Origin of the sequence: Cryobacterium sp. M23 (genome assembly GCF_002929655.1) — a bacterium.
Taxonomy (GTDB): Bacteria; Actinomycetota; Actinomycetes; order Actinomycetales; family Microbacteriaceae; genus Cryobacterium; species Cryobacterium sandaracinum.
Window position 1 is genome coordinate 1 of the sequence record NZ_PJJV01000070.1, and the last position, 57,671, is coordinate 57,671.

Below are 57,671 nucleotides of genomic sequence, written 5' to 3' on the forward strand. Positions count from 1 at the left end.
GATGGGGGCGATCGTGCGGGTGCGGCCGGCGTCCAACAACGTATCTTCGGCGGCGAGGAGGCTGGTGGAGGTGAAGAGCATGCGGCCCTTGTGCTCGTAGATGCTCGACCCGTCCCGGCGGGTCAGGGGCTCAAAAGAACCGTGCGGGGCGGGCGGGGTCACAGCGATCGAGTCCGTCTCCAGGGCACGCCGTGTGATCTGCTCGACGGTGCCTTCGGGTACGGGGCCAAGGCTGGTTTCTTTCTGGACCCAGCGGCGGGCTTCGGCTTCGATCATGTGCGGACCCCAGACCGCGTGATGCTCCGACACCGTCGCCACGACCTTGCGCGCAGCCCGGTCGACATCGACCTCCCGCGACTCCCCCGGCCTGCCGCCCATGGCCGGCGCTGCGGCGCGGGCATCTTTGAGAAGGTTCGTGACGGTGGCTGCACCGACGCGTTCGGCGGCTTTCGCGGCCCACTCGGTGCGGAGGCCGGCGAGGGAGCGGGCGTGGGCTTTCGCGGGGCGGGTCTCGAGGGTGGCCTGCTGGGCGAGCTTGATCCGGGCGACCGCGTCCGGGCTGCGCCCGTGGGTGGCCCGGTAGTCCTTCTCGAGCTGGCCGACAACCTTCTTGATGTCCGCCGACCGGGTCGAGAATACCCCGGTGAGGCGCTCGTCAACACCGGCGATCTCGACCACGGGCCGCTTGCCCGGAGTGACTTCATGCAGCTCCGTGCTGAGACCTAACCGGGTGGTGACTTCGTCCATGACTCGTTGGTTGTAGAACTCGGACGCGGCCACGCCCTGACGGTGCAGGAGCTTGGAATCGATCGTGCGCCACTTCCCATCGACACCCTTGACCTTGTTCGCCACGACCAGGTGGTCGTGCAACTGCGGGTCACCATTCCGGGAGTCATAGTGACGGAACCGCGTCGCCACCAGGCCACCCTCGACGTCGATCTGTGCAACCCCGTTCGTGCCCGCACGCGTCGCGATCGCTTCCCGCTCCAGGTACGACACGGTGTCCAGGATCGCAATCGCCTGGGCATCCTCGATCGTCTTCCGGGTGTCCTCGTCACCGAGGCTCCAGAGCACGGACACGCTCTTCGCGGGCGAGAAAACTAGGTCGAAACCGGCGACAGCCTGCTGCGTCGGCCGCGTCGCCGCGGTGATGAACCGGCCCAGCTCTTCCTTGTCCGCAGGGGGCCGGCCCTTCGCGTTGCGGAACGCCAGGTCGCCCTCACCGGTGCGGATTGCGCGCCGGTCGGCGACGTTCGGCTCGCGGCCGTTCGTCTTGGTGAAGTCGGTGTAGCCGGTAGCGATCTTCGCGGACAGGTCCGTGCTGTCGGTGCTGTACCCGTAGTACGAGCGGCCGAGCTTGGCTGCCTTCGTGGCCTCCCCCACGGTCTTACCCTGCGCCTGCGCGTCAGCAATGATTCGTTCGGCGTCGGGGTGCAGGCCCTCACCGTAGAGGGCCTTCATCTGCTCTTCCGTGACGACACCGGAGACGCCGAGTGCGGCCAGTCCCCCGCCGACCCAGACACCGGGAGGGATACCATCCCCGGTGTAGTAATCGCCCAGCTCACGTCCGCTCTCACGCTTCGCATCACCGGTCGCGACCTCGTTGGTGTAGTACACATACCCGTCTCCCGCAGAGAGGATATGCATAGTCATCACCCGCTCACTTTACCTCGTCTATTACTAATGCCAGAGGTGTGACAAATACTTGTACGAAGAATGAGGATGCACGGTGGTCACGATCGAAGATTGGGATGCTCGGATGTTGAGGCTGAGATCGATGAGTGACTGCAGATAGGGGCTATCGAGATGACCGAACCAGGCAGTGCACAGCTCGCAACTGAACGCGCGCCTCCTTGCGCAAGCGCGCATCGTCCATGGCGTTGGTTTTGGCGGCCAAGCATGCGCGCTGTACTCCCGCATACTGGTTCTTCACCCACGAAAGGGGTACACGCATGGCTGATGTACGTAAGTCTGCGAAGCAGACTGCCGCCCGCTCTCGCGCACGCGAGAAGGCGGCAGAGTTCCGTGCGAAGGAAGACAAGCTCGAGCAGCTGGCCACCGACTACTTCGTCGCCACTGACTCGCTCGACGAGATCGACGCGACAGCTCAGGCGGAAATCGTAGCCATCCAGGAACGCGCAGCGCAGCAGAGCACGGCCGCCCGCACGTCAGCGGCGGCCACCATCGCGTCCATGCTCGAGCTCGGAACACCCAGGGCAGAAGTAGCGGGCCGCCTCGGTCTGGCGATGCGCGACGTCAAGAAGGCTCCTGCGCTCTGAAGCCATTGAGCTCTCGAAGCGGCCGCTAACCTGTCTGGTTTGGTGCTCTTCGCTGGAGTGGCTAGGTCCTGTCGGTCCCGCCGGAGCCTCGTCGGAGGATGCTGAGCGGTCCGCCCAACTGGTGTGCGCGCAGAGTTCGCCCGATGCCTCGTCGTTGCCAGGTTCCGGGACGGCGCCGCTACAACCGGGGTCGTCCTCTGTTCAGAATCGGCCGATACCGTCGTCGGTGATTGCTCCTGGTGGTGTGTTGCTGGGTTGTCCAAACGCCCCCTTGATCCTCGTCACGGGGACGTAACCCAGGCTTGGTGGTGGCTGTCTCCTTCTTGGTCTTCTGCGGTGTGTTCCGCGATCCAGGTGTCGGCGGCGGTGTCTTCTCCGACAGTGCGGAGCATCCCGGCGAGGGCGTCCACTTCGGTGCAACTCATCCGCGGGCCCACATCTCCCGCGAAGTCGGCGGCCGCGAACACGTCGACGAATCGCGCGGCTGCCTCGGTGTCGATGCTGGTTGTGCTCATTGCTGCTCCGCCCGGTCTATGGGGTGGGAGCGGTGACGGTGCAGAGGTTGACGCGGTGCAGGATGACCTGGGCGATGTGTACGGCGCTGTAGATGTAATCGTGGAAGTGCCCGGCGACATAGATCCCGTGGGGCACCGGGGCACCGTTGATGGGTTCGCCCTCGGGGGTGAATACGACGAGGTCTTTGTGGTCGCTGTCGGTGCTGATGAGGTGCTGCGCGACCCGGTATCCGCCGGCTGTGTAGTCGCGGTGGGTGTTGATCCCGTCGCAGGAGTACCGCACGACCCGGGGCATGTCCTCCCCTTCGAGCGCGACGAGCGCGGACCCTTGGTCGTCGTAGCCGTCCGTCATGCCGTTGAACTTGCGGCCCTCGTACTGGCTGGTTACCGCGTTCACCTCCCGGTCGGTGGGGCCGTCGCTCCACGACACGTTCATCCATGCGGACGCGGTGCCGGTGCTCATCCGGACGCTGAACTTCACGCCGGGAAACGCGTTCTTGAGCGCCACCCGAACCAACTTGGCGGTGTCCTTGGTGCTGATCTAATCCGTCATGTTCGTATCTCCCTAGTTGCTCAGTGCGGTTGCGGCCTGCTCGGCCTGGATGGCTTCCCAGTGGGCAAGCCGGGTCCGGAGTTCAGCAATCCGGGCGAGCTGGTCGGCGGTGCGCGCGGCGGCGACTGCGGGGTGCTCGGGAGTGTGGGGTGTGGCGTATCCGTCCCAGTTCAAGGTGCGTTCGCGCCTGCGGATCGAGCTGGTGAGGTGGAATATCTTCCACTCGACGTCAGCGGCAGTGATCGTGTGTGCGGGGGTCTGGATCTGTTCAAGCATTTTTTCTCCTCCAAATTTTTTTTGCCTTTCGGCGATTTTCCGCCCTCATGGAGTGCTGTCGGGGTCAAGCCCCAAGGAACGGTTGCAGGCCAAAAGTTATGGAGGAGCGCAGCGGGTGAAGAAGTTTTTGCCGAAACTGTGACGACGGCTTGACGCCGACAGCACTCAGTGAACAATCCCCCAGACGAAAAGCAACAAAGTTGCCGTGCGCCAATGTGCCCGGTCTGGCACACACATAACTCGGCAGCACGCGTGGCCGAGAACAACTCCAATTCCCGCACTACACGCGCTCGCCCATAAGCGATCGATGCCGGTGAGGCAGATCCGCCTACGATCAGAATGCGGCCAGATGGACGCTTTGTCTGAGGAGATCTGTCTTTTGAACGAGAACCCCGTAGGGGCACACGCGCACGACAACCGCGAAACTGTTGACGACGCGCGACGGGGTTTGCTCTCCCTGCAGCTCGGGTTCCGTCGCCACGAGGTGCTGGCTGAGCGTGCTGATGCGCTCGAGGTAGCGAGCGGATCGGCGCTAGCGCACGATCGTGATGCTGCGACTTACAATCCAGTCCCGGATCTAGTTTTCAACATCCTCGGGACTGCTCTAGATCACCTACACGGCCTACAAGTGAGCGTGGAAGGGAGTGGTGGCTCGATCCTTGCCATGTCGTCCTTCACTCTCATTCGGAGCACCTTCGAGGCTGCAGGAACAGGACTGTGGATCTTGCAGCCAGAGTCGCGCGATGAGCGACTGTTGCGGTCGAGGCGGATCACCCGCGACAACCGACGCCAGGTCCACGTCATGAAAACCGAGCTGGGTCAGCCCGACCCCGGTTTCGATCGCATGGGGGCCAGGCTTCAGCAGCAGATCGACGCCCGACCTGCCCTGGCGGGTCAGTCACTCAATAAACTCGACAGCGTGACCTCTCGCCTTGGCGCCGTGGCGACTATGGTGCCGCGCTTGCCGGTTCCCCCTCTAACCCTGTGGCGGATGGCGAGCGGCATCGCGCACGGCAACACACACATGATCATTGCCGTCCTCGAGCGGGAACAGATCAAGCTACCTGACGAAGGCTCCACCGATTACAACGTCACATCGAGCTTTGTGACGGTTGCAATGTTCTATGACGCCGCCCTCAATATGGTCGAAGCCCTTCTCGATCTGTACGACGCACGAAATCGCGCGCCCCCTACGTGTCAGGGTGAGTTGAGGCCAGTAGCTCAGAGCAAGTCCGCCGTTTGACGTAGGGCGAGAATCAGGAAGTCCAACCATGTCCAGCCCATCGTTGATCGCCGTGCGCGACGATAGTTCCATGAACAACAGCAGTCCCGGCCCGCGCGCGGGCGGCCCCACGCCCCGGCGGTCGTTCACGCCGAAGCAGAAACTTGACCACCTCGCCGCCTACGAGGATGCGATTTCCCGCAACGGGGGCGGCGCGTATTTGCGGGGGCAGGGCATCTATTCCTCACAGATCACGGAGTGGCGAAAACTGCGCGATGCGGGGGTGCTGCAGGGCAAGAAACCCGGGGAGAAGATCGGCCGGCTCACGCCCGAGCAAGCCGAGATCGCCCGGCTCCGCCGCCAACTTGAGTTGACGGAACGGAGGTTGGAAACGACGGGGGTGGCGTTGGAGATCATGTCAGAAATGCACGAGCTACTCGAAAATCTTTCGAAGAGCTCGCGGGACGAAACACCGCACACGAAACCGTGATGACCACCTACCGCGACCTCACCGGCCACGGCGTCCCGACCCGGACGGCCGCCAGCCTGGTCGGGTTGCCGCGGGCGACCGCGACCCGGACACCCCGCACCTGGGCCGCCCGGCAGGTGGTGGTGCCGGCGAACCGGCTCGATGTCCTCGAGCGGGCCCGCATCCTGACGGTGGTGAACTCGGCCCGGTTCGTGGATTTGCCGCCGATCCAGATCTACGCGCAGCTGCTCGACGAGGGCGTGTATTTGGCGTCAATCTCAACGATCTACCGGGTATTGGCCGAGAACCAGCAGGTCAAGGAACGCCGCCGACTGGCCCGCCACCCGGCCCGCGCGATCCCGGAACTGGTCGCCACCGGCCCCGGCCAGGTCTATACGTGGGACATCACGAAACTGCCCGGCCCGATCAAGGGCAAGTACTTCGACGCCTACGTGATGATCGATATTTACTCCCGATACATCGTTGGCGTGAAGGTCCATCCGGCCGAGTCCGCGGTCCTCGCCGCGGAAATGATGACCGAGACCTTCTCCATCCATGGCACCCCGCAGGTCGTCCACGCCGACCGGGGCACGTCGATGACGAGTAAGACCGTTGCCGCGCTGCTCTCGGATCTCGAGGTCACCAAGTCGCACTCCCGGCCCCGGGTCAGCAACGACAATCCCTATTCGGAGTCGTGGTTCAAGACGCTCAAATTCGCCCCCGTGTTCCCGGAATCCTTCGGCAGCCTCGGGCGATGCCCGACGCTTCATGAATACCTTTGTCGAGGGTTACAACCACAACCACAGCCACCGGCACACCGGGATCGGGCTCAACACCCCTGCCGACGTCCACTACGGCCTCGCCGCCGGCAAGGCCGTCGAGCGGGCGGCGACCCTCGCCACCCCCGCCGCGGCCTGGATCAACAGGCCAGCCGAACCACAAGAGGCGGAGCCGAAACTAGCCGCCTAAACTCACGCTGGCCTCATTCACCTTGACAAATTCCGCCTTGCGGCGCTGTCATTTTCCGTACTCGTCTGCACAAATTTCCGCACTCGTTTGCACAACTCATCCACACCGACGTCGACCCATGCTGTCGTCCCGTATGGGGAAGGCTTAACGAAAAGCTAAGGCGTCAGCTCGATGGTCTCTCGGTAGCGACGACAAGTCACACACCCATGCATTCACCCTGATTGGATTACCCTTCGGGTACTCGAAGTCCTCCTCGCCGTGGAAGCGGAAACCAACAGATTGGCAGAGCGAGTTCGAGGCCCCGTTGTCGATGCGGGGAAAGGCAACCACATGCTCTCGGTCACCATACGTCGCGGCGTACCGAAGGCAAGCAATCAGAGCATTAGAAGCGAAGCCTCGCCCTTGGTACGCGGTCGCAACGCTCCATCCGGCTTCGTAAACCTCCGCGCCTGCCCATGTTGCTTTCCAGTAGCCAACAGATCCGACGGGAATCTCCTCTGAGGCAACGTTGATCGTAAACATACGCGCTTCGCCTTCCTCCCATAGGCGGAGAAAATTGGCTTGGCGTTTCAATAGCTGCTCGCCCGTTTCTGGACCTCCGAGGAAGGCGGTCATCTCTGGCGTATTGCTGCGTTCGAGCACCGGCAAGTCATCAGCCGTCCAGGACTTTATAGAAATTTGATCCGTCATAAGTCCACAGTAAACACCCTCTCCGACAACGACTGGCTGGCTGAACCCAAGCCCGCAAGCCCGCCGACCACCGCCACCGATCTGGAACGAGTCCACACAACAGGCGAGCTTTCCGACGGTGTGTCACTAAGGGAACCCCGAACGCTTCAGCACCAACCTCAACCCAAAGATCCTCGCCATCCCCGACGCGGCCTGGATCAACCAGCCCGCCAAAGAGCAAGAAAGCCAGCCACAACTAGCCGCCTAAACTCACGCTGGCCTCAATTACCTTGACAAATTCCGGCCGGGCCATGCGTGACTATCTGGCTGCTGGATCTCCACATCGCCGGTCGCTCAGACGATCGATCGAGGGCAGCCGGCCTTGTCGAGATAATGCGGCAGCGTCAGATCCCCGTCTAGAACTGTGTTGGGAACGACCCGGCCGTGCGCCACGCGTCGGCGCTGTCATCTAATTCGAGACCGCTGTTACGCAACCTGTTGATTAGGGTTCTTCTGCTCGAAAGGTCGCCGGTCAGGTTGACGTAGTTGAGCCCGTCCACGTCGCTGAGGCCTCTGACGTTTCCAACGCGCACTAAGACGACGCCGCCCTGGTTTAGAGCCATAGCCCAACCGGCTTCAAAGATCACGTTCTGGCGTGCTTGACCATAAGGTTTTGCTTCGCGAGGGTCATCATTTCCGGAGTTGTGAAACTCCTCTTTCACGTATCCCAAGTCATCGGGGGTCATGAGGACGACGACAGCGTCCGCAATGTCGATCCCAGCTCGGACGATATCGAGGGTGTGGGGCGTCCCGCCCTCAACGCCGCGAACGGCGTCCTCCCAGGTGACGATTCGGAGGTCAAGAGACATGAGCAGAGCCGCAAGAGCATCGTATGCGGCCTGGTCCCGGCCGCGGACGACAAAAACGTACCTCATGGTTTTGGGCGTGGCCGGCGAGGGAGCGGGGGCCCCCGATGGCGGTCGCTGGAATTGGCGTGCCGGCTTCTTCGCTGCGGGCTGACCTGTCGATCCCTCGGCACCGGTGACTCCAAGGTCTCTGTCGAGATTTCGGTAAAGATCTTCCGATGCTGAGTTTCCCCGTCGAAAGGCCGGCGACATTCGGGATGAGTCTGACCCGACGTACTCGATCAGGCTCAGTAGGCTCGTCGCACTGTCCGGCCTGTCACTAAGCGTTGTGACGAGGTGAGTCGCCTTCTTCAACTTGTTGATAGCGAAGTCGCTTTTCTGGGGCACGACGTCGAAGCGGAGATACAGGCTCTCGATCACTGAATGAGTTGCCTCACTGTCGAGAAGCGTTGCCAACGACTGTTGTGTGGCTCCGCTCAGCTTTGCCATGGCATTCTCCCCCGGGTTGGACCTCTGAACAGTAGCAGCGACGGCCATGAACGATCACTTGCGCTGATCGTTTGTTGCAATACAGCTCACTCATGTGCAAGAGAGCGGTGTCCGTGGATGACCCGAAGGCCCTGTTCGAAACACGCATCAGCGGATCTGAACCTGTGACGCCGGCGGGCAAATCCCGGACGTCACCGCGTCATTGTCGCCGATGACCCCACATCGGCTGCATCAGCCAATGCGACGCGAGGATGCGTATGTGATCTCTGCCTGTCGGGGCAGACCTTGTGAGTGTCAGAGCCCCGACCTACACTCCCCATACCGAATAAACGTTCGAATTCAGGGGTTTGGAGGCACGGATGCGACAGGGCTTCCCACACCTCCATGTCGCCTCCGCGTACTCGCCGCACTACGGCGTGACCATGCCCGAGGCCCTCGTCAACCAGGCCGCAGCCACCGGCGCCGACTTCCTCGCCCTCACCGACCGGGATGGGCTGTACGGGGCGGTGAAACATGTGCGGGCGTGCGCGACCGCCGGGATCCGGCCGGGCCTCGGCGCGGACCTGGCCGTCCACGATGACGAGCACCGGCCGCTCGGCCGGGTGACCCTGATCGCTCACGGCGGGGGCGGCCGCGGGTACGCCGCACTCTGCCGGGCAGTGAGCTCCGCCCACGAGGCAGGCCGGGTGCCGAGCATCGACCGGCGCCAGCTCGCCACCTGGGCAGAAGGACGCACAATAACCGTGCTCCTCGGGCCGCTCTCCGATGTGGGGCTCGCCGTGGAACGCCGAGACAGCCCGGAGTCAGTCGCCGGGTTGCGCGCGTGGCTCCGCGTCATGCCCATCGGCTCCGTCACCCTCGAAGTCCTCTGCCACCTGGCACCGACCGGGCAACGCGGTTCCGTGGCCGCGGCCACCCGCATGCTGGGCCTCGCCGAGGACACCGGGACCCCCGCCATCCTCTCCAACGCCGTCCGCTACGGCGAGCCGGGCGACGCGACGACCGCGGACCTCGCCGACGCCACCCGCCTCCTCACCCCACTCGCCCAACTCGAGGAACCCCAGGCCAACGGACAAGCCTGGCTAAAAGACGGGCCCCACATGCGCCAGGTCGCGCGCATGGTTGTTGACGCCGGCGCCCGGAACCCCAGCGCCCTCGACCAACTGCTCCGTTCCACACAGGAGCTGGCAGACCGGTGCGCCCTGGACCCGGCTGCGGACATCGGACTCGGCACACCACGGATGCCGGAAGCCTCGATCATCGGGGTGGTCGGCGACCCGGTGGCTGAGCTGTGGCGGCGGGCCCGGCACGGCATCGACGACCGCTACGCCGGCACCACCCTCGCCCGCGCCGCACACGAGGAGCTCGCCCATGAGATGGAGACGGTCGAGCACCTCGGATTCGCGGCGTACTTCTTGACTGTCGCCCGAGTTGCGGACCTGATCCGGGGCATGGGCGTCCGGGTGCAAGCGCGAGGTTCCGGTGTCGGTTCCGTCCTCAACTACGCGCTCCGAACCTCCTCGGTCGAACCGATCGAGAATGGCCTCATCTGGGAACGGTTCCTCTCCCCCGAACGCCAGACCCTCCCCGACATCGATATCGACGTTGAATCCGCCAGGCGTCACGACATCTACCGGGAAGTGTTCCAGGTCTTCGGCGCCGGCCGGGTGTCGCTGATGTCGATGACCAACGCGTACCGGGGGCGGGGCGCCGTCCGAGACGCCGGGCTCGCACTCGGCATGCCCGACGACCAGGTCGCGGCGATCGCGAAGCAGATGTGGCGTTTCAACGCCCGCGACTTCCGCCGGGCCCTCGAGGAGAAACCAGAACTCGCCGACCTCGCCCAGCAGGTGCGTGAGTCGCAGCAGCTGGACCAGCTGGTGGACCTGACCGCGAAGCTCGACCGGCTCCCCCGCCACATCAGCGTGCACCCGTGCGGCGTCATCCTCTCCGACACCTCTCTCCTCGACCGGACCCCGGTGCAACGCTCGGGGATGGGTCTGCCGATGTCCCAGTACGACAAGCACGACATGGACCCGATGGGCCTGATCAAGCTCGACATCCTCGGCGTCCGCATGCAGTCGGCGATGGCGTACGCGATCGAGGAGCACCGGCGACTCACCGGCGAGACCATCGACCTGGACCGGGTCCCCCTCGACGACGAACCCACCTACGAAATGCTCCGCACCACCCGCACCCTTGGCGTCTTCCAATTGGAGTCGCCCGGGCAGATGGAGCTGATCGGGAAGCTCCAACCGGCAGTGTTCAACGACCTGACCGTGGAGATCAGCTTGTTCCGCCCCGGCCCCATGCAAGCGAACATGCCCCTGCAATATCTGAAGGCGCGTCACGGTGAAGTCCCACCTGACCACATGCATCCGCGGTTCAAACCGTTCCTGGCCGAAACCAACGGCGTCGTCGTCTTCCACGAACAAGTCATGCGGCTCTTCGACGAACTGACCGGCTGCGGGATGGGAAAAGCCGACGTGTTCCGCCGGCACCTCGGCAAATCCGGCGACCTCGCCGAAATCGAAGCGTACGTGCGAAAGCAGGCCGCCACCCGCGGGTTCCCAGCACCGGTCATCGACCGGGCGTGGAAGGTACTTTCCGGGTTCGGCAGCTTCGGCTTCGCCAAAGCACACGGGGCCGCATTCGCCCGCACCACCTACGAGAGCGCCTGGCTGAAAACGCACCACCCGGCGACGTTCTTCGCCGGGCTCCTCACCCACGACCCCGGCATGTGGCCCAAAGACCTGATCGTCGCCGAAGCCCGCAACCTCGGCGTCCCCGTCCTCGGCCTCGACGTCCAAAATTCCGCACTGGATTACCGGGTTGAGCAACTGGGCGACGGACAGCTCGCCATCCGCCTCGCCCTACCCGAACTCGCCGGCTCCACCGCGCTCGAGCGGCAACGCATCGCCGAGCATCAACCGTTCTCCTCGTTGCAGGACTTCCGGGACCGGGTGCGGCCGCGGCGGCGCACGTTCGAAGCGTTGGCCCGGGTCGGCGCCCTCGACTCGTTCATCGGCTACGACCGCGCCCGCCGCGGCGACCTGCTCGCCCACATCCAAGGCCTCGGCGGCCGCGCCCTCCCCGTCGGCCCCGACCAGCTCGCCTTCGACATTGAACTGCCACTGCCCGACTTCTCCCGATCGGTCACTGCCCTCGACCTCCGCGGCCGCACCCAAACAGACGTGGAACTCCGAGACCTCGGCCTCGCCGTCAGCCAGCACCAGATGACCCGGTTCTACCTGCTCTTCAAAGAGCTCGGAGTCACCCCGGCGTCAGAGCTTGTGAACCTGCCGGGCGGCACCGAAGTCCTCGTCGCCGGGGTCCGCCGCGCCACCCACACTCCCCCGATGCGAAGCGGCAAACGCGTCGTCTTCCTCTCCCTCGACGACGGCAGCGGGCCCGTCTCCAACGTGGTGTTCTTCCACGACGCACAGGCGCAGATCGGGGCACCCGTGTTCCGCACCCACTACGCCCTGATCCGCGGCCGCACCCGGCGCACCGGCGCCCGCGGGGTGTCAGTGACCGGCGAACAGATGTGGGATCTGCTGGACGTGGCCGGGAAAGTCCGGGCACGCCAGGCCGCGGAACTGGAGCGAGAGCGGGTTGTGGTCGAGGCGGAGGCAGCGGACAACGTCATCCAGATGTGGAGACGGAGAGCGTGAAGTTCCCTGTTAACGCCAACTGAAAACAGGGCCAGAAACGCCAACTGAAAATAGGGCCACCAACCATCATGGAAGGTGATCAAATTGGATGATTGGGCAGAGATTCGCTACCTGCACTCGACGGGGAAGCATTCGAAACGGGAGATAGCTCGGCTGGTCGGAGTGTCCCGGGACACGGTGGATCGGGCGACCGTAGTCGCTGAGCATCTTTCGGATCACGTGGCTCGAACGCGTGCGGAGCCCGGGTGCATCTCATTCAGTGTCGCGTCGACCGTCGATCCCATGGTGTGGCAGGTCGACGAGTGCTTCCAGGACAGTTCTGCGCTCAAAGCACACCAGGACCGCGTTGCGGGAAGCGACTGGGGACGGGTCACAGCCGGGATCGAACGTCGCTACGCGATCCACGGGCTCTAGTTTCCCCACATTGCCTCGCCTTGGGCTGCGGATACGAGGACTACGGTGCTGCCTGGCGGAGCGCCTCGACTAACTCAAACCGCTCCAGCACAACGAGCGTTTCGTCATCGACTGTGAAGTCTGAATTGTTGAGGGAGTCACGCATCTCCGCGCTGTGCCAGAAGGCTTCGTGACCGCGCCGCCAGGCGGCTACGGAGTCGAATCCTTCGCCCTCGTCGCGTGCATGCTCGAGGCCGACGTCAGCAAGTCGGACAATCTCGACCGCAACCGTCTGGATGATCGCCACCGCGGCATCGTTTGAATCCACAACCGACTGCTTGTTCCCGATGATCGGCAACTGTTCGTCCTCTACTGAGTACTCCACGAAGGTCGAGCTGGTGGAGGTCTTCGTGCCGGCCAGAATTGCGGCGATCAGTCGATCCCGAAGCGGGCCTGGAAATCCGAACTCAGCAATCGGGAATTCACCGTGGTTGGTCATGAAGTGATCCTAGGTGCCGAGGCACGCACCCCTGAACCCCAAGGCGTTCGGCTATCAGGCGCTCAGAGCGATCCCGGCTTCAGATCGTATGTCACCCATTTCGTCGAAGTGGCGGTCGAGTCATATAGGCGACGGGCACGAGTGTTGTCCTCCGCAGTGATCCAGCGGACGACTGAGCTGCCTTCACCGTCGGCCAATGAGGAGAGTTCGCTGAGTAGCGCCCGCCCGACGCCGGAACCGCGAGTGTTCGGGGACGTGAACAGATCGTCGAGGAAGATTCCCACGCTGCCAGTGGAGGGCCGGGCAAATCGTCGATAGTGCGCGAGTCCCACGAGGCGATCCCCGGAACTGGCAACGAAGGCATTAACTTCATGCGCGCCGTCGTTGATCCAAGTCCACACACGTTCAACAATGCTTTCGTCAGGGGAAAGTGCGTAAAACGCTCGATATTCCCCATACAGCCCCGCCCACTCGGCGAAATCTGATGCCTGGACCCCGCGAACCAAGACCGTGTCGTCTGTACTCATCGCCCCAGAGTAGCGGCCCGCATTCTGTTCCCGATGAAGGCTAATTGCCCGGCCGCGGATCGGCGACCTAGAGATTAGTCAATTGCGTCAGCAGTGTCTCGGCTGCGCCGGTGATGCTGCCGACTGCGGAGAAGGTGAAGATACCAGCCACTCCCCAGAACCAGTAACGGTCATTCCGACCCGCTTTCATCCGGTTGAGCGCCAGCCACCAAGCCGCCACCGTCGCCAAGGTGGAGGCGATTACGGTACCGAACGCCATCCGGACGAAGTCTGCTGCGTCTGGAGCACCCCAGGAGTTGGTCGCGAGAACGATACAGAACGGAATGATGATCATCCCCACGAATCCGATGAGCACTGGGGACACAGCGCGTCGTTTCTGAGTACTCGTCTGGGTTGTCATGCGGTGAGTCTCGCAGGTCTCGCCCCTGCAGGCGACGCAATCGTTCCCGCGATCCGCAAGGGGTTCCCTTCTGACAGTGACCAGGCGGGGCCACTACTTCTTCGATAGGAGCTTCGCACCGTCCGACCGCAGCTCCCCCGCAGGTGAGACATGGCGGTACAACGTCTGCCGGGTGATCCCGAGCTCTTTGCAGAGGTCGCCAACCTTCGTTTCGTTCTGACCCATCGCAGCCATGGCCAGGCGGACCTTGGCCGGCGTCATCTTGAACGGCCGCCCGCCCGTCCTCCCCCGTGCTCGAGCTGCGGCAAGCCCGGCGACAGTGCGCTCAGAGATGAGCGCCCGCTCGAACTCGGAGAGAGCAGCAAAGATTCCGAAGACGAGCTTCCCAGGTGCCGTCGTGGTGTCGATCGCAGCGCCCTCTCCGGTGAGCACCTTGAGGCCGATGCCACGGTCGGTGAGGTCATGCACCGTATTGACCAGATGACGCAGGTCTCGGCCGAGCCGGTCCAGCTTCCAAACCAGGAGCGTGTCACCATGACGCAGCACCTTCAAGCAGGCCGCCAGGTGTGGCCGGTCGTCCTTCTTGCCGGATGCCTGGTCCTCGTAGAGATCCCCTGCACCGACGCCGGCGGCCAGGAGCGCGTCTCGTTGTAGATCAGTGCTCTGCGAACCATCAGCTTTTGACACGCGCATGTAGCCGACGAGCATGCTCGACTCCTGTCATTTAAACGTTCGATTACGTGACACCATGATCGTAGCCCGGCCGAATTCAGAATCTGTCACATATGTGACTTTCGGCGCTCTGTGGCGGCGTTCTGTTATCGCTATTTGGCGCATTGAGCTGTGTGCCCACGTCGCTCCGGAGTAGGCGTCAGTGTCTTGTATCCCATGGGATATGAGGCACATCAGTTACGCGACACATCACCAGGGTTGTGGCGCTCTCGCTGCGGCGCCGGGCGGCCGGTGCGCAAGAGAAATCTGCCGTCTTTGCAGACCCAGCGACGCCTGCAGGCCCACAAGGGTGACGGTCAGTCCCCTATCTCGCTGTACCTGATACATAGAATGCCGTGAGCGACTTGCATTCGGCGGGCAGGTCACTGACGATGTCTGCCTGTCCTCCCGAGAGAGCAATTGTGTCTCCCAGCACGTAGGCCGCGCCCTCCCAATTAAGGGTGGTGCCGTCCCAACTAGCAGTGTTCGGGAAGATCGGCACAGCGGCCGTATTGATAGTCACGCACCCGTCTGTGATCGTGAGCTCGCCCTTGAGGAGTGCTTCGTTCCCCGCGTCCGCCGGCCCCGAACCGGTTGTTGCCATCATGGTGGTGGCCGTTCCGCTGGCCGCAATCGTGTCCCCGGAAGTGGTGGAGCAACCCCCTAGTGCGAGTGATCCGATGGCAAGCACGAGAAGAGTCCCAAGTAGTTCGCGCTTCATCCGTGCGCGGCAGCGGATGAGGACGTCAAGTAGTTCGATAGGCACACCCGTACCGAAGCGGTTCGTTCATTGATCGATCCTCCGGGCATGGTGTCAGTGGGCGTCGTCGTTGCCCATGACGTGGACGGCGTAGCCCCAGCACCCAGCGTCTTCCCACCAGTAGTCGCCGGGAGTTTGGCCCGGGCCGTAGAGCGCTACCCCGGCTGCAGCCTGTTGATCCTCGGGCAACTTCGCTATCCAGCTCGGTTCCGCGCTCGAGGCCCAGTATGGGCTGAAGGTGTAGTCGTACCCCTTCTCCTTTATGCACTGCGCCGTGATGGCATTTGTCTGCACCCATTCGCGTGCGTGAGCGAGCTCGTCGCCCGTCATGCTCTCGGGGAATTCCACGGCGTCGACGTCAGTGGACGCGTCGAACACAACCGGGGCCGACGCGACATCCGCCAGTTCAGGAATCGACGCCTGCGCGGTCGGCGTCGAAACTTCAGCGGTTGGCGGTGCCACCGTCGCGGTGACGACCGGGGCGGCTGAAGGAGTGAACTCATCAGCGGCCCCAGCGCTGCAGCCGACGAGCGTGAAGGCAGAAAGCGTGAGCAGCGCGGTGAGGGCAGCGCGGCCTGCTCGGGTCTTCATCATGCTGTGAACATATCGCATCCGTGTGATTGACCCGGTAACGGGGATGAAGGCCGACACTCTCGTGCTTGCGATCAAGGCCCTGAAACCAGGGGTGCGGCGCCATACGATTTCACCACGCAGGAGAAGAATGACATCGCCGAGGGCTTCGCAGAGAAGCTGGCATACTTGAGCGCACCAAGCTAGGCGCAGGCTGAAAGGATGGTGAGGCAAGACAATGGAGCAGTTGGACGTCAGTTCAGTTGACGAAGCCTTGTCTTACCTCATCATCCTTGTCGCGCTTGCTCTCGTCCCCGCGCTGCTGACTTGGTGGCTTGTGGCCCAACGTCTGAACAGTCGAATCAGAAGCAAGGCGAACGGTGAACGCTGGCACCTATCGCGTTTCGGCCCGTTGGCACCACTAGTTTCTGCTGCTGCACTCTTGTGCGGGTTCCTTGCGTTCTTCGTGCCCCAAATTCATGACGAGCTGAGCCCAGACGTTAGATTCGCTTTTCTCGTCTTGGCTGGGTTCGCACTCGTGGGCTTCCTGATGAGCATCGTCCTTTGGTCCTACTCCAACGCACCGCCACGAGCGACACACGAAGCTGAGTAGTAAACAGCCGTGGCCAATCCACTCTGACGTGCCACAGCGCCGGAACAGGGCAGAACTCGCCGTAACCTTGCGGCTCAGTACAAGCAAGAACCGACCTATGAATCCTGCGCTCAGCCCAATTGCGGCGGCCTCAAGTAGCACCGATTCTAACGATCGGTAGTCCCAATAGTGGGGATCTGTCAGCGACGGTTGAAAAGTAGGCCAAGAATGACGGTCGAAAAGTAGTCCACTGTTGTGTGTGACTATTCTGCCGTGTTCTCTGGTCGTGCCGAGGGAAGAGTGTCGATGCCGCTGTTTTTGAGCCGGTAGCTGGAGCCTTTGAGCGTGATGACGTCGGCGTGGTGAACGATTCGGTCGATCATCGCGGCGGCCACGACGTGGTCGTCGAAGACGTCGCCCCACCGGGAGAAGGGGAGGTTGCTGGTCAGGATCAGCGAGGCGTGTTCGTAACGGCTGAAGACGAGCTGGAAGAACAGATTCGCGGCGTCTTGTTCGAACGGGATGTAGCCGACTTCGTCGACGATGATCAGGCCGTAACGGCGGAGCTTCACGAGTTCCTGGGGCAGCCGGCCCAGCTGGTGGGCTGATTGGAGTCGGGTGACCCAGTCCGTTGCTGTTGCGAACAGAACCCGGTGGCCCGCATGGGCGGCTTTGATGCCCAGGCCGATCGCGAGGTGCGTTTTCCCGGTTCCGGGCGGCCCGAGCAGGACCACGTTCTTCGCCTCGGTGAGGAAGGAACCGGTGCCGAGGTGCGCGATCGTGTCTCGCTTGAGCGAGGGCTGGTGGTCGAAGTTGAACTCCTCCAACGATTTCCGGCCAGGGAAACCCGCTGCCCTGATCCGGAGTTCCGCGCCGGAAGACTCCCTCGCGGAGACTTCCCGGGAGAGGACCGCCGCCAAGTATTCCTCGTGAGTCCAACCTGCCTCCCGGGCCTGCTCAGCGAGTCGGGCGGCGGCGTCCCTGATCCTGGGTGCTTTCAAAGCGCGGGCGAAGTACTCGATCTCGCTGATCGTTTCGCGGCCCATCAGGCGACCTCACCGTCAAGGTCGAACCGGACCCCGAACGCCGTGTCGTAGTCGGCGAGGTTTCGTTCGAGGCTCTCCTCGACCGGCTCCGCACGAGTTTGAAACGCGGTTCGCAGGGTCGCCGCGGCGGCAACGTGAGCCCGATCGGTGATCGTTTGTCCGGTCGACCATGCCCGGTCATGGGACGCGAACAACCTGTCTTCGAGGGTGACCGTGACCTGGCCCAGGTCCGCCCGAACCTCGACCATCCGCCCGATCCCGGCCGGATCCACGGAGTAATCGTTGCCGTGGACGCGAACGTAGTAATCGCGCGGCAAACGGACCTGGGCGGCGAAACCGACCAGCGGAGCGACCGGCGGCAACGCGAGCATCGCGGCCCGGTCCGCCGCGACCAACTCCGTGGGGCGCCCGCCGAGACGGCGAACAACCCTCCCGTTCGCCCGAGGCAACCAACTCGCGAGTTGCTCGTTGAAGTCAGCCGGCGAGCGAAACGATCGGCCCGGCAGGAACGATGTCTCCAAGTACTGGTTCGCGCGTTCGACGATGCCTTTGGACTCGGGATCGAAGGGCTTAAGTTGCACGATCCTGGTCGCCAACGTCCCGGTGAATGCCGCGACTCCGTGAGCGAACGCGTTCCGGCGGCCGATGCCGGCCTCGTTGTCCCAGATCAACCGCTTCGGGACGGCGCCCAACTGCTCTGAGATCAATGACCACATGCCCAGGAGCAGATCCGGTGTCGTCTGCGACGGCAACATTGCAGCCGTGATGAACCGCGAGAACGAGGACACGACCACCAACACCGGCGGAGACCCGGCCTGGCCGGCGCCGAGCGGGATCTTCACGGGCGGGAACCACAGATCGCACTGCGCCTGATCCCCGGCCGCATATGCGATCCGGTCCGCGGGATCTGCCGGCGCATACTCCGGCCGCAGCCTCGCCACATTCTCACGGAACCACGTGATCGAGCCGGACCACGCCAACCTCTCCGCGACGACCGTTGCGGGCATCCTCGGGTGCGCCGCGAGCAGCTCACGGATCCGCGGCTCCAGCTCCCGCAACTCAGACGGCCGAACCGGCCGCTCATACTTCGGCGGCTCGTCAGAAGCAATCGCTCGCGCGACCGTGTCCCTGGCCACCCCTAAACGCCGCGCGATCTCTCGCTGCGACACGCCCTCGCTCTTGTGAAGGCGACGAATCAACGCCCAATCTTCCACTGTGATCACCCATCCAATCGTGGTCGAGTGGACTAGTTTTCAACCGTCGATTCTGGCTGGGTATTCAACCGTCGCTGACAGGGATCGATGTGAGCCGCCAGCAACCATTCCGGCCGCCATCATTGAAATAGCAGACTTTATGCGATCGGGCACCGACGAGCTGCTCGCCTATTTCGCGCGGTGGGTTGCCCTCAGCGAGGATGCAGCAGACTGCCTCCCGGAGACACTTCTTGTTCTCTGGAGGCGCCGCGACGCTTCTCCTGTGGCTCATGACGAACGCCGAGCGTGGACCTACGGCGTTGCCCATCGGGTACTCGCCGTGCACCGCCGCACGGGCATTCGGCAGCTCGCGCTCACCGGCCGACTTCGCGATGAACTGCGCAGTCGACCGATTGCACCGCAATCCAAAGACGACTCAGCGATAGCCGCACTCGCCACACTCACCCCACGCGACCGAGAGTTGGTAACTCTCGTTGCCTGGGACGGTCTAACAATCGCAGAGACTGGGGCGGTCGTCGGAATTCGTCCGGATCCTGCTCGAGCTTGATACTCCCGAGCAAGGCGGAACCTCCGCGTCCGGCTGGGCTGAAACCGCTTTTCAGTGGGTTCAAGTGTCGGAATCGTCGTTAAGTTCACAAATCCGGCTGACGGCTTCGACCAGACGACGAAGATGATGCCAATATCCCGCACGAACCGGAACGTCGACGAGTGAGTCTTCGCCCCGCGCCGATCGGCACGTGTCGTCGCATCGCCATGCGTCATGCCCTGACTTACGATCCGCACAGGTCACCTAGGCCGCATCGCGGCGCACCCACGCCGTTGGGCCCCTGATCGCACTTCTCGCGAAGGTGCTTCGGGGCTCGAGCACGGCATCCTGTTGTCTCGAAACCCTAGGGTTTCGAGACTGTCGAGTAGCGAGCGATTGTCGCGAAAAACACACCGGAGCGCGAATCTTGTCCGGGCGGGGCAACCGGGACGGCCCGGTCGACAGGAGCGCTGGGGTTCTCCTGTCGATTTCCACACTCGCCCGCACAGCTCATTCACGCCGCCACAGACCTTGGCTCTGTGCCAGGAGGGTCCGGCTATCGGGCGCTTTCGGAAGCGGCCGGAGAGTCGAGCGATGTCAGGTACTCGGCGTTGCCTCGCATGGCGGGCTTGTACCGGTCAAGCTCTTCCGAATGCACATGGTCGGCAAGCAGAACGAGAAGGCTGCCGAGAGCGGTGTTGACACGGCCGGCCGCATGCAGGCTCAGAGATTCGAAGGCGCCGAGGGCAACAGAGTCCGGAAACTCCCTGCGTGCTTGCGCGAACACCGTGACCGACTCATCTAGGCGGCCAAGGTTGCGGAGGGTGCTCCCGTATTGGAGGTAGCACCGGCGACGCACATCCCCGTCGAGCCCTTCGGTCATCGCTCGCTCGTAGAACCCCAGGGCTGTCGACTCCTCGCCCGCGGTGTCGTACGCACCGCCTACTTCATAGAGGACTCGGGGGTCGCGCGGGTGCAGCTCATAGGCATCGAGAAGGGCGGCAATCGTTGGGCCCATATTGTCTCGGTCGCGAGCCGCAAAGATGCGGTCCAGCTCGATGTGCAGTTCGGTACTCATTGGTGAGTGACTCCTAGACTCGTGCCGGCCGCGCAGACGCGCGTGCTCAGGCTATCTGCCGGACTTGACTCATTTGTCGTTTTTATTGCGCGGCGACATGCCGGCCCTCCGCTCGACCGATCAGCGGCGCGCGTCGTGGCGCTTGCGCTGACTTGGCAAGAGTCCCAGCAGTACCGGCACCAGGATGCCGAGCGCACACACAATGGCTACAGCTGGGATCGTCATGGTTCGGATTATTGCGGGCGAACCTGAGAAGCGCTGGCCGAGGGTTCCCAAATGGCACCCCGCCGTTCAACGTCGACTCGAAGCCCTGGCAGCGAATTCTGTGCCCCTGAAGCGTTATTTGGAGAGCCACAACGGGTCGGAAAAGAGCGCTTGCAACTCTTGAACAAGGCGAGCCGTATGGAAACCGTCAGCCGCCGCATGGTGCACCTGAATGGCGACAGGCATCACGGTTCGCCCCCCAGCCTCCCGGTACCGACCCAGGGTGAATATAGGCAAGAGATGCTTCCAGCTGTCGCGTATCTGCAAACTGAACCCAGTGAACGACGCCCACGGGATGCTTGATATGTCAAACACATTTGCGGGCATATCTGGCTGCGGCTGAAACGACGTGGCATTGCGGTATCTAGCCAAGACGTCGACCGCCTGCTCGTGGAAGATCGAGAAGTCAGCGTGGAAGGGAGACCAGACGTTGGCAAACGTCTCTCGCTCGGGGTTGAAAACGGTGAATGCAGGGTGCACAACATCCCAGGTCGCCGGGACCATCTCGCCAGTGAGGGTCATCCGAAACTCGACGTGACGATTCACTACTGAGGCGATAGCCCAGATCTGCGCAATATGGCTTTTCCACGGAACGACGCGGAGCGCCGCCACCATCTCCGTGACGTCGAGTTCCACCGTGAGGGCGTACGTGCACTCGACGCGCGTGAGGTAGTGCTCGAAGTGCTCCCGCCGAGGCCACTTGTCCAGATCGATCGCGCGCGCTTCTGTCATGCCCACGAGCCTAAGGCGGGCACCCCTCCCCATCGGTCAGCACAGTGACCGTTCCGCTGCTAACGGACTTCAGTCGGGCCTCGACGGCCGAGTCTGTCGTGCCAGACTCGCAGGATGGACCAGCCAAGAGACACGGAACTCGACAGCATCCTGATCGGTGGTCGTGAGCAACGTGCGATCGTCATCGTCGATTACGACGACACATGGCCCTCAAAAGCAGCTTCCATGGCTCAACAGATCCAGGACTCCCTGGGCCCAGCTGCGCTGTCGGTCGAACACATCGGTTCGACCTCAGTCCCTGGACTGGCTGCGAAACCGGTGATCGACATGCTGCTTGTCGTGGCCGACATTGACGACGAGCAGTCCTACATTGTGCCAATGGAATCCATCGGCTTGCGGCTCCGTGTCCGAGAATACGGCCACCGGATGCTCCGCACGGCGGAGTTGGACTTCCACGTGCACGTTCTTCCGCCAGAGTCCGCTGAGCAGATCGACTACCTCGACCTCCGCGACTGGCTCCGGGTCAGTGCTGCAGACCGTGCACTCTACGGATCCACAAAGCGGACGCTCGCGGCCAACACCTGGAGCGACATAAACCACTACGCCGACGCCAAGAGTGCAGTCATCCAGCAGATACTGACCCATGCACGCAACTGGCGAGCAAGCCAGCCCGCCAGCTGAACCGTCCCCGGCGAACCACGTCCCGGCGAAGGTTCTGCTACCGCTCGGCAACGGTGAACAACCGCGTCGGGTCATTGGCGAGCGACACGTGGCGCGTTCGGAGAATTCCACCTGAAGAGGGTCAGATGCCACAGCCCGAGGCGTTTGCGCGAAGGGTCAACGAGGCCATTCGCACCAAGGGCCTCCAGCCGCCGACGAACATGCCACGAAGAGGGCTCGCCTCCGGCCTTCACAATGTCTTGCCAGGGCGCGAGTGCGTCCGCAAGGTCGATACCGGCTGCAATGAGAACAGCCGGGTTGCGCAGATCGACGATGTTATGGGCTTCCACCTGAAATTCCAGCAAGACGAGCTCGGCGACACGACCCTGGGTATGAGCGCTCATCGCCGCGTCGACTCCCTGAGGAGATGAGCTCAGGTACAGAGTCGGTTGAGACGGTTCCGAGTACCTGCCGGCAAGACGCGAACCCAGAAGGGCCGTGTCGAGGTGTGAGGGATCTACGGCGCGATAGAACGAGCCGGAAATGCTGGACCAGACATCTCCAACTTGTTCCACCGAGGGTTCACCCGACACTGATTCGCTCCCAACGACATCTCGACCGCTCACTTGACGGCACCTAGCGCACCGGGCGTCGCGCCGTGACCCGGTGAAGGTTCCTTTTGCGGGGAACACCACGACAGTGGTCATTTCACTCTTGGGTTTTAGGACACCGAGAACAGCTCGCCTGAATGGAAGAATCGAAAATGACCACGCCGAAGAATAACAACAAGCCCTGGACGCCGACCGACAATGCGAAGCTGCGCACGGAGGCAAAGGGCAACACGCCCACCCGAGTGATCGGACTTCACATGGGACGTACCCCGAGCGCAGTTCAGTCGCATGCCGCGGACATCGGGGTGTCGCTGAAGCCGACGAACCAGAGCCCCTACGGCACCAGCAAGAAGTAGGAGGTGAGATGTGTGCTGTAAATACGCGGGCACACATCTCGACAAACGCCATCACCTCGCGTAGCATTATGAACGCAGACCCCCCCGCACACGTGGATAAGGGGGTCTCGCTGTTTAACCACTAGATTTTCTTGGGCACTCGCGCGAGATCGCGCTCACTGAGGTATTTCGTGTACCACTCCCACGCGAACTCGTTGTGAGCGTGACGGTCCACATGCGCGTTCGCGGACCACGCGACGAGATCCGCCATCTGGACGAGCTGCGATCCATGCGAATCCAGATGGATGGCATCCTCAATCACGCGACGTTCCGCAAGCTTTAGATTGCGATGCGTCGATCGGTAACTCATGTCACTTCCGTCGCCGTCCATGAAAATAAGGGCGAGAGACTCTTCTTCGGCGAGCTCGTGCTCGAATTGCGTGACGAGCGCGGCATACGCCTCTTGGCGGGTGCGCGCCAGGTGCTGCGGATCATCATTTCGCCACACGGCTCCCACCCGCAGCCCCTCTGAGGACCTCAATGTCTGCAGACACTCGAGAGCGACCTCGCGACCAAAGTCCTTCCAGTACTCCACGCCGGCATGCACATGCCGATCCGGGATACGCTTGGAGATCCGACCTCGACCGTTGACGTACTCGGTCGTGTGCAACTCCTCGACGACGGGGATTCCGAATTCCCGCCAAAGTCGCTTGCGGGTATCGAGCCAGCTGCGCAACACGCCCGCCCAGTGATCGGGTGCGAACTCGATCCATCCGTAGATGACGAGACCGGACTGGGGATGACCAGAATCGTCGACATAGATCATCCGGTTTAGATGCGCGCTCACCACGCAACTCTAAGCGGTCGCATAGCCCTCGGAATGAGGATGCGAAGCCGAGCATCTGCTTCACAACCCTAGGGATATGAAGCGTCTCACGCTCCATCTCCTGCGCCTTTCGAGGACGCCAGATCTCGTGGTGCGGTGATTCTCATAACTACGTCGCTTAACCTGCTGGCTGCATGACGGTAGTCACCGTCAGTTGCGAGACATCCCGTACTGTCACGAAAGGCCTAGGCCTCGGACTGGCCGCTAATTCTTGGAGAGAAGCTTCGCACCGTCAGGCCGTAGCTCCCCCGACGGTGAAACATGGCGGTACAGCGTCTGCCGAGTGAACCCAAGCTCCTTGCAAAGTTCACGGACCTTCGTCTACCTCTGACCAATGGCGGCCATGGCCAGGCGAATCTTGGCCGGCGTCATCTTGAACGGACGCCCACCCGTCCTCCCCCGTGCTCGCGCCGCGGCGAGCCCGGCCACGGTGCGCTCAGAGATAAGGACCCGCTCGAACTCGGCCAGGGGGGCAACGCCGCGACGATTGTGCAAACCAGTACGGACGTTTGTGCAGGCGACTTCGGAAAATGACCGTTCGGTGCCACCATCCGGCGTGGCGCCGGAATCACTACCGCGTACCGCGTAGTAGTGTGTGATGCGTCAGAGGAGATACATGGACACCACGCAGCTACTCAAAGGAGTGCTCGACGTCGCGGTGCTCGCCGTGATTCAGGAAGAAGACGGCTATGGCTACGACATTGTGCGGCGCCTGCGCGCTGCCGGCCTCAAGGAGGTGGGAGACGCCTCGGTTTATGGAACCCTTCGGCGCCTCTATACCGCGGGTGCATTGTCAACCTATGTCGTGCCCTCCGATGGCGGGCCGCACCGCAAGTACTACGGAATCAACACTGAGGGACGGACCATGCTTGCCGAACAACGAGCCAGCTGGACTCGGTTCGCCAACACAATGTCACTCCTCCTCACAGAACAGCACCAGCCCACCGCTACCATCCGCACGATCGGGGATAAGTCATGAGCACGACCACTTCACCCACCCTGGCCATTCGTGATTTTGCCGCTGCCGTGCGCGCCGCGCTCAGCGACCTTCCCAGTGAAGATGTCGAAGAACTCACGGACGGACTTGAAGGGGATCTGACCGAGCAAGCCGAGGATCTCGATGCGCCGGGTTTTGATCCGGGCGATGCTGTCGGCTACGCCGACGAGTTGCGGGCCGCGGCCGGGCTACCGGTTCGGGGAAAGCCGCGGCTGGCATCCGCCTGGACCGCCAATGAACTTCGCACCTGGGCCAGCGCACAGCGATCGAACCTCGCCCGAAAGGCACGATCGACAGTGATCGGCTCGCACACCCTGGACTTCTTCATCTCACTCCGACCGTTCTGGTGGGTGCTACGGGGCTGGGCCGTCTACAAGGTCATTACGGCTCTAGTTATCGGCAACAGCATTGCCAGTACTCTGCCGTCGAATGGTGGTGAGTGGGTTCTGCTCCTGCTATTTGTCACCGTCAGCGTGCAATGGGGACGGGGACGATGGCTGACCTGGTCATGGCTGCCACCGCTTAGGACACTGGTCAGTGTCTGCTCGATCATCGCGCTGCCATTTCTTCTTGTGCTCGCCACAGCGTGGAATAGTTCGGCCGACCAATACGTGGAGGACTATGTTCCACCAGGCTTGCTGCTCGACGGCAACGAGGTCTTCAATGTGTTCGCCTATGACTCAGACGGTCAACCTCTGACCGGCGTGCAGCTCTTCGACCAGGATGGAAAACCACTCACGACCGTCGGCGATCCAAACGCCACACCGTGGGCTACCACATACGGCGCCGACGGGACGGAGGTCCTCTTGGTCCCCAGCTCCGACGTACCGGGGAGAACCGGTTGGAACGTTTTCCCCCTCAACACGGTCGACTCGGTGGACTATAACTTGCAACCCAGTGGCGAGCCCGACCTCTCCACCGCTGCTCCGGCCGTGCCACCCTTTGCCCAAGTGCGGCCCCTCACACAGCAGACGCCGACGGCCCCGCCGACTCCCGCTCCCTCTTCGTCGCCGCCCGTCGCTCTCGAACCGAGCGCCACACCTACACCAAACTCCAACGGAGACAAATGAGCGAGTCACCGCAGACCAATCCCGCACCGCGAAAGATCAGCCCATCAGCGATCGACCTGCCGCCAACTCAACCACTCGACATCACCGCATGGCTCACATTCGAACGAGACAACGAATAGTCCTCGCGTCGCTTCGGGTGGATTCGCTGTCACCTGGATGACTAACGACTGACCGCGGTGTGTCAGGGCGACTCCAAGAGCCACGCCGGCGAGTGTCAAAGAATGAAGAAACCGACCTTGTCTGACGTAAGTTCCACACTAGGATCTGACGTCCAGCTGGGGTGTACCCCACAATGGCGGAACGATAGAACAGATGGTCAACACCCCAGGGCGTCAATATCTGCTGCCTTGAAACCGTTTTTGGCGAGAGTCTGATCTGGAGGCGGAAGCCACTCCCTGTCTACCGTGAAGACTGTCGCACACACAATCAAGTCAGGATGTTCAGGGATCTCTGCGGCCGCCGCGTTTCGCCCAAGCGAGCCTTGCGTAGTTTGTCTTCGAAAGAGTTCATAACCCGGTTTCTGTGGTCGATACCGCTGAAGTCATACCGCTCACCGATCACCTGGCGCAAGTATTGTCGAATCTTTTCGCGTTCGTCGTCCGTTAGTCGCACGTCCGATATGTATGCGTATCTAGCCACGGAGGAGAGAAAGCCAGCCGAAAACCAGCTTTTCACAGCGCGCGGTTCAAGCGTCGACAAAGAATCGACCCACGCGGTGGAATCGGACGCGTAAAGAGCCAGCGTACGAATGAGTCCGCCAAAATGGGCATTCTCCATGCCAGACATCTGGACGGAACCAAGCAGAGGAACCAGACTTGGCGAACTCAAACAATATTGGATACCGCTCAGGGTCACGAAACAAGGAAGCACCCGCAAGACGGCCGCTTTGAACGACTTGAACTCGTCGTCTGTCGCGTCATCTTTCTTGTGAACCTCTCGAATCACGTCGTCAATGTCGGGCGCGTCTTTGAGTTCACTTTCATACAGATCTACAAAGCCAACCCAGGCAACCAAGAGCTTCCGAAGCACTCGCGCCTTGAGCTGTTGATCCCTACTCTCGTCAGTGTCGCGCAGAACACGAGACGCGAGGTCTACGACGAGCATGGCAATGCGCGCGGGTGAGAGATCTTCTATTCTCGCGGTGAGGAAGGCAGGGCGGTCGGAATCGTCCGTGTCGTCATAGTAAGAACGGCTGATGCCGCCTCTTTCAACGGCATCAGGCTGCGCCTCCGCTTGGTCTTCGGCGGCACCTCCGCTGTCCTTGAAAAGATCCTGCGGTGCTTCCAAACGGCGTATGTTTCCGAATATCGCTCCGGATGGAGGAGCAACTGTGATCAGTTCTATCTGACGCTCCATCAACTCCAATACGGCGGCATCATTTCGGCTCATGGCGGCATAGGTGCGGACGATCGAAGCAAGCTGCAGAGGGGCTGAGAACACCAACTTGCGAAACTCGTCGTCTTCTTGAGCCGCGATCCCCGCCATGAGCTCAAGATATGCGGAACGCTGAAAGCGAATGGTGTTTTCGGGCCCTCGGCTTAGCACCCGACGCTTGATCAGATCGCTTATGCAGTCCCACGCGTCGTGCGGCCAACCAAGGTCTGCGAATAGCTCTGATACCCATCCGATGAACTCGGTCGCCGTCGCTTTGTCTTCTCGCGCCTCTACGAGTTTTCGAGCCAAGGCAACGAGCACGAAACGTTTGTTCCGGAGGGTGAGCGCCGATCGACTGCGCTCCCGAATGAATTCACCAATGAGAAGCAGATTGAGGTACTGGTCCAGCACCGCAATTTCGGAATCCTCCTCCTTCAAGTTGCTGCCATTTCGGATCAATTCGATCAGCAAGGTGATGGTGAATGGATTTCGAGGGAGGTGCTTTTCCCGGATGACGATCATCACGGCTTGGACAACGCGTTGTTCATCACCCGGCGCAACTCGCCGAGCAAGCTCTTGGGCTTCAGAGTTACTGAACCGGCCCAAGTAAACAAGTGAAACGTTCGCGACTCCGTGCGCTTTCAAAGCGTTAACAATTTCCAATGCGTCGTGCTGACGAACTCCGATCACCTTGAGCTTGCTTGCGTTTTGCGACAGGTCTCGTATAGCTCGTTGGAATCGTTCCGAAGTCTCGAAACGAAGATTATCCACTCCGAGCACACACCGAGCTATCTCGGTTTCCCCCGCTGGGTTGATGTTCCAATCTCGATAAATGCGTTCCACGGTCTTTGAGATAGGGCGCGGTCCAGCGACCAGGGGCTCATCGACTGTTATGGCGTGAAGTGCGGAATTGGCCGTCATCGCTTCATGGAGGATCCAGGCCAAGGCCGTAGAGACGCCTGAGTTCTCTTCTCCTGCTACGACGATGACGTCGCTCGACTCTATGTGTTCCGCGATGTCAACAGGATCGACCCTGTTGCGTTCCGATTCCAGAACCGAATTCGTCGCGTACTGGTCATGCGGTTCGGGCAAGAAAATCGGTGTGACGATTAGATCCCGGATTGACTTATCATCCAGAGTTTCAGTGTCACGCCAGAGCGCAGAGTTGTCTCGTATCCGATTCTCGAGATGCTCAAGCGATCGCGATCGCGCATCAATTGATGGAGCGATTTCTTTATCGACTTTGAGGCCGTGAAGAAAGCCCGGGAGTTCTTCGTGACTCTCTCCGTAAGAGATGTCCACGACGGCATCGAGCGTGGATTCTTCCCTCATTTCGGACGCGCGACAGAGTCTGAAATGTGCGTTGTGGGTTCCGGGAAATGCACGTGCGAAGTCATTAATCATAGACTTGAAGTTCGGATCTTCTGTGCCCGAGCCGAATCCCACAAAGAGGAAAGTCTTCATCGTGAACGCGGATGTTTGAACCGTTTGCGCCGCAGAATCAGAGACTATGCGCCTGTAATCATCGGCGGTGAAAATAACGCTCGACGCATCGGACCAAATCCCATGTAGATGCCCGATAGCGTCTACTTCGTAGTTGGCAATTTTTCGCATAGTGTCTGGTTGCGACCAGGTGGCGCTCGCACGCCCAGTGCTTTGTTCTAGAAGGGTGTCGTAGTTGGTGGTGAAGAGCGGAGCACCGAGTGCTGCAAGCGCATCGGGAATGCTCTTGTCCTCGACTGGAAGCTCCCCGATCGCGCTGCTGAGCCATCGAGGGAACCGATCATGATCCCCTTCGTTCAGTTCTTGACGTAGCTCGCTGGCTATATTCGTCAGGTCGGACACTCTCGGATCCTCTAGATAGTTCTCAACTCGCAAGCGGAGAAGGGCTCCACGGTTCTCGTGCTTCTTTTCGACGTGGCTGATTCCGTCCGCTAACAGGCCCAGCCAAGTTCCGGCAGGTGAGTTATTCGAGATTCCAGCGGACACTCCAGTACCCGCAACCACGACCACGTCACCGCGCCCTAATGCTTCTCTCAGCTTTTCGATTGCCTGCATGTGTTCCCCCTAGCTCCAACAAGACCTGACAGAACTCGCTTTCGAACAGCGGCGCCCTGAATTTGAAAAACTGTTCCCCTGCGACATGGATCAAAATGTTCCCGGCATTTTGCGTGAATGTCTTGAGCGGTGATGAGTCAAAGGGCGGAGACGACTTCGGAAGCGGCCTCGAGCTCATCCAATATCCGTAGCGTGGGAAGTGAATTCACGATCGCTACTGTTTGGACGCTGACTGTGACGATGCGTTTGAGCAGATTCAGGACGTACTCGGGATCATTGTGCTCGGTGGCCCAATCATTCGGGTCGTTGACGATCCCGCTGTCCTTGTCCTGCTTTACGCGATAGCGCTCGATGATCCACTCAACTGCGGATCGGGAGCCGAGCATATATTCGTGCGCTTCATCCGGAATACCTGTGAGAGTGATCTCATCGTTGTATCGAATCGTCGTCTTATCCCAGGCGCCGGCCTTGCCACCAAAGCGCATCTTGGTGACGCGTAGATCAGGGACAGTATTCTGCCCAGTCGTTGAAGTCACCATTTCAAGTGGATAAGGAACCACTGACTCGTAGCCGAGATGAAGAGCAGAGAGCCGTCGTCCCGACTCAGCGAAAGACGCAAAGTCGGTTGCATCCGCCAGGTTCGGAATGCGCGGCAACATCTTCTTGAGGTCCCCCGCGTAGGTCATGCGGTAGTCGGGGGAGTGCAGGAGTCCATAGATGAAGAAGAAAACGTCGTCCTTTGTCACCTCAGATCCGTATCGCTCCCGGTAGTCCGTGATGATCTCATCGGAAATATTGTCGACACGCGTGTACGGTTCGCCGTCGCCGAAGATATCCAGTTCAGTGTCACCGCTTCGCGGTTCGTATGTGTAGCGCGGGAAGAATTGTCCCGTGTCCAATGTGTGCAGATCGGGAAGACAGTCAACGATGTAGGGCGTGAATGCGTAGTGCGAAGCCGGCGATGTAATCACGATTCCGACGTTGGGCTGGGCAGCCGTCGGGAACATCGTTTCCAGCTTGTAGACCATGTCGTTGAGCCGGCGATCGAAGTAGACGTGCTGCTTGCTGAAAGGCCTGTATGTGCTTATTCGCACAGCATCCTGGTGCACTGAATACTTGGTCCCGCGCGCCACCCGCGCCTTGTCCGCGCGGTTCCAGCTGATGCTGCGTGCGTCGAAATCGATGACGCTATCAATATCTTTCGTGGCCTTACCGGAACTCTCGAAGGCGTCAACCTGCCCGTTGTAGAACAAAACCATCTTCTCGACGTTCTGCATCAGGTCCTCACGTGACGAGTTATACACCCACGAATCGCGGGCAGTCGCTAGCCCTCGTGAGTAGCTCGTGAACACTGTGCGGCCCGGCGCGTCCTTATCGCCGATCGGAGTGAAGGCTCCGAAGGCATCGTCGCGTTTGTTTAGCCAATCCCCCTCATCGTTTGGAGTGACCGGCTCCCACGGCACACCCTGGATGCTGCCGTATTCGGCGACAAGTGACAGTTTCTGCTCACGAGTGAGGTAGTCACCAATGTCGCGGTAGTGCAACCACCCATGCTCGGTGGCATCCGGATTCTTCACGAGGACCGAGATAGCTACCGTGGCACGACTCCCTGCACCGAAGACCTTGCCTCCTTCACGGCGGGATTGTTCGCCCGATGTCCTTTGGTTGCCACGAAGGTTGAACACGTAGAGGGAGCTGAACTCTTCCGTGAGGCTCTTCCGGAGGCCGTCTGCGGTGTTGCCGTCGAGGAAGCCACCGTTGGAGACGAAGGCGACCACGCCGCGGTCTTTGATCCGGTCGCTGGCCCAACGGATGGCACGGATATAGGAGTCATAGAGGCTGTTCTTGTTCTGCGCAGTGGACTTTGCCGCATAAGTGGCGGCGATGCGGGCGTCCAGGGACGGATACTTCAGATTCTGATTGTTGTCATTGGCGCTGTCCTGGCCGGACGAGTAAGGAGGGTTCCCGACGATTACCCGAATGTCGAGCGCGTTCTGAGCTTTGACGCGTTCGTTGTTGTCGCCGAAGATCCCGCCATCGTCGTAACGGTCATCGTCCTCGGACGTCTGGAACGTGTCGGTAAGCACGATTCCGGGGAAGGGCTCATAACCTTTGACCCCGAAACTTTCCGCATGGGAGCCGCCGGTGTCTTTGACGAGACCGTGGAAGGTCTCCTCAATGTTCACGGCGGCCACATAGTAGGCCAGCAGCACGATCTCGCTGGCGTGCAGCTCGTGCCGATACTTCCGAACCAAGTCAGCGGGCTTGATCAGCCCGGACTGCAGCAGCCGAACGATAAACGTGCCGGTACCGGTGAAGGGGTCAAGAATGTGCACTCCCTCGTCCGACAGCGTCACCCCAAATTCTTTTCGCAGGACGTCGTCGGCGCTTTTGAGGATGAAGTCGACGATCTCGTTCGGCGTGTAGACGATACCGAGGCGTTCGTGGGTGTCTTTGAAGGCGCCGGAGAAGAACTTTTCGTAGAGGCGTTTGATGGTGGTCTGCTTGCCGGCAGCATCGGTGATGCCCTCCACGCTGCGGCGAACGCTAGCGTAGAAGGACTCGAGCTCTTTGGTCTCGGTGTGCAGGTTGCTGCCCTCGAGCGCGTCGACCATGCGCTGCATCACTTGGGAGACCGGGTTGTTGGCGCTGAACGAGTAGTCCTTGAAAAGAGCGTCGAAGATCGGTTCGGTGATCAGGTGCTGGGACAGCATCTCGATCGCGTCCGCTTCCGTGATCGATGGGTTCAAGTTGTCTTGGAGCCCGCCCACGAATGCGGCGAATTCGACGCGGATGTGTTCGTTAGATCCGTGGACAAGGCTGGCGATCCGGGTCCGTTGGCGTTTGGCGATCTCGGCGACGTCGCGGGCCCAGTTCTCCCAGTAGTCGCGTTCGCCGACCTTGTCGACGATTTTCGCGTAGACAGCTGTGCGCCAATCCGCGCCGATTTTTGACCAGTCCATGGGGACCGGGACGTTGTCTTGGAGGTTTTCACCGTTCTCCTGGTCGCCGTTCCACGGGTCGCGTGCATCGATGATCTGGATTTGGTTGTCGCTACGGCCGTTGAGGTCGAGCTGCTCGATCTTGGCTTCAAAACGTTCGTCATGGGCGCGGAGGGCACGGAGAACATCCCAGACGACCTTGTATTTGGTGTTGTCGTTGAGTGCCTGCTCGGGCGTCATATCGGCGGACACGGCGATGGGCAAGATGATGTAGCCGTAGTCCTTGCCCTCGACCTTGCGCATCACCCGGCCAACGCTCTGCACGACGTCGACCTGGCTGTCACGGGAGTTGAGGAAGATCACCGCATCGAGCGCCGGCACGTCCACACCTTCGCTGAGGCAGCGCGCGTTGGTGAGGATGCGGCACAGGTTGTCGTCGGGGTCGGTTTCAGCTTTCAACCAGTCGAGCATCTGGTTGCGGATCATCACGTTCATCGTGCCGTCGACGTGCTTGGCTTCCAGCCGCAGGGGTGACTCTCCTGTCAAGTTCTGGTCTGCGGCGTGCTCGCCGCTTTGTTCTGCTGCACTGGGGAACGAGACGCTGGGTGCCCTGGTGTAAATACCGTCGTAGCCGTTGAGCATGGACTGCACCTTCTGGCTGTCCTTGATTGAACGGGAGAATGCCACGGCCCGACGCAGGGGAGCTCGGTCGGCCGCATTGGATCCGAGGCCTTGGACACCGCGTTTGGCGAGGCCGTTGTAGATGCCCACGATGCGGGCAGCATCTGGGATGTTCAGATCTCCGTCGACCGCGAAGCTCTCCTGGAAGTCGGCACCGATCGTGCCTTCATCGACGGTGAGGACCAGGACCCGGTAATCAGTGAGAAGGTCGCGTTCCACAGCGTCACCGAAGCCCAGACGGTGGAAGGTCGGACCAAAGGTTGCTTCGTCGTCCATGCTCACGAGCACCGCGTTCTTCTCGGAGGCTTTCGTGCGTACTGCTTCGCCGTAAATCTTCGGTGTCGCGGTCATATACAGGCGCTTCTTCGCCTTGATCGCACTTTCGTCGTGGACGCGGAGGAACGAGGACTCGACACCCTTCTCGAGTGTGAAACCCGCGGTCCTGTGGGCTTCATCACAGACGACCAGGTCGAACTCGGGCAAACCCGCAGCCTGCGCTTTGGCCACCACATCAACAGACTGGTACGTCGAGAAGTACACGGTCATACCCTCGGGGTTCTCCGCTTTTGCAACTTCGGCGAGGAGCTGCGCGGTACTGGTCGTCGCGGGGTAAGCCAGGTCGGAGACGGAGTAGTCCTCCGCGTATTTGCCGACCTTGTTGTCCGAGCAGATCGCGAACGCCCGAAGCGGCAAGGTCCGCTCGGCCGCCCACTCCTTGAGTGTCTGCGACAACAAAGCAATAGAAGGCACCAGGAACAACACCGACCCGCCAGCACCGGCAACGGACTCCGCGAGACGAAGGCTCGTGAACGTCTTGCCGGTCCCACAAGCCATGATGAGCTTGCCGCGGGGAGAGGCCTTAAAGCCCTTGGCCACGTCGGCGACGGCTTCCTCTTGATGAGGGCGCAGCTGCTTGAGAGTGGGCGCCACGAGCTCGTCTGGCTTCGCGAGCGAATACTGGGACCAGTCAATCTCGGACTGGGCGAGGTCATCGACGCCCACCCGCCAGGTCTTCACATAATTATCGATGAGGGCGTCCGCAGCGTGCTTGGACCACTTCTCCGTGGTCGAGATCACCATGCGGCTAGTGAATGGGTGCTTGCCTGACGCGGTGAAGAACGAGTCGATATCGCCCTTCGTGATGGAATGGGTTGGCGCATAGAACTTACATTGGATGGCGCAGAAACCGTCGCCGTAGCGCTCCTTGGCAACCAGGTCCACGCCGGTGTCGACCTTGCCGTTGCGCCCTGGCCAGTCCTGCCACAACCAGACATCTTCGAATCGTGCCGTCCACACGGGATCCGTCGTCAGGTATGCGCGTGCGAGCCGTTCGAGCAGAAGCCCCTTCTCACGGGTGTCACGCGCCATCTGGGCGTACTCGTCAAGAAGGTCATGAATCGTCGTCATTGCAACTCCAGATCGCGTTCGCGCAAGCGAACCCCCCATGGCCACACAGCGGCCTAAAAATTAGCCTATTGCAGCCTCCCTGCACGGTGAGCCATGCCCCGGGATGCGGTGGTGATCACTCGTCGACCACCGATTGGTGTTCCAGACAGGAACCCCCTGCCTAGTGCGCGGTTAACGGCTCTGGGACCGCTGCCGCGACCGTAGCTGCAGCTGCGGTCGCTCCTACCGCTGCTGCAGCTCTTACCGCTGCTGCCGCAGCTGCGGATGCGGCTGCCGAGGCGGCCGCTATCGCAGCCCCCTCCGATGAGGCAACTAGTGCCGCCATTGCCGCGTTGGCTGATGCATTCTCGCCTATCGGAACATTCGCTGCATCGTGGGTCGAGTCGTGCGTAGCGCGCCGCAGCAACATCGTGCTCCGCAACATGCTGAAAAAGTACAAGAGCGTTATCAGTGCTGACGCTATCCACAGCATGACGCCAGCCAACCCTGTAAACGTGATGTCTATTGTGACAAGGGCCATCAGGGCGAAGACCGCCATGAACCCTGTCACGTAATGCAAAACGAGGATCCACATCGGGACGCCGCCAGCTCCTGAAACGCTCTTTAGAAGAACGAATACGATGAAGAGAGAGAGATATAAGCCGAAGGCCATTTGCGCAGTGTCGGGGTTGAAGTCCATGGTTGTTGACGCTATCGGATATTGGATCTGCTGATGAGCATAGGGAACTGGACCCATCTGATCTCCGAGATTATTTCCCTTCTGTGATTCGTCGGAGGTCAGAGGCCACAGGAGTCTTGCGATGTTGAGGTTGCGGGAGGCCTCGTCAAACGAGGCGAACAAAGCCGCACTCTCGGCAGCCCCAGAACGGACTTTCATCTGTGCCCTCGATCACCATGGGGAGCAGGCATCGCTCGCAGTTGGGCACACCAAGGTCGTCCATGTCGGACACACTACGCCGGGCACTGCCCCGGACACCTTCGATTAATCCGGTCCATCGTCTGGCCGGGCGACCGCTCGACAGGCACCGGCCAGGATCACACCGCTCCCCCGGGACCCATCGGCCTCGACCCTGTTGACCAGGTCGCACGAACGTCGGCCACTCGGCCCGTCAGCCCTGACGGTGAGCGGAACACGGATGAGGCAGTGCTCGCAGTCGGGTGGCACGCCCAGATCATCCGGGCCCCGGACGGCACAGACCTGCCGCGGGGCAGGTTCCGCGTCATCTGTCATTTTCCGTTCACGTCTGCACAGCATCGCGTGTGTTCCCGGGGTTGTGCAGGCGAGTGTTGAGCACTGGTTTTTCCGTTCACCTCTGCACTAAAATGGGTTTTGCTCACTACTCCTCTGCACAATAAGGAGGTGGCGGGGTGGACGCGGAATCGGTACGTTTTGCTGAGTCCGGCACGTTGACGATGCCGGATGTTTTGTGGGATCGCACGATGAGGGTGTCGGCGGTAATTGCACCGTTGGCGGCTCGAGCGGTCGTGGGTCGGGCCGCGGTCGATGCGGCCGCATTATCGCTGGGGATATCGCGCCGCCAGGTCTATGTGCTGATCAAACGCCATCGAACGGGGTCGGGGTTGCTGACGGACTTGGCTCCCGGACGTTCCTCGCATGGGAAAGGCACATGGCGTCTGAACGCCGAGGTCGAGGACCTTGTTCGTGAGGTGGTGCGGAAGCAGTTCCTGACCCGGCAGAAGCGAACCCAGGCGGCGGTATACCGCGACATCGCGGGAGCGTGCCGGATGCGACGGCTTCCAGTTCCAGCGCGGAACACGGTGGAGCGTCGGATTCGGGCGTTGAATCCGGTGGAGGTCGGCCGGCGTCGGGGCGGTCCGAATGCGGTGCGGTCGTTGCAGTCCGCCGGCGGCAACGTGCCGGTTATCGGCACCATTTTGGAGCAGGTGCAGATTGATCACACGGTCATCGACGTGATCGTCGTCGACGAGAGGGAACGACAACCGATCGGGCGCCCGTATCTGACCGTGGCGATCGATGTGTGCAGCCGGTCCCTGGTGGGGATGGTTGTCACACTGGAGGCACCGTCAGCCGTGTCGGTGGGCTTGTGCCTGGCCCATGCTGCCACCGATAAGCGGCCGTGGCTGGAGAGCTTGGGTGTTGACGCATCGTGGCCGATGAGTGGGAAGCCACGCCAGCTGTACCTCGACAATGCCAGCGAATTCAAGAGTGAGGCGCTGCGTCGCGGGTGTGAGCAGCACGGGATCGAGTTGGCGTATCGGCCTCCGGGCCGGCCGCACTACGGCGGAATCGTGGAGCGGGTGATTGGCACCGCGATGCAGCAGGTTCACGAACTTCCTGGGACCACGTTCTCCAATCCGGTCGCGCGTGGCCGGTATGACTCGGAGCGGATGGCGATGTTGACGCTTGGCGAGTTGGAGAAATGGTTGGCCTTGGCCGTGGCCAGCTATCACGGCAGTATTCACGGCACGTTGGGGCAGACACCTACTGGCCGGTGGGCCGAAGGAGTTGCCGCGACCGGGATGCCGGCGGTGGTCTCGAACCCGACAGCGTTCCTGATCGACTTTCTCCCCGTTGTGCGGCGCACCCTGACGCGGACGGGATTCGTCATCGACCACGTCCACTACTTCGCCAACGCGTTGAAACCGTGGATCAGCCGGCGCAACACGTTGGATGCGTTCTTGATCCGGCGGGACCCGCGGGACCTCAGCCGGATCTGGGTGTTGGACCCCGACGGTCACGTCTATGTAGAGGTGCCGTACCGGACGATGGCGAACCCGGTCGTGAGCCTCTGGGAGCACCAGCGTGCCCTGGCCCGGTTACGTGAGCGTGGCATCGCGCAGGTGGATGAGGCAGTCCTGTTCCGCATGATCGAGCAGATGAGGGATATCGCCAGCACCGCGTCGAAAACCACCAAACGCATGCGCCGCGATACGCAGCGACGTGACACCACAACTGCCGAGGCAAAGAACCGCGCCCCTAGCCCTGGCACCGTGGTGCCGCCGGAACCTTCGAAGGAATGCCAGGAGGACACGCAGGCCACTGCGGCACGGGTGGTTCGATTCGATCAGATCGAGCAGTGGTGACCATGCCCGACGGCGTCGCACCTGATTTATCTCACCTGCACCCGTCGGTGCAGGCCAGTGCACAACTACCGGCGGGCGAGCGGGTGGCATTGATCCGAGCGGACCGGTGGATCGGCTATCCCCAGGCTGTAGTGACGCTCGCCCGGCTGGAGGCCCTGCTGGGCTGGCCCGACAAGCAGCGGATGCCGAACCTGTTGCTGGTGGGGCCGACGAATAATGGCAAGTCGATGATCGTGGAAAAGTTTCGCCGGGGGCATCTGCCGGTGACCGAAGCGGACCGGGAACACATTGCCGTGTTGTGCGTGCAGATGCCCTCCGAACCGTCCGTGTTGCGGTTCTACATCGCGCTCCTCGCCGCGCTGGGCGCGCCTCTTCAACCCCGGTGGCGGTTGGCCGAGGTGGAGCAGATGTCGCTGAGTTTGCTGCGTTCAACGGGGGTGCGCATGCTCGTCATCGACGAGTTGCATAACGTCCTGGCCGGGCCAGGCAGCAGCCGCCGGGAGTTCCTCAATCTGCTGCGTTTCCTCGGCAACGAGTTGCACATCCCCATCATCGGTGTCGGAACACGAGACGCGTATCTTGCCATCCGCTCCGACGACCAGTTGGAAAACCGATTCGAACCCGTTGTCCTTCCCTTGTGGATTGTCAGTGCTGACACCGTGTCGTTGCTAGCCAGCTTCGCGGCCGCGTTGCCGCTGCAGCGTCCGTCGATCATCGCGACCGACGATATGGCCCAATATTTGCTGGCTCGATGCGAGGGAACCATCGGGGAACTCGCCCACCTCCTGACAGCTGCGGCGATCTCCGCTGTAGAAAGCGGTGAGGAAAGCATCAACCAACGCACCCTGGTCATGGCTGACTACCTCGGGCCGACCGAACGACGGCGGGTATTCGAACGAGAACTGCTGTGACCAGGCCGCGTCAGTGGCCCGCTCATCCGGCTCCGATCGACCGTGAAACGCTGTCCTCCTGGCTGCACCGTATCGCCGCCTGCTATAGCACCGACCTCACCCACCTCGGCGATGACCTCGGCTTCACGCTCGGATGGCGCCCCCCTGAGGACATCGACGTGGCAGCAACATCCGCCATGATCAACGTCCTCGCCGAGCGCACCGGCGTCACCCCGGACCGGTTACGGCAGATGAGTGTGGCCGGCTGGGTCCCCTGGCGGCTCGATAACAGTGATGAGGTGCAGCAGGCAGAGCAACGTACGTGCCGGTTCCCGGAGTGCGTCCACCCCGCCGTGAGCGCGGACTCTGGCTCTGGTAGGCCCCCCGAGTACTGCGATCACGTGGGGCACAACCGGGCCGCCGCCTGGCGCGCACGGCGCCGTCTGGCCGCCGAACCGAGCCGGAACATCGAGGACGAGAAACGCCCAGTTGACGCCGCGCGCCAACGCGCCGGAGAGCTCAGCGACCAGGTCGCCGGAATGCTCGAGCACTTGGGCCAGCAACTCACCGCCCTCATCGAGGAGCTTCGGATTGTTGCTGACCCGGACGCTGCTGAGGCCCAGATCGGATCAGTGACGACCGAGGCCGCCACACAAGTCGCCGCCGCAAACACCCGAACCCGCCGCGCCGAGCAAGCTCAACGTCAAGCCGACGTGGTGCGGCTGGAAGCTGGCGCCGCAGCAACGGAAGCATCAGAGCTGGCAGACCAGCTGCACGCCGACCTCGCCCTCACTCAGCTTGAGCTGCGCGACCGGGCACTTGCTCTCGACCAGGTGACGGCCGAGTTAGTCGCCGTCCGGTCCGCGGCGAAGGCTCAGAACGCACAGGCACAGTCAGAGCTGTCCCAGCTGCGCGAGCAGCTGGCGACCGCACGCACGCGACTGGAGGAGGCTGAGCACGAACGCGACGCCGCCACCGCGCGCGCCGAGTCGGCTTCTGCTGCACGGGCCGACGCGGAAAAACGTGCCCAGGGCGCGGTCGCCCGCGCCGCCGATGAAGCAGTCCGAGCCCAGCGCGCCACGTCCGACGTCGCGAAAGTCCGGGACGAACAGGGTCACGCCCGCACTGTCCACGACACCATTCGGGAGGAAGCCAGCTTGCTGCGCAGGAATCTGGCCACCGCAATCGTTGAACGTGACGCAGCACGGGCAAGCGTCGAACGTGAGCGAACCCACGGCGACCAACGCATCAGCGATCTCCGCACCACAGAAAACCACCACATCACCGAACTTCGGGACGAGGCCGCTGAGCTGCGGCAGGAACTGCGCGAACAGCGCAGCCGCGCCGATCGCGCCGAAGACCGCCCAACCGAGCAAACGGATTCTCCCGCCGCGAAGCTGGCAACATAGAGCGGAGCAACACCTCAGCGTCGTCAACCAGAAGCCTGGGCGACGCTGGAAGAACTACGCCTCGCGCTGCTCATCTGAGAAGGTATCTCGGACTTGTGGATGATGGCCGCGCTGGCCTGATTGGGCTGTACAGGCGGAATGTGTGTGTCTCGAATCCATGGAAGTTGAGACACTGCGCATTGTCGCGAATAGTGTTTCTTTGAGCGCGAAAAGATAGCATTTGATACATGTATCAAAAGAAGCATCACGGACGTAGAAGCGATACGCTGAATCGATGACGAAGAGAAACGGCATCGAGCCAGCCCCGGAACACTATGCCTTCGGCTACCGGCGAGTGTCGAGCTTGAAGCAGTCGTACGAACGGCAGACCAAAGCGCTGCACGATTTCGGGATTCCAGACGACCACATCTACGAGGACAAAATTAGTGGCAAATTCAAGACCCGTCCCGGACTTGATGCCCTGCTGAAAGTAGCTCGACGCGGTGACACCATCACGGTCTCCTCCCTCGACCGTCTCGGCCGCACAGTGCTGCACATCCTCCAAACGATCGAGGAACTCGAACACCGTGGCATCTCCGTCCACTCATTGAAGCCCGGAGAACAATTCGAGGGCGTCACCGGCAAGCTGGTGCGCAACATCATGGCCTCGATCGCAGAATGGGAACGCGAGAACATCAACGAACGCGCCGCCGAAGCCCGAGCCGCACGAGAAGCCAAGGGACTGACAACGGGGCGTGCCAAGTCCGTGCTGATCCCCACGAAAATTGACGCCGTCCGCACATTGCGCACCTCGGGCAAGACGATTGCCTATATTGTGAAAAACCAGGCGATGAGCCGCGCCAGCGTGTATCGCGCACTCGCCCAAACCAACGACTCGGCCGCCGGACCCCGGAACCATTAGAAGGACGGTTACACGCGTCAAGCAGTCTGAACAGGTCAAGCAGGTGACTGGAAACGTGGCGGCATCGACGGACATTGATTGGCGAGTCTGCTAGTTTTCGGACATCCAATTGAGGGCTGCTTCTACAACGGCCTGATCGCGGACTGCGCCGATGTGGTCAAGGCCTTGGTGCGTAGTCACTCGCATCCGCGCTGCGGCCACGGGCGCAGCCGCTTTCAGATTGTTGTGAAAGGCCAAGGCTGATGCTGGGGGGACGTGGGTATCATCTGCGCCGAGTTCGAAGGCGATGGCGGGGCCGTGTGCGTAGTTGTGCGGGTGCGTTGTGGGGTTGAGGTGGTCATAGAACCACGCCCCGTACGGGTTCGGCACGCCTTGCTCGATGATGTTTTCGGGTTCGCCCACTCGGGTCATGCCGGGACGGGTCCAGTCGGGTGTCGCGACAACGGCGGCGACACGCGTCACTCGATGATCGGCACCGGCGAGAGCGACGCTGATGTCGCCGCCCATTGACAGGCCGCCCGCGACGATGTTGTCGGTTCGGACATCAAAGTGTTCGCAGGCCCAATCGAGCACGTGCATGGCATCGAGGGTGCTCTGTCCAAGGATCGGCCACATATTCCGGCGGAAATGCGAGAACACTAGGTTCATTACGGCGCGGTCGTCACCGTCGCCGCGTTCTCCTAGCCTCCACGGATCGAAGCTGATTGCGGTGAAACCGCGCTCCGCTAGACGGGCAAGCTGCGTGGCGACGGCCTCTTTCGTGCCTCCGAGGTAGGGCAGGAACACCGCGATCTGATGCCGGTCGTTCTTGGCGGCTGGTGCGATGTAGATGACGGGGATCGCGTCGACTTTCTCGCGCGTGAAGGTCACATCTGTCATGGCTTCCACGCTAGGCCCCACGACCGACACTCTGACCGATCTTCAATCAGCTAGGTCTTACATCAGCCAAATCTTCAAGACCGTGGGACCACGCGACTTCGCGGGTGCAGCTGCCCGGTCGGGTGAAGAGGCGAACTTGGTGGGTCCGAGCCGAGACCCCGTCCGCAAGGTTGACACCCGCGGCGAAGAGGATAACCGGATCGCGGAGGTCGACGATGTTATGGGCTTTCACGCGAAATTTCAACAGGACGAGCTCAGGTAGAGAGTCGGTTGAGTCCGGTTCCAAGTACACACACCCTGTCGGGCCGGAGCGAGCTGTGCAGGCGAGTGTGAACATTTGTGCAGACGACTTCGAAAAATGACAAACATCCGAGACGAGGGGTCGGTTTCTTAATTTCGTTATCGTTATTGTTATTTCGTTAACGTATTGCGTTACTTATGATACGATATGAGCATGAGCATTCCTGAGATCACCGATGTGCGTACCTGCGGTTTCCCCGGCTGCGACGAGCCCGTGGATGCCACGCCTGGTGTGGGCCGGCCCGCCGGCTACTGCGTCAACCCCGCTCACAATCGGGCTGCTGCGTGGCGGGCCCGCCGCGCCGAGTCAGGCCGGGTGGAGCGCACCGTCGAGGACGACAAGCTCCCCGTTGATGCGGCCCGGCAGCGGGCGAGCGTGCTGCGGTCCCAGGTCGCCGGCATGGTCGAGCACCTGCAGCAGCAGCTGGTCGTCCTCGTCGACGAGCTCCGCACCGTCGCGGACCCGGACGCAGCCGAAGCACAGATCGAAGCCGTCACCTCCGACGCGGCCGAGCAGGTCGCCACGGCAGCCGCCCGCGCCAACCGGGCCGAGACCGCCACCCGCAAGGCCGAAGCCGAGCGCGCCGAAGCTGACGCTGCAGCCGAGGAATCAGCTGCCCTGGTCGACGAGCTCCGCGCGGCCCTGGCCGCGCTCGAGCAGCGTGCCGCCACCCTCGAGAGTGACCTGGTCACTGCGGGCGAGGACAACGCACGGGCGACCGCCGAGATCACCGCCCTCACAAACCAGGTTGCCGCTCTGAGCAACGAGAACGCAGCCACGACCGCACAGCTCACCGAGGCCCGGGAGCTCGTCACGGCGGCCACAGCGGCCAAGGACGAGGCGCTGGCGGGCGCGCGCGACGCGATCGCGCAGGCCGCCGCCGCGGCCGGACGCGCGGAGCGGGCCGAGACGGATGCTGCGAGCACCCGGGACTTGCTCGACCAGGCCCGGACGGAGCGCGAGAGCGCGCGGGCGGAAGCGCTCGTGCTCACCGGGCGCCTGGCCACAGTCAGCAGTGAACGAGACAGCGCCACGGCCGAGGCGGGTAGGGAGCGTTCCTACGCCGAGCAGCGCGTCACCGACGTGCGGGCCGCCCTCGAGCAGCAACTCACCCAGCTGCGCGCCGACCTGGACCAGGCGCGCACCAGTGAACGCGAACAGCGCACCCGCGCCGACCGCGCCGAAGCACAGGCGCCACGCCCCAAGCAGAAGTAGAACGCCGGCCCACTCCCCCGTGTCTCGGCAGGAAGCGTACTGGTGGTGTTCCTATCCGCTGGCGGTGCCGTCTCTCGTGCCGGGTTACGGGTGGGGAGACCGCCCTAGCTCAGCGGTCGCCCAGCGGGGAGGGGCGAGCTATCGCCTTGGTATCTCTCCCCTGCGTTGTGTGAGAGTTCACGGCGTTCGACCTCTGCCAAGATGGCTCGCTCCACGAAGTCTGACCAGCTCTTATCGCCTTCGAGGTGGCTCGTCGCCCGGTACGTTGCGCGGGCCCGATCGCGTGTGGCTACCGACAGGTAGGTGGTCATCCGCGCAGTCGTGTCGACGACGACGGTTGCCGACTTCTTGGTTGGTGTGCGCGAGGGCTTTGCAGCGGGAGGGGCAGCGGTTTTGGGCTGCTCGCTGGTTTCTGGTTTTGGTTCAGGGCGGTTTCGGGCCTGGAGCCGGCTCAGGTCATGAGCCCCGGCGCGTGGCGTGAGGCCGCCGATCTGTCGGTTGGGGGTTTCGTCGCTCATGCGAGGGCCTCCTGGTTCTCTGCGGCTGTAATCCTGGCCACGACTTCTTGGGTGATTGCCTGCAGGTCGTCAGCGACCGAAGATGCTGTTCGTGGTGCAAATGTTTGTGCCTGCGCGTCGCCCCGCCGGATCTCGTACCACTTCGGTCCCTTACGGACTTGGGCGTCGAGTTCGTGCACCAGAAGCCCTCGTTCTCGGGTGGCCTGGGCGGTCGCTTCGCTGTGGCGAACCGTTGCGGTGAAGACGACGTTGTTGTCGGCGTTGAAGAGCTCTGCGATGTGTTCGCGTGCTTCGCGCTGGACGACGTGGGCAGAGGTCCCGACGTCTACCAGGACCACGCCGAGGAGGTCGAGGGTGGGGTTCACTCCGAGGACCGCATCGAGTCGCGCTGCTACAGCGCCGAGTCCTTTGCGGCTTGATTTGTCACTTTTGACGGGGACGAGCGCCCATCGCGCGGCCGCAACGGCCGCGGTCTGCAGTGTTTCATCGCCTGGTGGGCAGTCGATGAGGATCATGTCGTAGTCGCCCGCGATGGGCTCGAGTAGATGCGCAACGGCGAGTTTGGCCCCGTCGGGATCTTTATTCGCTTTGGCAGCGAGACCGGCCGTGGCCTGGTCGAGGGCCGGACCTCCAGCGAATACGTCGAGGTTTGGTCGAACTTCGCGAATGGGGGCCGCTCCCCCACCGAACATGAGTGCCTGAGCCAGTGCGCGGCCGGTGTCGTCCCGGTCGTCATCTGTGTATCCGAGATCCTCGGCCAGGTTGCCCTGGGGGTCGAGATCTACCAGGAGCACGCGGTACCCGTTGTTAGCCAGCATCCCGCCGATGTTGGCGGTGAGTGTGGTCTTGAGGACGCCACCCTTGCCATTGATGACGGCGATGACCCGTTCCAACGCGGTGCGATTGAGTGCCGGAGGCATACGTTCTCGTTTCTCTTGTCGTCATTAATGACATTACAGCTAATGCTGTCATTACTGGCATAAGCAGAATTGCTGCTTTTACTGTCTTTGCTGCTATCACTGTCTTTACGACTATTAATTGTATTAACACTATTACCTGCAATGCCAGCATTACTGGCAATAGCAGTATTACAAGCAATGACCGCCGCCGGTACAGTTGCCCCGAGCCTTGCGGCCTGCTTGGGGCGGCGAGTACAGGGTCCGGCGTCGCTCTACGCTGCGGAGGCTCGCACCCGTCACCGCGCCCGGTGGGGGAGTGTGAGGGGGTCACCCCTCACCGGCTGACCCGGGGGAGGGCCAGCCAGTGGTCGCGGCTAGATATTGCGGAGCATGCTGACGACGGTTGGGAAGGGGGACAGGCTGTCGACGAGGGTGTCGACGGTCGCGGTGTCGGGCTTTTGCGCTAGTGCGGCCTGGATTCGGGCGAGCTGGGTGTCGGTGAGGCCGACGGTTTCGCCGTCGGGGGTGACGCTGACGGCGATGACGGTGCCGAAGATGACGGTGGGGGAGCCGAGGCGGTGGGCGAGCACGGTCGCGGGCAGGTTCAGGGTTGAGCCGTTGATGAGTCCTTCATCATCGACGAAGAGGTCGATGTCGTCCTCCAGGCCGACGACATCGAACATCCGGCAGCCGATGGCGGCGATGACGTCCGCACCGATGCTGGCCTCGTTCACGTCCAGGGTGGTGATGGTTTCGGTCGGGTTGATCTTGATGCTGCGAATGGTGACGGTGTTCATGGTGTGGGTCCTCTCCCTCAAAACAACTTGTTTTTTGCCTTTCCGGCAAGGGAGATCGATTGAGAGCGGGAGGCCCGGAGTGCCCGGTTTCGGGGCGAAATAAGGGAGCTTGCGACCGCGTTCCGATAACTGGGCACGCAGGGCCGGGAGCGAACTATGATCGGCTGCCGGAAAGGAAAAAAACGGGCACGAAACAGTGCCGCGCAGCGGTTCCATTAGCGATCTGGCTTTTCCACCCCCATCCTGGTGACGCCATAGGTTTCCCTGATCAGGGCGCCCAAACAGGGGCGTGGGAGAGTGGGGGATCGGGCATGCCGACCCCTAGGCTTGCAGCGGGGGGGCACAGCTGGTTGTGCGCCGAACATCCGGGGGGATGACTCGCACGATGACGACAGAAACAACCACGTTCACGCTCGCTGACACCGTCCACACTGCGCTGCGCGCGGGCCGGACCGTCGGTGCAGACCAGTGAAGGTCTGGGACGGGATACCAGCCCTGTGCTCCACACTGCGGCGGGTAACGGCCAGCTACGTCAGTGCTCTCCTGTAATTGGCCGCCACGACTGTGCTTTGGGGTTCCTCTGCGTTCTGGTCGTGGAGCATCCTCACCGTGGCCTGCATCATCGCCCTGGCCATCGCGGGCACTCTGCTCTCCAAGCGTGACACCCCGGCCACAAGGCACACCTAACGTTCGGCCCCTTGCCGGGCCGATCGGCCTCAAGCCGCGACCTCTATGTCTTCGTCCTCCGTCCACGCCGGGCCAGCTCACACGCTGTTCCCGTCATTACTGACCGGCCGTAGCTAGCTCACTGGGCATCCAGCCCTCGACGAAGGAACCCGCCTCATGTTCACCGCTCTGCGCCCCCGGTTCCTCATCATCGCCGCTGCCCTGGCACTGCTACTCACCGTCACGGTGGACTGGACGGTCGTCTCCGCGCACGCCTCCACGGACCTGCGGATCGCCACCGCGGCTTACAGCTCCGCCGTCTCGGAGTACACCGCGCAGCGCGGCGCGGCAGCCGCGGAAGTGGCGGTGGCCCGCGAGGACCTCAGCGTCGCCCAGGCGGCCCTGGACAACAGCGATGGAAAAGTCCTGGACCAGGCGGCGAGGGACGCCCTCGCCGCCGCGTTGGCTGAAGCCGGCCCCCGGGTGGACGCCGCCGCCGCTGAACTTGACCGCGCTGACACGGCGCTCACCAAGATCCTTTCGGGGCACCGCGACAGCACCCAAGGGTTCACCGCCGCGACCCGGGCGCTGTCCCAGCAGAAAATGGGTGGCGTCAGCGTCGACGTGACAGTGCAGCGCCAAGCAGTCACCACCGCGGTCCTCGCCTGGCAGGTTCAGGCGCGCACCGCAGCGGCCGCGACCGCCGACGCCGTTGCTTCCGCTGAGGCCGCACGGCAAGCCGCCACGGTCGCCGAGGCCGCACGCGCCGCGGCCCCCCGCACCACCACCGGCACCGCACAGCCAGGCAAGTCGCAGCCCGGCGCCGCACCAGCCGATGTCCCCGCCGCTGCTCTCCCGGGCGCAGCATCACAGCCATCCCGGCCAACGAAAACCCCGCCGCCCCCCGTAACCCCACAAACCGAGTGGGACGTGTGGACCAGCGGGGGCCAAACAGAGATTGACGCCTGCAAAGGCCCCGTGGACCTAACCCCTGTGTACGGGCTCCCCGTCATCGGCGAGCACTGGTTCTGCGGCGGCAGTGAGTTCCCCACCAAGGAAGGCACCGTCATCACATTGACTGGGACCCAGGCCGGGCGATGGAGCATCGGCGGAGTCGCTGCCACCCTGAACAAGCAAACCCAAGACACCCGGGCCATCCCACGCGGATACGAACTGATGTATCAAACCTGCCGCAACGGCTCCAACACGACGATGACCTTCACCCTCCTCACCCGCGTCGAATAGGCACCACACAGGCCAAGCTGCACAGGGACCGCAGACACCGGATCGATAGGCCCGCCGGACCGGACGGCATCCCACCACTGCCCCCTGTCACAGCGCAGAGCGCATGTCCGGGGTGGCGGCGGCGAGCATCTGCTCGAGCTGGTCGACGTCGTCCGGGCCGCGGTCGCCGAGCAGGGCTGGCAGGAACCGGGTCAATGCTTCGAATCCGGCCGCCTGGTCCGGATACACGCCGAGGGAGACCAGGTGGGTGTCACCGCTGGACAGGGTCAGTTCCAGGCACGGGTAGTGCTCCTCCACAGCGATGCCCATTCGGACGGCGTCCGCGAAGGTGTTGCTGTCGAGCTGCTCCTGGATGGAAACGACCTGGTCCAGGTTGACCCAGATGTCGTCGGCACCGGCCACAGGCCGGGACCGGTCGTGACCAGGGGTGGTGACGGCGAGTTTGATGAAGCGCATGAGATGTCCTATCCGGTAGAGAGACCTCGACGCTAAAACGCTGCCCGCCGCGCCCGGCCGAATCCTGGCCGCCTGTGGAGAGCCCGGCGTACCGGGGGAGTGTGAGGGGCGTGCTGGCCCCTCACCCGTGGCCACCCCGGAAGGGTGGCCACGGGGCGCGGGCTATCGGCGGGCCGTGGCCGTGAGGGCGATCTCCAGTGCCCGGTCCTCACTCATCCCGATGGGACGAATAACGTTTCTGCTATACCGTTTGGTCTTCTTCACCCGGGTGGTCCCGGTGTATCCGGCGGGGCCGTCCTGCGCGGGCCCATACAGCGGGTGCACCAGCAACCACTGGACGAACGGCAGCGCCGGGGCCGCCACCCGACCGCGAAACCGGGGGGAGGGATTCGCGCACAGGGCCCAAAACCTGGCCGCGTCGCCCCGGGCTGCGAGCCGGTCAGCGACCGGAATCGGGGCAACCCGGGGCGGGTGCATGAGCTTGATCGTGGACACGTGCACGTACGCCTGCAGCTGGGAATCATCCCGGGCCGGGATCTCCTCCGCCCGGTCCCGGACAGCGCGCAGGATACGGGCCATGATCCGGTCGGTTCGGGTGTCGTGGGGGTGGGTGCGCATCCACTCATTGGCCTCGATGACACAGCAGACCAGGTCCCACTCGTAGCTGTAGAAGCGCAGCAGAGAATCCAAATCACGGTTCCAACTACTGCGCTTGTACGGGTTCACGGTGTCGTAGCGGGCGAAGAAAGCGGTGCCGGCTTTCCGGTCGGCTGCGATCTGGTCACTGCTGCGCTGGGGCCTAACCTCGACAAGAACCTGGGACATGGAAACTCTCCGCTCAACTGATTTTTTGCCTGTCTGGCAAGAGAATCGATTGAGAGCGGGAGGGGCGAAGAGCCCGGATTATCGAGGGAAATAAGCCCGCCAGGGCGCGCGCGATCAACCGGGCACGCAGGCCCGGAAGCGAACTACGATGACCGGCCAGACAGACAAAAAAGTCTTCAACCAGAACAGCCGCGAAGCGGTCCACAGGCCGGCGCAGCCGGCTCCGTGTGGGTCCGGCCTCCGGGGCCGGGGTCACCTGGTGGGGGAGTGTGAGGGGGCGCTGACCCCCTCACGGCGGCCGGCCCCGGGGTGGGTCGGCCTCCGCGGCGTTATTCGGGCCGTCGACCGCGATGGCCTGGGCGAACGTCACGGTGCAGTTGCCCGGAACCGACGAGATCACGGTGATCACGGGTTTCTTCACCGCCGAAGGGCTCACCTGGTTCACCCAGAACATTGGGGTCAACTACTTGGGTTTTCCGCCGCTGGCGACAGTGCTACCCATATTGCTCGCGGTCGGTGTTGCCGAGAAGTCCGGCCTGCTCGCCGCGCTGATCCGTAAGGCCTTCGGCTCGGCACCACGCTGGTCGCTGCCCTACGCCGTGGCGTTCGTGGGAGTCGTAGGGTCGATCATGTCTGATGCGGCCTTTGTGGTCATCCCACCGCTTGCCGCCCTGGTTTTTAAGGCTGCTGGCCGGCACCCCGTGGCCGGGCTGCTCGGCGGGTTTGCTGCGGTGGGCGCCGGCTACTCAACCTCGCTGTTCGTAACGAGCCTCGACGCGCTGTTCGCCGGGATCACGACGTCGGTCACAGAGAACCTGCCCAACGCCGGTTCCGTCGTGACCCCGGTATCGAACTACTTCTTCAACGTGGTCTCCGCGCTCGTACTCATCGCACTCGCCGGCTTCATCATCGACAAAATTCTGGAACCGCGTTTGGGGCGGCAGCAGATTGCGCGCGACGAGATCACTGACGACGACGTGTTGGTTCCCTCCGTGATGAACACGCGGCTCACGCACACCGAGAACCGCGGCCTGTTCTGGTCGTTCGTGGCCGGCATCGTGGTCGCCGGAGTGATTCTGGTTGGCGTGCCCCTGCTGGAATCCTCCTGGCGAAACGAAGACGGCGAGTTTCTGCCGCGCTCACCTCTGTTGAGTTCGATCGTGTTCATCGTTTTCGTTTTGTTCGTGATTCCAGGACTGGTGTACGGCAAGATCGCCGGAACCATCGCCAGGGGCAGCGACGTGCCTCGCGTGATGGGGCAGGCCATCAAGGACATGAGCGGATTTCTCGTGCTTGCATTCATCCTCGGCCAGTTCGTCGCCCTGTTTAATTTCTCCGGAATCGGAAGCTGGCTCGCCGTTGCAGGAGCCGGGGGCCTTGAGTCCATCGGCCTCACCGGATATCCGGCCGTCGTCACCTTCGTACTACTTGCCTCGCTGCTAAACCTCTTCATCATTTCGGGTTCGGCCATGTGGACGCTGATGGCCGCCGTGTTCGTGCCGCTGTTCGTATTACTTGGCTACGAACCTGCATTCATCCAGGGTGCGTTCCGGGTGGGAGACTCGGCCACCCAGGTACTCACACCCCTCAACCCGTACATGATCGTGCTACTTACGATGCTGCGTAGGTACGAGCCACAGGCGGGCCTTGGCACCGTGATCGCCCGTATGCTGCCCTTCGCAGTCACGTTCTGGATCGCTTGGGTAGCCGTGCTGAGCGTCTTCTACTTCTTCGACCTACCGATGGGCCCGGGCAACGGCATCATGATCCCGCAGTAGTAACTGCGCAAGACCGGAGGAATACCCCGCACGGGGGCCTCCTTAAGTTCAGTGCAACCCGAAGGGATTTTTATGACTTCCAGCCAAACCACGATCTATGCCCTGCACGAGAACCCTGAATGGTTTCCGCCATTTGCCCGGGCCTTTGAAGCAGAGGGTATGGAGGTGAAAGAATAGCTGCTCACCGACGGCGTTCTCGACCTGGATTCGGTACCGCCGGAGGGAATCTTCTGGTCGCGCATCAGCGCATCCGCTCACACACGCGACCACGGAAAGTCGAAAGACTACGCGCGCGCCGTGTTGGCTTGGCTCGAAGCCCACGGCCGCCGCACGGTGAATGGCCGGCTCGTGCTCGAGCTCGAGATGAGCAAGGTCGAGCAGCTCGTTGCACTCAAGGCCGCCGGCATCGACACCCCTCGCACCGTGGCCGCGGTGGGCCGTGAGCAAATTCTCGATGCCGCACACGACTTTCCCACCCCGTTTATGACCAAGCACAACCAGGGCGGCAAGGGCCTCGGCGTTCGCAAGTTCACGAGTCACGAAGAGCTCGCCGCGTACGTTGCCTCTTCCGAGTTCGAGGAGCCGCAAGACGGCATCACACTCATTCAGGAATATATCCAGGCTGCGGAACCGTTCATCACCCGGGTTGAGATCGTGGGCGGCGAGTTCATCTACGCCGTCAAAGCCGACACCGCACGCGGCGGCTTCCAGCTGTGCCCAGCGGATGCCTGCGCCATCGACCCGATCACACGCGAGCTGATCATGCCTCCCGGCGCCACCATCGCACCCATAGCCGGTCAGCAACTGTTCAGCCTGCGCGAAGACTTCGACCACTCAATTATCGAGAAATACCTCAAGTTCGCGCGCCGCACCGGGTTGGAAGTCTGCGGCATCGAGTTCATCGAAGCCGAAGATGGCCGAGTGCTCACCTACGACGTGAACACCAATACGAACTACAACGCGGTCGTTGAGGCCGAAGCCCCTCGTTCGGCTCCACGTGCCCTGGCTCGGTACCTCAAAAAGCTCGCAGCCTGAAATACGTGGCACCGACCCCAGTACCAGCTCACGAAACGGATAAAACTCTCGTTGGTCCGCGGTGGATAGCCGTGGAGGCTGGTACCACCGATGCAGCGTTGGGATGAAGATACCGACATCTTTTGCGACGCCGGCGAGAGGGATCTATTGGCGAAGAATTTCTTCGCCGGAGAAGTACGCAGACTTTTACGACTCAGTCGGGAAGTACTGGTTGCCCTCAACCAGGATGGTCGTATCCGACTTTGCCACCACGACATCATTTCAAACTGCGTGATACATGGCCGACTGAGCGTTGTGTGCGGGCTGACCCGCAACTGCGCCGAGTGTAGGCGGCTTACCTGGCACAGTTCCCTAACCGGGAACACATCACGGCGCACAACCAGGGACATGAGCATGATCTCGGGCATGCGCCATAGTGCCCGGTCAGATGTCGCTGGCGATCTCAAACATGGAGATTTGGGGGATACTGGTCAGCAATGAGCCCAGGTCGGTCGCACCCGCACCCGCACCCGCACGCCAGTGACGATATGCCGCGTCAGCGTCGGCCGACGCCCACCGCTCCAGCAAGATCATGTGGGCGGGATCATCGCAATCAAGCAACACATCAACACCCAGACACCCCTCAAATGCACGGGTCCCGGCCAAGATGTCTCGCAGCATGGCCTCCGCCCCGAGAACGGCCTCTGGTTTTAGGCGAAGGTCAAGAAGAACTGTCAGGGCCATGAAAACTCCAATTCATATCAGGGACACCTCGTCCAGTGCGGGCTCTCACCGCTCGAACCTGCCCGACTGCTGGTGGACCTTGAACACCCGCGCGCCCGGAAGTCTGAGACGCCACTCGGCGATCACATCCTAATCGGCGAACGACTCCATGCAATCTGGGGTCAACTCACGACCGGACGACGTCTGGTCGCGGTCGATGGGACCTGCCTGGACCTGCCTGACATGCGTCCACTCATTTCAGGTGGACAATGCACGCTTGCGTGCAGTGAATCGCATCACTCGACCGCCAAAGGTGTACCTCAGCCCGTTAGCATCGAGTCTGACTTGTCCGAGAACAGGTTCGAAGGCCCCGCGTTCGATGAGCCGATGTGGGGAGCGATCGGTCAGATGCACCCACGAAGCGGCTCGAGAAGCAGTGAGGTCATAACCGGTGAAAATGCCGCCGGGCCGGAGCACACGTGCGACCTCTGCGATTGCCTTCTCCCAGTCGACAACGTGGTGCAGCATCAGGAAACTTACAACGAAATCAAAAGTTTCGTCATCGAAGGGAAGCTGTGTGACGTCGGCTTGGCGCGCCGCTGCGTGTGGATACTTTGCAAGACGTTTTCGTGCGACGCCAACCATCACGGGGTCGTAGTCGGTCGTCGTCAGGCGCAGTGACGGATTTGCCCGCGCTAACCTGTCGGCCGTCGCACCACTACCCCCTCCGATCTCAAGAACGTCACCGGTGAACGAAACACCCTGTGTCGCCCACGAGACGACTCGGCCAGCCGCAAGACGCCATGGTGCACTGCGGCAGAACGCACCTTCGAGAGCAGACATTGTCGGCATGACCACCAGCCTCCCTGACGCACACTATTGCACCGTTACGTCCTCACTGAAGTTATCAAATGCCTTACCGTCCGGATCAACGGCCCAGCAGATTATGAAGACCACACCGGAACGAAACGAGCCGCCACAACTTTCACTGGCCTCATTCGCCTTGACAAATTCCGCCGTCAGCCGCACGGCCGATGTGCAGCCACCCGCCGTATACCCCCGGTTGGCGACAAGCAAGGCCTACGTGACGCTGTCGCCGCCGATGGCTTCGCGGCGCACCACTCGGAGGGCCTCGCCAGGCAGGTAGCCGTGGATCCCATCACCGGCCTGCGGCGTGCGTGGAATCTTCATGGAGATTTCGATACGCGAACCCCTACCTCTATTCGCTGGCGTATCGAGGATCGCAGCCAGGTCAAACCACTCCCGCTGCTGAGGCGGCAGCAACAATTCTCGCCTGTCCTCTTCGTGCAGCCAAAGCCGGGATGCTCGACGTTTCAAAGCGGGACGCGCTTGACGTCTTCACTGCGGAAAGCTGCGGGACTACCCTCATCCCCATTGCCATGCCACCGCATGAACGCAGCTTCCAGGTATCCCATCGCACTCGTGAAGCGGTTCTCGCATCTATCCTGAACGACGCCGGACCAACACTCGGCTCCGCTGCCGTCACTGCTGCTGCGTAGCTTCGAGCGTCTCTAGCCGACACAACCGTGCTCACCGCAACCAAGAGACAGCTTGTGGGAGACTAGCCCACCTCTAATCACCACGCCTCGGAACTCCACACACAAGGCCATCCAGACTCATCCATGGGTCCTGTCCAGCCAAAGAACACCTGTTTATGACCTCCGAGGCTGCACCTAAGGGTTAAGCGGCGTTTCCGAGATACTGCCAACGATTCTCCGGGCTCAGCAGACCAGCACCCACCAGCTCGAGCGCGGAGCGGTGATCAGCCCGGTTGGTGCTGGCCCGCGGATACCGCGGCCACACCCGCTCACCTGGCCGGCTCGCCTCAAACAACGGCCGGCTCGACACATGCGGGCGCCGCGGCCGAGACCTGGGCGCTGACATCATGGTGCTTAGTTCGGCTTGCCACCACGCCCACACCTCTCGTTCGATCCGATACCGCTCCGCCCGAGCCAGCAGAGTTCCCAACACGTTCAGCTGCAGGGCCGCCTGGTTCCGGAGATCTTGCATCGACCTCGCCCACCCATCACGGTGAACGACCAAGAGCTTGTGACGCCGGAGGCGACTGAAGATCGTGGCCGTGTGCCGGGCGGTAACGCCCAGGAGACGAGCAGCGGCATCAATGGTGAGGGACGGGTGCTGGCGCAGCAGGGCGTAGAGCTTGCCGGCCAAGTGCCCGAGGCCGCGGCGGGTGAAGAGGTCGTGGCGTTGGTCGGTGAGTTGTTCCTCGAGCAGGGCAACGAGATGGGTGCGGGTGTTAAAGAGCTCAGCTGCAGAACGGCTCAGCGACGACGGGATTTCCTGCGGGGGGCGGGGGTTATCTGATGGCTGTGACCGGACTGTACTGGGACCTGTGGATAACGTGGAGGCTAGGCGCCATTCGGCGGCGTTGCCATCGTCACTCGCACTGACCCGTTCGACGTACCCGGCAGCCGCGAGGGCGGTCAGGGCGTCGGCTGCGGTGGTCCGGCCGAGGCCTCCCATCGGGCCCAGGTCCCGGATGGCGGCGGCGACCGTGCGTTTACCGGTCTGCAGGGTGAGGTAAGCCAGGGCGCGGAGAATGGTCTGCTGATTCGAGGACGCCTCGGTGCGGCCCCACCGGCCCGGGCTCACCCGGAAGCGCGTAAGGAGGGCTTCGACGTCGGTCACGATGGCGTCCAGCTCCGACAGGTCCGGCGGCTCCCGCACCGCCGGCAGCGGACGCTGGAGCGCGGCGTACTGCTGGGCTTTATCCCACTGCCGACCCAACCGGGCACGGGCCTCCGCTGCGGCCCGGGGGCGGCGGCCGCCGCGGCCCGTGTTCTTCGTCCGGAAGTGCTCCAGCCCGGGGGCCGTCTTGATGGCGTGCTCGACGTCGACCAGCTGCCAGCCCGCGTTCGCGGCCGAGAGCAGGCACATGAACCCGGTCCAGCTCGGGTTACTGCCACCGTCGATAGTGGCCATATGGGCGGTGCCGGCCACGCTGAGGCGCCGATGCGCCTGGTGACGTGTGGTGATCGGGCCCGACGGGGGACTGTCTTCCGCTCGGAGGGACGGCTTCCGTGCCTCGAGGACCGCGGCCAAGGCTGCCAAGTCGGCAATCGTGGTCGACGGGGTAATCAGGGTGTTCAGGTTGCCGCGGAGGACCGTGGAGTAGCTGCCGTCCCGGTGCGGAGACAAGGGCGGCCGCGCGGCACCAGTGACGGCGTTGAGCAGCATGCCGTGGTCCAAGCGGCGGAAGTTCGCCCGCGCAGCACTGGCCACCGGGGCGACAGCGAGTTTCGGGGCACCGCCGTGGAGGGCGAGCCAAATATGGCGGCCACCCGTCCCAGACGACTGGCACACGACATGCTCGATCGAGAGGGAATCCAGGGTGCGGGAGAGCACGTCGCACTCGTCGACGGCTTCCTCCATCAGCTCGGCATCGACGCCGTGCTTGTCTTTACCGTCGAAGTCAAAACACAGCACCCGGAACAAGCCGGTCTCATCGGCCAGGTTCATCGCCCACGGTGTCATGGGTTCAGTAGGTCCAACACGGTAAATCAGGGGGTAACTGTTCTCGTCCACCCGCCCGTACGCGTCGCGCTTCATCACGCGCACCTGATCGCGCGGACTCATCCGGCGCGTCAAAGCCCACGCTGTCCACGCTTCAGTGGACACGCCAGACACGCCGGACACAATTCCGGGTGCAATCTGGGGTACGTGCGCTATGCTCTGGGACATAGAGAAACCTCCCGTGAGGGCTGTTGATCTGGATTAGCTTGAACCTCGGGCCGGCAAGCACAGAGGGTTTGAGCTACGAAACTTGCAGTAGCCCGTCGCGAAAGCGACGGGCTCTTTCGTTTAAGCGGCTGGGATGAGCAACTCCTCTTTGGGGTCGCGAATGAGGTCGAGGACAGGCAGTTGGCCCTGGTCCGCGAGAGTTAGGCGCAGCAACGCTTCCAGGTAGATACCGGTGGACACGCCGCTTGCGGCTGCGGCTTGATTGACTTCCGCGCGGATCGCGGGGTCGACTCGTGTTTGGAACAACACCGTGGGGGTGTGGTCCCGACGAATCCTGCTTCCCTTTGCAACGGCCATGGAAACGATCTTGTCGTTAAACCCATTCAAGAGTGCGCGACGCGCGGGAGCGGCTTGATTAAAGTCTTGACTGTCCGAGGAACTCGCCAAGAGCGACGTAGAGCTCCGTGACGCGTTCTGGGATGACTGTATAGCGCACCCACTGGCCGCTTCTGGCTTCGCTGCGCGGGGGAGTGGACTCAATGAGTCCCGCAGTCTCAAGGGCAGCCAGGTGGTTTGACGCCGTCGGCGGGGCGATACTGAGCGCTGTTGCGACATCGGCGCGGGTGCATGGCCCGTTTTCGCGGATGTGCTTGAGGATTGCCACTCGAGCTCGATTTCCAAATGCGTCGATCGCGGCCTCCACGAGTTCATCGTGAGGGGGACGCACGTAGCGGGGCATCCTGCCATTCTGCCCGACCTCCGCCCTCTTCCATCGTTGACTCTGTCAACCCTAATCATTATATGATTAGCTTATGACGAAGTCGTGCACCACGCTGGCCCGATGCTCGTGCTCGAGGGGGGAGTGGTCAGCCCAGGACGAACTCGAGGACCTGCCCGAAGTCGCGGGTCACAAGATCTCGCCGCGCGGTGAATACCGTTGCCTGAGGCCGGCGCACGACCCCATCAGGGGCATCGTCCTCGATATAGCCCATACCCCGGAGATCGATCAGGGCCGCATGCACCGCGGGCCGACTCATGGTGTCGCCGATGACGTCGAACAACTCGGCGTAGCTGAGTGGCTTGCGGAGCAGGGCGCGGAGTACCAGGACGCGGGACGGCGCGGAAAACAACTCCTGGAACAACGCCACCCGTTCAGGGGCATGTCTCATCAAATTGTCGTCGCGGGCCATGCGCCCAATTCTGGCGTGGATCACCCATCCCGCAGGCGCGCCACGATCGGAATCAAGTTAATGCAAATGCATCTATTTACCTTTGCGAACTGTAATGGTCCGCTGATGTCGGTGGCTGGCGTTAGGTTCGAAGCTTCATGCGATCCGCCCATTCGATCCATATTCCCGGCGTTTTAGGCGTTTATGACCACAAGCGCAGAGGGAACACGCCCCCCGTTCAGGTGAGGCCATGAGAAAAAAGACGAGAGACTAGTCAAGGTCTCGGGGGTTCCCTAATTCCCTATGCCAGTTAGTGGAAATTCGAGAGGACATACCGCCCATGAGTGACACCGGTCGCACCGCCCCCAGCGAGGTCTTTGGAGAGGCTGACCGCGCCGGGGACTACATCGAGGAAGACACCATCCACACGATCCCCACGCCCCCACGACGCAAGGCCACGAGCACCGCATCTGCTCTCGGCACCGTCCTCGATGAACCAGCCCAGGCGCCAGTCCCGGGGAAGGCTCCTGCCGTGAAGGAGGCCCCGTCGGTGCCTCCCGTGACGCCCACCGACCTGGCCAGCACCTCTGTCCTCTTTGGTGGCTCAGCCGCTGGCCTGGCTTCCGCGTCGAGCACTCCAACCAAGGCCACCACAGGGTTCCGTGGCGCTCTGGCCAGCCTGGGACTCCCGGTCGGCCCGGGCACCGCCGAGCTAGGGGAGCGACGCCGCACGGAGCTGCGGACTGCTCATGAGACCACGGTGCGGCAGGCGACCTGGACCCGTGCGGTCTCAGTCCTAGTGAACAACCCCAAGGGCGGAACGGGCAAGACTCCCACCGCCTTGCTCCTCGGGGGAGTGCTGGCCGCGATCCGCGGCGGGTCG

50 protein-coding genes and 2 pseudogenes (1 of these 52 running past the window's edge) are annotated in these 57,671 nt (G+C 62.3%); 19 read left to right on the forward strand and 33 right to left on the reverse strand.

Annotated elements, in window-relative coordinates; genetic code table 11:
- The coding region (mobF, locus tag CXY82_RS08670; RefSeq protein WP_158252147.1) for a MobF family relaxase at positions 1-1,653 on the reverse strand (1,653 nt) is incomplete at its 3' end.
- Between the two features lie 299 nt (positions 1,654-1,952).
- On the opposite strand from mobF, the gene CXY82_RS08675 reads away from it, so the two are divergent.
- Positions 1,953-2,279 carry a hypothetical protein gene (locus CXY82_RS08675; RefSeq protein ID WP_104170569.1) on the forward strand — a complete coding sequence of 109 codons (327 nt, stop codon included), beginning with the start codon at positions 1,953-1,955 and terminating at the stop codon, positions 2,277-2,279.
- A gap of 281 nt (positions 2,280-2,560) precedes the next feature.
- Here CXY82_RS08675 and CXY82_RS08680 read toward each other — a convergent pair whose 3' ends face one another.
- From CXY82_RS08680 to CXY82_RS08690, 3 genes are read right to left on the reverse strand one after another with little or no spacing between them, the layout of a single operon-like run.
- Positions 2,561-2,794: a hypothetical protein gene (locus CXY82_RS08680; RefSeq protein WP_104170570.1), complete on the reverse strand. Its 234-nt coding sequence runs from the start codon at positions 2,792-2,794 to the stop codon at positions 2,561-2,563.
- 16 nt (positions 2,795-2,810) lie between these two features.
- Entirely contained in the window at positions 2,811-3,335 is a 525-nt protein-coding gene (locus CXY82_RS08685; RefSeq protein WP_255408579.1) for an LPD29 domain-containing protein, read from the reverse strand.
- 24 nt (positions 3,336-3,359) lie between these two features.
- A complete protein-coding gene (locus CXY82_RS08690) occupies positions 3,360-3,623 on the reverse strand; it encodes a hypothetical protein (RefSeq protein WP_104170572.1) in 264 nt (87 codons plus the stop codon).
- A 349-nt stretch (positions 3,624-3,972) separates the two neighbouring features.
- Here CXY82_RS08690 and CXY82_RS08695 point away from each other — a divergent pair, with 349 nt between their 5' ends.
- Positions 3,973-4,866, forward strand: a complete 894-nt coding sequence (locus CXY82_RS08695; protein WP_104170573.1) for a hypothetical protein — start codon at positions 3,973-3,975, stop codon at positions 4,864-4,866.
- Between the two features lie 70 nt (positions 4,867-4,936).
- A pseudogene (locus tag CXY82_RS08705) lies at positions 4,937-6,283 on the forward strand (IS3 family transposase).
- A 144-nt stretch (positions 6,284-6,427) separates the two neighbouring features.
- On the opposite strand, the gene CXY82_RS08710 reads toward CXY82_RS08705, so the two are convergent.
- Both CXY82_RS08710 and CXY82_RS08715 read right to left on the reverse strand, forming a co-directional pair.
- Positions 6,428-6,973, reverse strand: a complete 546-nt coding sequence (locus CXY82_RS08710) for a GNAT family N-acetyltransferase (protein WP_104170576.1) — start codon at positions 6,971-6,973, stop codon at positions 6,428-6,430.
- A 395-nt stretch (positions 6,974-7,368) separates the two neighbouring features.
- Complete coding sequence (locus CXY82_RS08715) at positions 7,369-8,307, reverse strand: TIR domain-containing protein (protein ID WP_158252148.1); 939 nt, start codon at positions 8,305-8,307, stop codon at positions 7,369-7,371.
- A 359-nt stretch (positions 8,308-8,666) separates the two neighbouring features.
- Between CXY82_RS08715 and dnaE the strand changes: the two genes are divergently transcribed.
- Complete coding sequence (gene dnaE, locus CXY82_RS08720) at positions 8,667-11,981, forward strand: DNA polymerase III subunit alpha (RefSeq protein WP_104170578.1); 3,315 nt, start codon at positions 8,667-8,669, stop codon at positions 11,979-11,981.
- Between the two features lie 75 nt (positions 11,982-12,056).
- The gene (locus CXY82_RS08725) at positions 12,057-12,395 is read left to right on the forward strand and encodes a putative quinol monooxygenase (protein WP_146069085.1); all 339 of its coding nucleotides are present in this window, start codon (positions 12,057-12,059) and stop codon (positions 12,393-12,395) included.
- Between the two features lie 40 nt (positions 12,396-12,435).
- Here the strand turns inward: CXY82_RS08725 and CXY82_RS08730 are convergent, their stop codons facing one another.
- From CXY82_RS08730 to CXY82_RS08780, 9 genes are all read right to left on the reverse strand, one after another.
- Entirely contained in the window at positions 12,436-12,873 is a 438-nt protein-coding gene (locus CXY82_RS08730; RefSeq protein ID WP_104170579.1) for an ASCH domain-containing protein, read from the reverse strand.
- A gap of 62 nt (positions 12,874-12,935) precedes the next feature.
- Positions 12,936-13,400: a GNAT family N-acetyltransferase gene (locus CXY82_RS08735; protein WP_104170580.1), complete on the reverse strand. Its 465-nt coding sequence runs from the start codon at positions 13,398-13,400 to the stop codon at positions 12,936-12,938.
- Positions 13,401-13,467: 67 nt separating this feature from the next.
- On the reverse strand, positions 13,468-13,734 hold the full coding sequence (locus CXY82_RS08740) for a hypothetical protein (protein ID WP_158252150.1): 267 nt from the start codon (positions 13,732-13,734) through the stop codon (positions 13,468-13,470).
- 159 nt (positions 13,735-13,893) lie between these two features.
- On the reverse strand, positions 13,894-14,508 hold the full coding sequence (locus tag CXY82_RS08745; protein ID WP_104170582.1) for a recombinase family protein: 615 nt from the start codon (positions 14,506-14,508) through the stop codon (positions 13,894-13,896).
- 817 nt (positions 14,509-15,325) lie between these two features.
- On the reverse strand, positions 15,326-15,865 hold the full coding sequence (locus tag CXY82_RS08755; protein WP_104170584.1) for a hypothetical protein: 540 nt from the start codon (positions 15,863-15,865) through the stop codon (positions 15,326-15,328).
- Between the two features lie 831 nt (positions 15,866-16,696).
- A complete protein-coding gene (gene istB / locus CXY82_RS08765; protein ID WP_104170586.1) occupies positions 16,697-17,479 on the reverse strand; it encodes an IS21-like element helper ATPase IstB in 783 nt (260 codons plus the stop codon).
- The gene (istA, locus tag CXY82_RS08770) at positions 17,479-18,702 is read right to left on the reverse strand and encodes an IS21 family transposase (RefSeq protein ID WP_104170587.1); all 1,224 of its coding nucleotides are present in this window, start codon (positions 18,700-18,702) and stop codon (positions 17,479-17,481) included. The genes istB and istA overlap by 1 nt, the downstream gene beginning before the upstream one ends.
- Before the next feature lie 1,073 nt (positions 18,703-19,775).
- Positions 19,776-20,297: a tetratricopeptide repeat protein gene (locus CXY82_RS08775; RefSeq protein WP_104170588.1), complete on the reverse strand. Its 522-nt coding sequence runs from the start codon at positions 20,295-20,297 to the stop codon at positions 19,776-19,778.
- A gap of 339 nt (positions 20,298-20,636) precedes the next feature.
- The gene (locus tag CXY82_RS08780) at positions 20,637-21,293 is read right to left on the reverse strand and encodes a CatA-like O-acetyltransferase (RefSeq protein WP_104170647.1); all 657 of its coding nucleotides are present in this window, start codon (positions 21,291-21,293) and stop codon (positions 20,637-20,639) included.
- Positions 21,294-21,407: 114 nt separating this feature from the next.
- Here CXY82_RS08780 and CXY82_RS08785 point away from each other — a divergent pair, with 114 nt between their 5' ends.
- A complete protein-coding gene (locus CXY82_RS08785) occupies positions 21,408-21,974 on the forward strand; it encodes a GrpB family protein (RefSeq protein ID WP_104170589.1) in 567 nt (188 codons plus the stop codon).
- A gap of 71 nt (positions 21,975-22,045) precedes the next feature.
- Here the strand turns inward: CXY82_RS08785 and CXY82_RS08790 are convergent, their stop codons facing one another.
- A complete protein-coding gene (locus CXY82_RS08790) occupies positions 22,046-22,660 on the reverse strand; it encodes an RES family NAD+ phosphorylase (protein WP_104170590.1) in 615 nt (204 codons plus the stop codon).
- A gap of 56 nt (positions 22,661-22,716) precedes the next feature.
- Between CXY82_RS08790 and CXY82_RS08795 the strand changes: the two genes are divergently transcribed.
- Positions 22,717-22,920 (forward strand): hypothetical protein, encoded by a 204-nt coding sequence (locus CXY82_RS08795; protein WP_104170648.1) that lies wholly within the window; start codon positions 22,717-22,719, stop codon positions 22,918-22,920.
- 121 nt (positions 22,921-23,041) lie between these two features.
- Here CXY82_RS08795 and CXY82_RS08800 read toward each other — a convergent pair whose 3' ends face one another.
- Together CXY82_RS08800 and CXY82_RS18370 are read right to left on the reverse strand one after the other, a co-directional pair.
- The gene (locus CXY82_RS08800; protein WP_104170649.1) at positions 23,042-23,746 is read right to left on the reverse strand and encodes a DUF3800 domain-containing protein; all 705 of its coding nucleotides are present in this window, start codon (positions 23,744-23,746) and stop codon (positions 23,042-23,044) included.
- 243 nt (positions 23,747-23,989) lie between these two features.
- Positions 23,990-24,259 (reverse strand): annotated as a pseudogene (locus CXY82_RS18370) (recombinase family protein); the annotation flags it as partial.
- A gap of 142 nt (positions 24,260-24,401) precedes the next feature.
- Here CXY82_RS18370 and CXY82_RS08815 point away from each other — a divergent pair.
- Complete coding sequence (locus tag CXY82_RS08815; RefSeq protein WP_104170591.1) at positions 24,402-24,764, forward strand: PadR family transcriptional regulator; 363 nt, start codon at positions 24,402-24,404, stop codon at positions 24,762-24,764.
- Positions 24,761-25,852, forward strand: a complete 1,092-nt coding sequence (locus tag CXY82_RS08820; protein ID WP_104170592.1) for a hypothetical protein — start codon at positions 24,761-24,763, stop codon at positions 25,850-25,852. Before CXY82_RS08815 ends, CXY82_RS08820 begins: the two co-directional genes overlap by 4 nt.
- A 426-nt stretch (positions 25,853-26,278) precedes the next feature.
- Here the strand turns inward: CXY82_RS08820 and CXY82_RS08825 are convergent, their stop codons facing one another.
- The 3 genes from CXY82_RS08825 to CXY82_RS08835 all read right to left on the reverse strand — a co-directional run bounded on the left by CXY82_RS08825 (position 26,279) and on the right by CXY82_RS08835 (position 35,155).
- The gene (locus CXY82_RS08825) at positions 26,279-29,284 is read right to left on the reverse strand and encodes an SIR2 family protein (RefSeq protein ID WP_104170593.1); all 3,006 of its coding nucleotides are present in this window, start codon (positions 29,282-29,284) and stop codon (positions 26,279-26,281) included.
- A gap of 137 nt (positions 29,285-29,421) precedes the next feature.
- The gene (locus tag CXY82_RS08830) at positions 29,422-34,314 is read right to left on the reverse strand and encodes a type ISP restriction/modification enzyme (RefSeq protein WP_104170594.1); all 4,893 of its coding nucleotides are present in this window, start codon (positions 34,312-34,314) and stop codon (positions 29,422-29,424) included.
- Between the two features lie 160 nt (positions 34,315-34,474).
- The gene (locus tag CXY82_RS08835; protein WP_146069088.1) at positions 34,475-35,155 is read right to left on the reverse strand and encodes a hypothetical protein; all 681 of its coding nucleotides are present in this window, start codon (positions 35,153-35,155) and stop codon (positions 34,475-34,477) included.
- 527 nt (positions 35,156-35,682) lie between these two features.
- Between CXY82_RS08835 and CXY82_RS08840 the strand changes: the two genes are divergently transcribed.
- From CXY82_RS08840 to CXY82_RS08855, 4 genes are all read left to right on the forward strand, one after another.
- The gene (locus CXY82_RS08840; RefSeq protein ID WP_104170596.1) at positions 35,683-37,380 is read left to right on the forward strand and encodes a DDE-type integrase/transposase/recombinase; all 1,698 of its coding nucleotides are present in this window, start codon (positions 35,683-35,685) and stop codon (positions 37,378-37,380) included.
- Between the two features lie 2 nt (positions 37,381-37,382).
- Positions 37,383-38,291, forward strand: a complete 909-nt coding sequence (locus CXY82_RS08845) for a TniB family NTP-binding protein (protein ID WP_104170650.1) — start codon at positions 37,383-37,385, stop codon at positions 38,289-38,291.
- Entirely contained in the window at positions 38,288-39,679 is a 1,392-nt protein-coding gene (locus CXY82_RS08850) for a TniQ family protein (protein ID WP_158252151.1), read from the forward strand. The genes CXY82_RS08845 and CXY82_RS08850 overlap by 4 nt, the downstream gene beginning before the upstream one ends.
- Positions 39,680-39,953: 274 nt before the next feature.
- Positions 39,954-40,580, forward strand: coding sequence for a recombinase family protein (locus CXY82_RS08855; protein ID WP_104170598.1), 627 nt, complete (start codon positions 39,954-39,956; stop codon positions 40,578-40,580).
- Between the two features lie 90 nt (positions 40,581-40,670).
- On the opposite strand, the gene CXY82_RS08860 is transcribed toward CXY82_RS08855, so the two are convergent.
- Positions 40,671-41,459, reverse strand: a complete 789-nt coding sequence (locus CXY82_RS08860) for an alpha/beta hydrolase (protein WP_104170599.1) — start codon at positions 41,457-41,459, stop codon at positions 40,671-40,673.
- A 454-nt stretch (positions 41,460-41,913) separates the two neighbouring features.
- On the opposite strand from CXY82_RS08860, the gene CXY82_RS08870 reads away from it, so the two are divergent.
- Entirely contained in the window at positions 41,914-42,975 is a 1,062-nt protein-coding gene (locus CXY82_RS08870) for a hypothetical protein (RefSeq protein WP_146069089.1), read from the forward strand.
- A 104-nt stretch (positions 42,976-43,079) separates the two neighbouring features.
- On the opposite strand, the gene CXY82_RS18570 is transcribed toward CXY82_RS08870, so the two are convergent.
- From CXY82_RS18570 to CXY82_RS08880, 3 genes are all read right to left on the reverse strand, one after another.
- Positions 43,080-43,493, reverse strand: a complete 414-nt coding sequence (locus CXY82_RS18570; RefSeq protein WP_158252152.1) for a hypothetical protein — start codon at positions 43,491-43,493, stop codon at positions 43,080-43,082.
- Positions 43,490-44,413, reverse strand: a complete 924-nt coding sequence (locus CXY82_RS08875) for a ParA family protein (protein ID WP_104170602.1) — start codon at positions 44,411-44,413, stop codon at positions 43,490-43,492. Before CXY82_RS08875 ends, CXY82_RS18570 begins: the two co-directional genes overlap by 4 nt.
- A 353-nt stretch (positions 44,414-44,766) precedes the next feature.
- On the reverse strand, positions 44,767-45,189 hold the full coding sequence (locus CXY82_RS08880; RefSeq protein WP_158252153.1) for a DUF3846 domain-containing protein: 423 nt from the start codon (positions 45,187-45,189) through the stop codon (positions 44,767-44,769).
- A gap of 549 nt (positions 45,190-45,738) precedes the next feature.
- Here CXY82_RS08880 and CXY82_RS17280 point away from each other — a divergent pair.
- Positions 45,739-45,876 (forward strand): hypothetical protein, encoded by a 138-nt coding sequence (locus tag CXY82_RS17280; RefSeq protein ID WP_158252154.1) that lies wholly within the window; start codon positions 45,739-45,741, stop codon positions 45,874-45,876.
- Positions 45,877-46,032: 156 nt separating this feature from the next.
- Positions 46,033-47,100 carry a hypothetical protein gene (locus CXY82_RS08885; protein WP_104170604.1) on the forward strand — a complete coding sequence of 356 codons (1,068 nt, stop codon included), beginning with the start codon at positions 46,033-46,035 and terminating at the stop codon, positions 47,098-47,100.
- 87 nt (positions 47,101-47,187) lie between these two features.
- Here CXY82_RS08885 and CXY82_RS08890 read toward each other — a convergent pair whose 3' ends face one another.
- Entirely contained in the window at positions 47,188-47,556 is a 369-nt protein-coding gene (locus CXY82_RS08890) for a hypothetical protein (protein WP_104170605.1), read from the reverse strand.
- Positions 47,557-47,718: 162 nt separating this feature from the next.
- Complete coding sequence (locus CXY82_RS08895) at positions 47,719-48,381, reverse strand: hypothetical protein (RefSeq protein WP_104170606.1); 663 nt, start codon at positions 48,379-48,381, stop codon at positions 47,719-47,721.
- A 350-nt stretch (positions 48,382-48,731) separates the two neighbouring features.
- Here CXY82_RS08895 and CXY82_RS08900 point away from each other — a divergent pair, with 350 nt between their 5' ends.
- Both CXY82_RS08900 and CXY82_RS08905 read left to right on the forward strand, forming a co-directional pair.
- Positions 48,732-50,159 carry an AbgT family transporter gene (locus CXY82_RS08900; protein WP_104170607.1) on the forward strand — a complete coding sequence of 476 codons (1,428 nt, stop codon included), beginning with the start codon at positions 48,732-48,734 and terminating at the stop codon, positions 50,157-50,159.
- A gap of 297 nt (positions 50,160-50,456) precedes the next feature.
- Positions 50,457-51,194, forward strand: a complete 738-nt coding sequence (locus tag CXY82_RS08905) for a RimK family alpha-L-glutamate ligase (protein ID WP_370443692.1) — start codon at positions 50,457-50,459, stop codon at positions 51,192-51,194.
- A 423-nt stretch (positions 51,195-51,617) separates the two neighbouring features.
- On the opposite strand, the gene CXY82_RS08910 is transcribed toward CXY82_RS08905, so the two are convergent.
- From CXY82_RS08910 to CXY82_RS08935, 6 genes are all read right to left on the reverse strand, one after another.
- A complete protein-coding gene (locus tag CXY82_RS08910) occupies positions 51,618-51,917 on the reverse strand; it encodes a putative quinol monooxygenase (protein WP_104170608.1) in 300 nt (99 codons plus the stop codon).
- A gap of 237 nt (positions 51,918-52,154) precedes the next feature.
- Entirely contained in the window at positions 52,155-52,748 is a 594-nt protein-coding gene (locus tag CXY82_RS08915) for a class I SAM-dependent methyltransferase (RefSeq protein ID WP_104170651.1), read from the reverse strand.
- Between the two features lie 849 nt (positions 52,749-53,597).
- Entirely contained in the window at positions 53,598-55,514 is a 1,917-nt protein-coding gene (locus tag CXY82_RS08920) for a hypothetical protein (RefSeq protein WP_233199271.1), read from the reverse strand.
- Between the two features lie 225 nt (positions 55,515-55,739).
- On the reverse strand, positions 55,740-55,976 hold the full coding sequence (locus CXY82_RS08925; protein ID WP_104170609.1) for a hypothetical protein: 237 nt from the start codon (positions 55,974-55,976) through the stop codon (positions 55,740-55,742).
- 58 nt (positions 55,977-56,034) lie between these two features.
- A complete protein-coding gene (locus CXY82_RS18575) occupies positions 56,035-56,358 on the reverse strand; it encodes a helix-turn-helix transcriptional regulator (protein ID WP_104170610.1) in 324 nt (107 codons plus the stop codon).
- Between the two features lie 127 nt (positions 56,359-56,485).
- On the reverse strand, positions 56,486-56,809 hold the full coding sequence (locus tag CXY82_RS08935; protein ID WP_134372450.1) for a hypothetical protein: 324 nt from the start codon (positions 56,807-56,809) through the stop codon (positions 56,486-56,488).
- Between the two features lie 319 nt (positions 56,810-57,128).
- On the opposite strand from CXY82_RS08935, the gene CXY82_RS08940 reads away from it, so the two are divergent.
- Positions 57,129-57,671, forward strand: partial view of a ParA family protein gene (locus CXY82_RS08940; RefSeq protein WP_104170612.1) — the 5' portion only. Its footprint extends 678 nt past the window's final position; the window shows 543 of its 1,221 coding nt (coding positions 1-543); its start codon is at positions 57,129-57,131; its stop codon lies off the right edge, out of view.

Bases quoted from the DNA above. Each gene is read 5' to 3' on its own strand.
- CXY82_RS08915 (WP_104170651.1), bottom strand. From the start codon at position 52,748: ATGCCGACAATGTCTGCTCTCGAAGGTGCGTTCTGCCGCAGTGCACCA.
- CXY82_RS08710 (WP_104170576.1), bottom strand. From the start codon at position 6,973: ATGACGGATCAAATTTCTATAAAGTCCTGGACGGCTGATGACTTGCCG.
- CXY82_RS08680 (WP_104170570.1), bottom strand. From the start codon at position 2,794: ATGAGCACAACCAGCATCGACACCGAGGCAGCCGCGCGATTCGTCGAC.
- CXY82_RS18570 (WP_158252152.1), bottom strand. From the start codon at position 43,493: ATGAGCGACGAAACCCCCAACCGACAGATCGGCGGCCTCACGCCACGC.
- CXY82_RS08925 (WP_104170609.1), bottom strand. From the start codon at position 55,976: ATGGCCGTTGCAAAGGGAAGCAGGATTCGTCGGGACCACACCCCCACG.
- CXY82_RS08870 (WP_146069089.1), top strand. From the start codon at position 41,914: ATGAGCATTCCTGAGATCACCGATGTGCGTACCTGCGGTTTCCCCGGC.
- CXY82_RS08825 (WP_104170593.1), bottom strand. From the start codon at position 29,284: ATGCAGGCAATCGAAAAGCTGAGAGAAGCATTAGGGCGCGGTGACGTG.
- CXY82_RS08845 (WP_104170650.1), top strand. From the start codon at position 37,383: ATGCCCGACGGCGTCGCACCTGATTTATCTCACCTGCACCCGTCGGTG.
- CXY82_RS08740 (WP_158252150.1), bottom strand. From the start codon at position 13,734: ATGATCATCATTCCGTTCTGTATCGTTCTCGCGACCAACTCCTGGGGT.
- CXY82_RS08735 (WP_104170580.1), bottom strand. From the start codon at position 13,400: ATGAGTACAGACGACACGGTCTTGGTTCGCGGGGTCCAGGCATCAGAT.
- CXY82_RS08855 (WP_104170598.1), top strand. From the start codon at position 39,954: ATGACGAAGAGAAACGGCATCGAGCCAGCCCCGGAACACTATGCCTTC.
- CXY82_RS08785 (WP_104170589.1), top strand. From the start codon at position 21,408: ATGGACCAGCCAAGAGACACGGAACTCGACAGCATCCTGATCGGTGGT.
- CXY82_RS08935 (WP_134372450.1), bottom strand. From the start codon at position 56,809: ATGGCCCGCGACGACAATTTGATGAGACATGCCCCTGAACGGGTGGCG.
- dnaE (WP_104170578.1), top strand. From the start codon at position 8,667: ATGCGACAGGGCTTCCCACACCTCCATGTCGCCTCCGCGTACTCGCCG.
- CXY82_RS08890 (WP_104170605.1), bottom strand. From the start codon at position 47,556: ATGCGCTTCATCAAACTCGCCGTCACCACCCCTGGTCACGACCGGTCC.
- CXY82_RS08715 (WP_158252148.1), bottom strand. From the start codon at position 8,307: ATGGCAAAGCTGAGCGGAGCCACACAACAGTCGTTGGCAACGCTTCTC.
- CXY82_RS08695 (WP_104170573.1), top strand. From the start codon at position 3,973: ATGGACGCTTTGTCTGAGGAGATCTGTCTTTTGAACGAGAACCCCGTA.
- CXY82_RS08860 (WP_104170599.1), bottom strand. From the start codon at position 41,459: ATGACAGATGTGACCTTCACGCGCGAGAAAGTCGACGCGATCCCCGTC.
- CXY82_RS08690 (WP_104170572.1), bottom strand. From the start codon at position 3,623: ATGCTTGAACAGATCCAGACCCCCGCACACACGATCACTGCCGCTGAC.
- CXY82_RS08910 (WP_104170608.1), bottom strand. From the start codon at position 51,917: ATGGCCCTGACAGTTCTTCTTGACCTTCGCCTAAAACCAGAGGCCGTT.
- CXY82_RS08830 (WP_104170594.1), bottom strand. From the start codon at position 34,314: ATGACGACGATTCATGACCTTCTTGACGAGTACGCCCAGATGGCGCGT.
- CXY82_RS08775 (WP_104170588.1), bottom strand. From the start codon at position 20,297: ATGAGTACCGAACTGCACATCGAGCTGGACCGCATCTTTGCGGCTCGC.
- CXY82_RS08815 (WP_104170591.1), top strand. From the start codon at position 24,402: ATGGACACCACGCAGCTACTCAAAGGAGTGCTCGACGTCGCGGTGCTC.
- CXY82_RS08755 (WP_104170584.1), bottom strand. From the start codon at position 15,865: ATGATGAAGACCCGAGCAGGCCGCGCTGCCCTCACCGCGCTGCTCACG.
- CXY82_RS08780 (WP_104170647.1), bottom strand. From the start codon at position 21,293: ATGACAGAAGCGCGCGCGATCGATCTGGACAAGTGGCCTCGGCGGGAG.
- CXY82_RS08795 (WP_104170648.1), top strand. From the start codon at position 22,717: ATGACCACGCCGAAGAATAACAACAAGCCCTGGACGCCGACCGACAAT.
- istB (WP_104170586.1), bottom strand. From the start codon at position 17,479: ATGGGCCGCGAAACGATCAGCGAGATCGAGTACTTCGCCCGCGCTTTG.
- CXY82_RS08895 (WP_104170606.1), bottom strand. From the start codon at position 48,381: ATGTCCCAGGTTCTTGTCGAGGTTAGGCCCCAGCGCAGCAGTGACCAG.
- CXY82_RS18575 (WP_104170610.1), bottom strand. From the start codon at position 56,358: ATGCCCCGCTACGTGCGTCCCCCTCACGATGAACTCGTGGAGGCCGCG.
- CXY82_RS08745 (WP_104170582.1), bottom strand. From the start codon at position 14,508: ATGCTCGTCGGCTACATGCGCGTGTCAAAAGCTGATGGTTCGCAGAGC.
- CXY82_RS08790 (WP_104170590.1), bottom strand. From the start codon at position 22,660: ATGACCACTGTCGTGGTGTTCCCCGCAAAAGGAACCTTCACCGGGTCA.
- CXY82_RS08900 (WP_104170607.1), top strand. From the start codon at position 48,732: ATGGCCTGGGCGAACGTCACGGTGCAGTTGCCCGGAACCGACGAGATC.
- CXY82_RS08880 (WP_158252153.1), bottom strand. From the start codon at position 45,189: ATGAACACCGTCACCATTCGCAGCATCAAGATCAACCCGACCGAAACC.
- CXY82_RS08820 (WP_104170592.1), top strand. From the start codon at position 24,761: ATGAGCACGACCACTTCACCCACCCTGGCCATTCGTGATTTTGCCGCT.
- CXY82_RS08675 (WP_104170569.1), top strand. From the start codon at position 1,953: ATGGCTGATGTACGTAAGTCTGCGAAGCAGACTGCCGCCCGCTCTCGC.
- CXY82_RS08875 (WP_104170602.1), bottom strand. From the start codon at position 44,413: ATGCCTCCGGCACTCAATCGCACCGCGTTGGAACGGGTCATCGCCGTC.
- CXY82_RS08885 (WP_104170604.1), top strand. From the start codon at position 46,033: ATGTTCACCGCTCTGCGCCCCCGGTTCCTCATCATCGCCGCTGCCCTG.
- CXY82_RS08730 (WP_104170579.1), bottom strand. From the start codon at position 12,873: ATGACCAACCACGGTGAATTCCCGATTGCTGAGTTCGGATTTCCAGGC.
- CXY82_RS08920 (WP_233199271.1), bottom strand. From the start codon at position 55,514: ATGAGTCCGCGCGATCAGGTGCGCGTGATGAAGCGCGACGCGTACGGG.